This is a genomic window from Thermoflexus hugenholtzii, assembly GCF_018771565.1.
Classification (GTDB): Bacteria; Chloroflexota; Anaerolineae; order Thermoflexales; family Thermoflexaceae; genus Thermoflexus; species Thermoflexus hugenholtzii_A.
The window spans coordinates 2663207-2719912 of the sequence record NZ_CP076326.1 but is presented as its reverse complement, the minus strand read 5'-3'; the positions used below and the strand labels follow the sequence as shown (position 1 = coordinate 2719912).

The 56706-nt window shown below is 67.9% G+C and carries 50 protein-coding genes and 2 tRNA genes (2 of these 52 only partly in view); 36 read left to right on the top strand and 16 right to left on the bottom strand.

Annotated features, from left to right (window positions below):
• Window positions 1-2534, top strand: the 3' portion of a protein-coding gene (gene ileS, locus KNN16_RS12315) for an isoleucine--tRNA ligase (protein ID WP_303897240.1). 646 nt of this gene lie to the left of the window's left edge; the window shows 2534 of its 3180 coding nt (coding positions 647-3180); the start codon falls outside the window, past its left edge; its stop codon occupies window positions 2532-2534.
• 109 nt (window positions 2535-2643) lie between these two features.
• Entirely contained in the window at window positions 2644-3816 is a 1173-nt protein-coding gene (gene aroC, locus KNN16_RS12310; RefSeq protein WP_303897238.1) for a chorismate synthase, read from the top strand.
• Between the two features lie 54 nt (window positions 3817-3870).
• Here the strand turns inward: aroC and KNN16_RS12305 are convergent, their stop codons facing one another.
• The 4 genes from KNN16_RS12305 to KNN16_RS12290 are packed head-to-tail and all read right to left on the bottom strand — an operon-like array spanning window position 3871 to window position 6640.
• Window positions 3871-4671, bottom strand: a complete 801-nt coding sequence (locus tag KNN16_RS12305) for an ABC transporter permease (RefSeq protein ID WP_299288512.1) — start codon at window positions 4669-4671, stop codon at window positions 3871-3873.
• 13 nt (window positions 4672-4684) lie between these two features.
• Window positions 4685-5614 (bottom strand): ABC transporter ATP-binding protein, encoded by a 930-nt coding sequence (locus KNN16_RS12300; protein WP_303897236.1) that lies wholly within the window; start codon window positions 5612-5614, stop codon window positions 4685-4687.
• The gene (locus tag KNN16_RS12295) at window positions 5580-6149 is read right to left on the bottom strand and encodes a shikimate kinase (protein WP_303897234.1); all 570 of its coding nucleotides are present in this window, start codon (window positions 6147-6149) and stop codon (window positions 5580-5582) included. The genes KNN16_RS12300 and KNN16_RS12295 overlap by 35 nt, the downstream gene beginning before the upstream one ends.
• A 29-nt stretch (window positions 6150-6178) precedes the next feature.
• Window positions 6179-6640, bottom strand: coding sequence for a dTDP-4-dehydrorhamnose 3,5-epimerase family protein (locus tag KNN16_RS12290; protein WP_299288522.1), 462 nt, complete (start codon window positions 6638-6640; stop codon window positions 6179-6181).
• Window positions 6641-6829: 189 nt separating this feature from the next.
• On the opposite strand from KNN16_RS12290, the gene KNN16_RS12285 reads away from it, so the two are divergent.
• From KNN16_RS12285 to KNN16_RS12210, 16 genes are all read left to right on the top strand, one after another.
• Window positions 6830-6920, top strand: a tRNA-Ser gene (locus KNN16_RS12285).
• A 45-nt stretch (window positions 6921-6965) separates the two neighbouring features.
• A tRNA-Gly gene (locus tag KNN16_RS12280) sits at window positions 6966-7038 on the top strand.
• 256 nt (window positions 7039-7294) lie between these two features.
• Window positions 7295-8356: a DNA recombination protein RmuC gene (gene rmuC / locus KNN16_RS12275; RefSeq protein ID WP_303897230.1), complete on the top strand. Its 1062-nt coding sequence runs from the start codon at window positions 7295-7297 to the stop codon at window positions 8354-8356.
• A 65-nt stretch (window positions 8357-8421) separates the two neighbouring features.
• On the top strand, window positions 8422-9999 hold the full coding sequence (locus KNN16_RS12270; protein ID WP_303897227.1) for a ribonuclease J: 1578 nt from the start codon (window positions 8422-8424) through the stop codon (window positions 9997-9999).
• Between the two features lie 239 nt (window positions 10000-10238).
• Entirely contained in the window at window positions 10239-11123 is an 885-nt protein-coding gene (locus KNN16_RS12265) for a thermonuclease family protein (protein WP_303897225.1), read from the top strand.
• A 20-nt stretch (window positions 11124-11143) separates the two neighbouring features.
• Entirely contained in the window at window positions 11144-12079 is a 936-nt protein-coding gene (locus KNN16_RS12260) for a hypothetical protein (RefSeq protein ID WP_303897222.1), read from the top strand.
• A 240-nt stretch (window positions 12080-12319) separates the two neighbouring features.
• Window positions 12320-16210 (top strand): DNA methyltransferase, encoded by a 3891-nt coding sequence (locus KNN16_RS12255; RefSeq protein WP_303897221.1) that lies wholly within the window; start codon window positions 12320-12322, stop codon window positions 16208-16210.
• A gap of 13 nt (window positions 16211-16223) precedes the next feature.
• Entirely contained in the window at window positions 16224-19430 is a 3207-nt protein-coding gene (locus tag KNN16_RS12250) for a helicase-related protein (protein WP_303897219.1), read from the top strand.
• A 163-nt stretch (window positions 19431-19593) separates the two neighbouring features.
• Entirely contained in the window at window positions 19594-20463 is an 870-nt protein-coding gene (locus tag KNN16_RS12245) for a ParA family protein (RefSeq protein ID WP_303897217.1), read from the top strand.
• A 204-nt stretch (window positions 20464-20667) separates the two neighbouring features.
• Window positions 20668-20937: a hypothetical protein gene (locus KNN16_RS12240; RefSeq protein WP_303897216.1), complete on the top strand. Its 270-nt coding sequence runs from the start codon at window positions 20668-20670 to the stop codon at window positions 20935-20937.
• Between the two features lie 595 nt (window positions 20938-21532).
• Window positions 21533-22840, top strand: coding sequence for an RNA polymerase sigma factor (locus KNN16_RS12235; protein ID WP_303897215.1), 1308 nt, complete (start codon window positions 21533-21535; stop codon window positions 22838-22840).
• 201 nt (window positions 22841-23041) lie between these two features.
• Window positions 23042-24139 carry a hypothetical protein gene (locus KNN16_RS12230; RefSeq protein ID WP_303897213.1) on the top strand — a complete coding sequence of 366 codons (1098 nt, stop codon included), beginning with the start codon at window positions 23042-23044 and terminating at the stop codon, window positions 24137-24139.
• Window positions 24140-24173: 34 nt separating this feature from the next.
• Window positions 24174-24836 carry a hypothetical protein gene (locus KNN16_RS12225; protein ID WP_303897212.1) on the top strand — a complete coding sequence of 221 codons (663 nt, stop codon included), beginning with the start codon at window positions 24174-24176 and terminating at the stop codon, window positions 24834-24836.
• Window positions 24837-24905: 69 nt separating this feature from the next.
• Window positions 24906-26315, top strand: coding sequence for a LamG domain-containing protein (locus tag KNN16_RS12220; protein ID WP_303897210.1), 1410 nt, complete (start codon window positions 24906-24908; stop codon window positions 26313-26315).
• A gap of 950 nt (window positions 26316-27265) precedes the next feature.
• Window positions 27266-28189, top strand: a complete 924-nt coding sequence (locus KNN16_RS12215) for an ABC transporter ATP-binding protein (RefSeq protein ID WP_303897208.1) — start codon at window positions 27266-27268, stop codon at window positions 28187-28189.
• A complete protein-coding gene (locus KNN16_RS12210; protein ID WP_303897207.1) occupies window positions 28186-29031 on the top strand; it encodes an ABC transporter permease subunit in 846 nt (281 codons plus the stop codon). Before KNN16_RS12215 ends, KNN16_RS12210 begins: the two co-directional genes overlap by 4 nt.
• A gap of 157 nt (window positions 29032-29188) precedes the next feature.
• On the opposite strand, the gene KNN16_RS12205 is transcribed toward KNN16_RS12210, so the two are convergent.
• Together KNN16_RS12205 and KNN16_RS12200 are read right to left on the bottom strand one after the other, a co-directional pair.
• Complete coding sequence (locus KNN16_RS12205; protein WP_303897206.1) at window positions 29189-29485, bottom strand: hypothetical protein; 297 nt, start codon at window positions 29483-29485, stop codon at window positions 29189-29191.
• Window positions 29486-29623: 138 nt separating this feature from the next.
• Window positions 29624-29881 carry an AbrB/MazE/SpoVT family DNA-binding domain-containing protein gene (locus KNN16_RS12200; RefSeq protein ID WP_303897204.1) on the bottom strand — a complete coding sequence of 86 codons (258 nt, stop codon included), beginning with the start codon at window positions 29879-29881 and terminating at the stop codon, window positions 29624-29626.
• Between the two features lie 245 nt (window positions 29882-30126).
• On the opposite strand from KNN16_RS12200, the gene KNN16_RS12195 reads away from it, so the two are divergent.
• The 5 genes from KNN16_RS12195 (at window position 30127) to KNN16_RS12175 (ending at window position 35858) form a co-directional block, all read left to right on the top strand.
• Window positions 30127-31287, top strand: a complete 1161-nt coding sequence (locus KNN16_RS12195) for a Druantia anti-phage system protein DruA (protein WP_303897202.1) — start codon at window positions 30127-30129, stop codon at window positions 31285-31287.
• Between the two features lie 5 nt (window positions 31288-31292).
• Entirely contained in the window at window positions 31293-32444 is a 1152-nt protein-coding gene (locus tag KNN16_RS12190; protein ID WP_303897200.1) for a DNA double-strand break repair nuclease NurA, read from the top strand.
• Window positions 32445-32470: 26 nt separating this feature from the next.
• On the top strand, window positions 32471-34294 hold the full coding sequence (locus KNN16_RS12185) for an ATP-binding protein (RefSeq protein ID WP_303897198.1): 1824 nt from the start codon (window positions 32471-32473) through the stop codon (window positions 34292-34294).
• 72 nt (window positions 34295-34366) lie between these two features.
• Entirely contained in the window at window positions 34367-35407 is a 1041-nt protein-coding gene (locus KNN16_RS12180) for a nuclease-related domain-containing protein (RefSeq protein ID WP_303897196.1), read from the top strand.
• Window positions 35408-35438: 31 nt separating this feature from the next.
• On the top strand, window positions 35439-35858 hold the full coding sequence (locus KNN16_RS12175) for an EVE domain-containing protein (protein ID WP_303897193.1): 420 nt from the start codon (window positions 35439-35441) through the stop codon (window positions 35856-35858).
• Between the two features lie 39 nt (window positions 35859-35897).
• Here the strand turns inward: KNN16_RS12175 and KNN16_RS12170 are convergent, their stop codons facing one another.
• From KNN16_RS12170 to KNN16_RS12155, 4 genes are all read right to left on the bottom strand, one after another.
• Window positions 35898-37121 (bottom strand): MFS transporter, encoded by a 1224-nt coding sequence (locus tag KNN16_RS12170; RefSeq protein ID WP_303897191.1) that lies wholly within the window; start codon window positions 37119-37121, stop codon window positions 35898-35900.
• 249 nt (window positions 37122-37370) lie between these two features.
• Complete coding sequence (locus tag KNN16_RS12165) at window positions 37371-37823, bottom strand: hypothetical protein (protein WP_303897189.1); 453 nt, start codon at window positions 37821-37823, stop codon at window positions 37371-37373.
• Between the two features lie 51 nt (window positions 37824-37874).
• Entirely contained in the window at window positions 37875-38903 is a 1029-nt protein-coding gene (locus KNN16_RS12160; RefSeq protein ID WP_299283641.1) for a DNA translocase FtsK, read from the bottom strand.
• Between the two features lie 89 nt (window positions 38904-38992).
• Window positions 38993-39634 carry a LexA family transcriptional regulator gene (locus tag KNN16_RS12155; protein ID WP_299283640.1) on the bottom strand — a complete coding sequence of 214 codons (642 nt, stop codon included), beginning with the start codon at window positions 39632-39634 and terminating at the stop codon, window positions 38993-38995.
• A 318-nt stretch (window positions 39635-39952) separates the two neighbouring features.
• On the opposite strand from KNN16_RS12155, the gene rplI reads away from it, so the two are divergent.
• The 4 genes from rplI to KNN16_RS12135 all read left to right on the top strand — a co-directional run bounded on the left by rplI (window position 39953) and on the right by KNN16_RS12135 (window position 43325).
• Window positions 39953-40402 carry a 50S ribosomal protein L9 gene (gene rplI, locus KNN16_RS12150; RefSeq protein WP_303897188.1) on the top strand — a complete coding sequence of 150 codons (450 nt, stop codon included), beginning with the start codon at window positions 39953-39955 and terminating at the stop codon, window positions 40400-40402.
• Window position 40403: 1 nt separating this feature from the next.
• Entirely contained in the window at window positions 40404-41123 is a 720-nt protein-coding gene (locus tag KNN16_RS12145) for a helix-turn-helix domain-containing protein (RefSeq protein ID WP_299283638.1), read from the top strand.
• A gap of 15 nt (window positions 41124-41138) precedes the next feature.
• Complete coding sequence (gene rimO / locus KNN16_RS12140) at window positions 41139-42539, top strand: 30S ribosomal protein S12 methylthiotransferase RimO (protein ID WP_303897187.1); 1401 nt, start codon at window positions 41139-41141, stop codon at window positions 42537-42539.
• 102 nt (window positions 42540-42641) lie between these two features.
• The gene (locus KNN16_RS12135; RefSeq protein WP_299283636.1) at window positions 42642-43325 is read left to right on the top strand and encodes a pyrimidine 5'-nucleotidase; all 684 of its coding nucleotides are present in this window, start codon (window positions 42642-42644) and stop codon (window positions 43323-43325) included.
• 100 nt (window positions 43326-43425) lie between these two features.
• On the opposite strand, the gene KNN16_RS12130 is transcribed toward KNN16_RS12135, so the two are convergent.
• Both KNN16_RS12130 and KNN16_RS12125 read right to left on the bottom strand, forming a co-directional pair.
• The gene (locus KNN16_RS12130; RefSeq protein WP_303897185.1) at window positions 43426-44601 is read right to left on the bottom strand and encodes a hypothetical protein; all 1176 of its coding nucleotides are present in this window, start codon (window positions 44599-44601) and stop codon (window positions 43426-43428) included.
• A 68-nt stretch (window positions 44602-44669) separates the two neighbouring features.
• The gene (locus KNN16_RS12125; protein ID WP_303897184.1) at window positions 44670-45503 is read right to left on the bottom strand and encodes an SDR family oxidoreductase; all 834 of its coding nucleotides are present in this window, start codon (window positions 45501-45503) and stop codon (window positions 44670-44672) included.
• 148 nt (window positions 45504-45651) lie between these two features.
• Between KNN16_RS12125 and KNN16_RS12120 the strand changes: the two genes are divergently transcribed.
• Genes KNN16_RS12120 through KNN16_RS12110 form a run of 3 tightly spaced genes read left to right on the top strand, consistent with a single transcriptional unit; the run spans window position 45652 to window position 48040 of the window.
• On the top strand, window positions 45652-46545 hold the full coding sequence (locus tag KNN16_RS12120) for an MBL fold metallo-hydrolase (protein ID WP_303897183.1): 894 nt from the start codon (window positions 45652-45654) through the stop codon (window positions 46543-46545).
• Window positions 46542-47399, top strand: coding sequence for an indole-3-glycerol-phosphate synthase (locus KNN16_RS12115; RefSeq protein ID WP_303897181.1), 858 nt, complete (start codon window positions 46542-46544; stop codon window positions 47397-47399). Before KNN16_RS12120 ends, KNN16_RS12115 begins: the two co-directional genes overlap by 4 nt.
• Window positions 47396-48040, top strand: a complete 645-nt coding sequence (locus KNN16_RS12110; RefSeq protein WP_299283627.1) for a DNA-3-methyladenine glycosylase — start codon at window positions 47396-47398, stop codon at window positions 48038-48040. Before KNN16_RS12115 ends, KNN16_RS12110 begins: the two co-directional genes overlap by 4 nt.
• Window positions 48041-48053: 13 nt before the next feature.
• Here the strand turns inward: KNN16_RS12110 and KNN16_RS12105 are convergent, their stop codons facing one another.
• Entirely contained in the window at window positions 48054-48557 is a 504-nt protein-coding gene (locus KNN16_RS12105) for a cupredoxin domain-containing protein (protein ID WP_303897180.1), read from the bottom strand.
• 357 nt (window positions 48558-48914) lie between these two features.
• Between KNN16_RS12105 and KNN16_RS12100 the strand changes: the two genes are divergently transcribed.
• Both KNN16_RS12100 and KNN16_RS12095 read left to right on the top strand, forming a co-directional pair.
• On the top strand, window positions 48915-49901 hold the full coding sequence (locus KNN16_RS12100; protein WP_299283623.1) for an ABC transporter ATP-binding protein: 987 nt from the start codon (window positions 48915-48917) through the stop codon (window positions 49899-49901).
• Window positions 49898-50884 (top strand): ABC transporter ATP-binding protein, encoded by a 987-nt coding sequence (locus KNN16_RS12095; protein ID WP_143597632.1) that lies wholly within the window; start codon window positions 49898-49900, stop codon window positions 50882-50884. Before KNN16_RS12100 ends, KNN16_RS12095 begins: the two co-directional genes overlap by 4 nt.
• A gap of 54 nt (window positions 50885-50938) precedes the next feature.
• Here KNN16_RS12095 and KNN16_RS12090 read toward each other — a convergent pair whose 3' ends face one another.
• Window positions 50939-51871: an NAD-dependent epimerase/dehydratase family protein gene (locus tag KNN16_RS12090; protein WP_303897179.1), complete on the bottom strand. Its 933-nt coding sequence runs from the start codon at window positions 51869-51871 to the stop codon at window positions 50939-50941.
• 39 nt (window positions 51872-51910) lie between these two features.
• Window positions 51911-52585, bottom strand: coding sequence for a haloacid dehalogenase type II (locus KNN16_RS12085; RefSeq protein ID WP_299283617.1), 675 nt, complete (start codon window positions 52583-52585; stop codon window positions 51911-51913).
• A 264-nt stretch (window positions 52586-52849) separates the two neighbouring features.
• On the opposite strand from KNN16_RS12085, the gene KNN16_RS12080 reads away from it, so the two are divergent.
• From KNN16_RS12080 to KNN16_RS12070, 3 genes are all read left to right on the top strand, one after another.
• Entirely contained in the window at window positions 52850-53119 is a 270-nt protein-coding gene (locus tag KNN16_RS12080; RefSeq protein ID WP_299283615.1) for a sulfurtransferase TusA family protein, read from the top strand.
• Window positions 53080-53517, top strand: coding sequence for a M67 family metallopeptidase (locus KNN16_RS12075; protein ID WP_303897178.1), 438 nt, complete (start codon window positions 53080-53082; stop codon window positions 53515-53517). Before KNN16_RS12080 ends, KNN16_RS12075 begins: the two co-directional genes overlap by 40 nt.
• Before the next feature lie 125 nt (window positions 53518-53642).
• Window positions 53643-55244: a CapA family protein gene (locus KNN16_RS12070; protein ID WP_303897176.1), complete on the top strand. Its 1602-nt coding sequence runs from the start codon at window positions 53643-53645 to the stop codon at window positions 55242-55244.
• Window positions 55245-55286: 42 nt separating this feature from the next.
• Here the strand turns inward: KNN16_RS12070 and KNN16_RS12065 are convergent, their stop codons facing one another.
• Window positions 55287-56471 (bottom strand): pyridoxal phosphate-dependent aminotransferase, encoded by a 1185-nt coding sequence (locus tag KNN16_RS12065; protein WP_303897175.1) that lies wholly within the window; start codon window positions 56469-56471, stop codon window positions 55287-55289.
• A 229-nt stretch (window positions 56472-56700) separates the two neighbouring features.
• On the opposite strand from KNN16_RS12065, the gene KNN16_RS12060 reads away from it, so the two are divergent.
• A protein-coding gene (locus tag KNN16_RS12060) for an ABC transporter ATP-binding protein (RefSeq protein WP_303897174.1) crosses the window boundary here: on the top strand, window positions 56701-56706 show its beginning. 1632 nt of this gene lie beyond the right edge of the window; only the first 6 of its 1638 coding nucleotides appear in the window; its start codon is at window positions 56701-56703; its stop codon lies beyond the right edge, outside the window.

Below are 56706 nucleotides of genomic sequence, written 5' to 3'. Positions count from 1 at the left end.
AGGAGGGGACGTATTTCCTGGTCTGGACCACCACGCCGTGGACGCTGCCGGGCAACGCGGCCCTCGCCGTCCATCCGGAGGCGACCTACGCGATGGTGGAGCAGGAGCGGGACGGCGAGGTCGAGCGTCTGATCCTGGCGGAGGCCCTCCTGGAGCAGGCGCTGCAGGGGGATTATCGGGTGGTGGCCCGGATGCCCGGGCGGGAGCTGGCCGGCCTGCGCTACCGTCCGCTCTACACCTTCCTCCCCCTGGAGAAGGAGGCCCATTACGTGGTCACGGCCCCCTTCGTCAGCCTGGAGGAGGGGACGGGGATCGTGCACATCGCCCCGGCCTTCGGCGCGGAGGATATGCAGCTGGGCCGGGAGCACGGGTTGCCGGTGCTGGTCACGGTGGACCCGCGGGGCCGGTTCATCGACGAGGTGACGCCCTGGCGGGGGATGTTCGTCAAGGACGCGGATCCCCTTATCATCGAGGACCTGCGACGGCGGGGGCTTCTCTATTTCGCCGGGATCTATCGGCATACCTATCCGTTCTGCTGGCGGTGCGGGACGCCGCTTTTGTATTACGCCCGGACCTCCTGGTTCATCGAGACCACGCGCTTCAAGGACCGGCTGGTGGCCTTGAACAAGACCATCCGCTGGTATCCGCCTCAGATCGGCGAGGGGCGGTTCGGCAACTGGCTGGAGAACAACGTGGACTGGGCCCTCAGCCGGGAGCGCTACTGGGGCATCCCGCTGCCCATCTGGGAGTGCGCCCGCTGTGGCCACCGGGAGTGCATCGGCTCCTACGCCGAGCTGCGCGAGAAAGTGGAGGCGGCGGGCTTCCGCTGGCCGGAGCCCTGGGATCCGCACAAGCCATATGTGGATGAGGTGCGCTATCGCTGCGGGCGGTGCGGGGAGCTGATGCAGCGGGTGCCCGAGGTCATCGACGTCTGGTTCGATTCCGGGGCCATGCCGGTGGCCCAGTGGCACTACCCCTTCGAGAACCAGGAGCTTTTCCGGGAGCAGTTCCCGGCCGATTTCATCTGCGAGGGGGTGGATCAAACCCGGGGCTGGTTCTACTCCCTGCACGCCATCGCCACCCTGCTCTTCGACTCGGTGGCCTTCAAGAACGTGATCTCCCTGGGCCTGGTCCTGGACGAGAAGGGCCAGAAGATGTCCAAGTCCCGAGGCAATGTGGTGGATCCCTGGGAGGTCATCAACGTCCACGGGGCGGACGCCCTGCGCTGGTATTTCTACACCGTGTCGCCGCCGGGCCAGGAGCGCCGCATCTCGGTCAACCTGGTAGGGGATGTGGTGCGGACCTTCCTGCTGACCCTGTGGAACACCTATCGGTTCTTCGTGACCTACGCCCGGCTGGACGGCTTCGATCCCCGGGCGGTCCCGGCGCCGCCGGTGGCCGAGCGCCCGCCCCTGGACCGCTGGATCCTGGCGGAGCTGCACGCCCTGATCCAGGAGGTCACGGAGGCCCTGGAGAACTACGACCCGACGACGGCCGGCCGGCGGATCATGGCCTTCGTGGACGATCTTTCCAACTGGTATGTGCGCCGCAGCCGGCGCCGGTTCTGGAAGAACGAGAACGACGCCGACAAGGCGGCGGTCTATCATACCCTCTACGAGTGCCTGGTGACCCTGAGCCATCTGCTGGCGCCCTTCATCCCCTTCACCGCCGAGGCCCTCTACCGCAACCTGGTGGCGCGGGTGAACCCTGAGGCCCCGGAGAGCGTCCATCTCTCCCGCTGGCCGGAGCCGGACCCGTCGCGGGTGGACGAGCGGTTGCGGGCGGAGATGCGGCTGGTGATGCGCCTGGCCAGCATGGGCCTGGCGGCCCGCAACGCCGCCCGGATCCGGGTGCGCCAGCCCCTGGCCCGGATCGCCTTCCGGGTGCGGAGCCCGGAGGAGGCGGAAGCGGTGCGCCGCCTGGCGGACATCCTCCTGGACGAGCTGAACATCAAGGAGCTGACCTTCATCGGGGACCTCACGGAGGTCGCCGATCCCGAGATCCGGGTCCGGCCGGACCGCCTGGGGCCGCGGCTGGGGGCGCGGTTCCCCCTGGTGCAGGAGGCCCTGGCCGGGCTGCCCGCCCGGACCATCCTCCGGGCCCTGCAGCGGGGGGAGACGGTGGCCGTGCAGGTGGACGGGGAGGTTGTGGACGTGGGGTCGGAGGACCTGGAGGTCCGTTACCGGCCGAAGCCGGGGTGGGTCTTCGTGGAGGAGAACGACTACGTGGCGGCGGTGTGGACGGAGCTCACCGACGCGTTGCGGAAGGAGGGGCTGGCCCGGGAGGTGGTGCGGCGGATCCAGGAGCTGCGCAAGCGGGCGGATTTCGACGTGGCCGACCGCATCGTGACCTATTATCAGGCGGATCCCGGGCTGGCGGAGGCCATCGCGGCCCACGCCGATTACATCCAGGCGGAGACCCTGTCGGAGCAGCTCCTCCCCATGGCGCCGCCCCCGGCGGCGGAGGCGGTGGAGCGGGCCACCATCGACGGGATGTCCCTCCTCCTGGGCGTGCTCCGGGTCGCTAAAGGGTGAAAGGCCCGGTCGGGGGAGGAAGCGGGATGCGACATCGGGTTCGGGGGACGCCCGCGGGCGTCCCCCGAATCGTATCGGTTTTTATTCTCGGGCGGGGAGGTGAACGGGCATGCCCTTGCGGTTTCTCACGGCTGGGGAATCCCATGGGCCGGCCCTGGTGGCCATCTTGGAGGGCCTCCCGGCCGGCCTTCCGGTGGATGTGGAGGCGGTGAACCGGGAGCTGGCCCGACGGCAGCGCGGCCTGGGGGCGGGGCCCCGAATGAAGATCGAGGAAGATCGAGCGGTCCTCCTGAGCGGGGTCCTGGAAGGGAGGACCACGGGGGCGCCCATCGCCCTTCAGATCGAGAACCGGGATCACGCCAAATGGCGGGGGCGGGCGGTGGCGCCGATGACGATCCCCCGGCCGGGCCATGTGGACCTGGCGGCGGCGATCAAGTATGGCTACCGGGATCTCCGTCCGGGCCTCGAGCGGGCCTCTGCCCGGGAGACGGCCGCCCGGGTGGCGGTGGGGGCCCTGTGCAAGCAATTCCTGAAGACCTTCGGGATCACGGTCGGCAGCTACGTGGTCCAGATTGGGCCGGTCCGGGCGGCCCTCTCGGAGGATCTTCCCTATGAAGCCCGGTTCGAGCGGGCGGAGGCGGACCCGATGCGCTGCCCCGATCCGGAGGCTTCGGCCCGCATGCGGGCGGCGGTCGAGACAGCCATGCAGGAGCGGGACACCCTGGGCGGGGTCATCGAGGGGGTGGCCCTCGGGGTGCCGCCGGGGCTGGGCTCCCACGTGCACTGGGACCGCCGGCTGAGCGCCCGATTGATGATGGCCCTGGGGAGCATCCCGGCGGTCAAGGGGGTGGAGATCGGGGAGGGGTTCGCCCTGGCAGCCCGTCGGGGCACGGAGGCCCAGGATCCAATCTTCCGGGAAGGGGACCGCTTGGTCCGCCGCACCAACCGCGCCGGGGGGATCGAAGGGGGGATCTCCAACGGGGCGCCGATTGTGGCCCGTGTGGCCATCAAGCCCATCGCCACCACCCTCACGCCCCAGCCCTCCGTGGACCTTTCCACCGGCCAGCCGACGGAGACCCGCTACGAGCGATCCGACTTCTGCCCGGTCCCTCGCGCCTGCCCCATCGTGGAGGCGATGATGGCCTTCGTCCTGGCCGATGCCCTGCTGGAGAAGCTGGGGGGCGACACCCTGGAGGAGTGTCAGGCTCGCTTCGAGGCCCTCCGCCAGGCCCGCCTGGGGGATCTCCCGATCGATGGGTCGCCCCACGTGTTCTGGCCGTGATGTTTCACGTGAAACACCGGCCCTGCCGGATCCCTCGTGGAAGGCCCTGGGTCCTCAGCGCCATCGGGTGAGGATGGTCTCCCGCTCAAAGAGAGCCACCGCCAGGGCGAGGAGGAGCCCATCGGCCGTTAGCAGGAAGAGGGCCACCCCCAGGAGCAGGGTCCCGCTCAGCCACAGCACCCCCATGCTCTGGGCGATGATCAGTCCCAGGAGGGGGAGGACCACGATCATGCCGATCTGCTCGGCCAGGCGGGGGTCGTTGACCCGGGAGGAGACGCTCAGCCCCAGCAGGGTGGCCAGCAGGGTGAGCAGCGGGCTGATCCCGAGGACCTGGAGCCAGGCGGTGGGACCCCAAAGGACCCGGAAGGCAGGGGCGGAGAGGCCGATGATCCCGGCGGCTCCCACCATGAGCAGATAGGTCAGCCCGCTGAGGGCGATCCCCGGGGCGGCGGCGGCGAGGGCCTTGCCGGCGAGCAGCTCCGCGGTGGTCACCGGGGTCGCCAGCAGGGGCTCCAGGGCTTTCTCCCGCTTCTCCCCGACCACGCTGTAGGTGGCGATGGTCATCGGGAGGGCGAGGGGGGCGATCCAGAGGATGAGCATGAACTGGGAGGTCAGGAAGACCTCCAGTTGCTCCCGGGGGGAGAGGCCGGCCAGCCGTCGGGCCAGGGCCGGGGGCAGCCCGCGGGAGGTCTCGGAGGGCGGCGAAGCCGGGAGCCCTCGGATGCTGAGCAGGCTCACGACCGGGAGGGCGGCGAAGGCGATCGGCAGGGTGATGAGCAGCATCAGCACATAGCGGTTGCGCAGGGCTTCATGCACCTCTTTCTCGGCGATCGCCGCGATCCGGGACCACGCCATCGAGGGCCTCCTTTCAAGGCGTGTCGGGGAGCTCGGGCTCCCCGCGCACAATCCGCAGGTAGATCTCCTCCAGGGAAGCCTCCACCGGGGCCACGCGCAGGATGGGGGCCCCCGCCTCCACCAGCCGTCGGACCAGATGGGGGGTGACGGCCCGGAGGTCGGTGACGCGGACCTCGATCTGGGCACCCCGGAGCCCCACCGCCTGCACGCCGGGCTGATCCCGGACCACGGGGAGGTAGCGGGCGGGGTCGTCGGCCACCTCGATGGCCACCGCCGCGCCGGACCACCGGGCCCGGAGCCGGGCGGGGGTGTCGAGGGCCAGCAGGCGGGTGCGCAGGATGGCCACCCGGTCCCCCAGGCGCTCCGCCTCCTCCAGGTCGTGGGTGCAGAGGAGGATGGTGCGCCCCTCGCCTTTCAAGCGTTGCAGGAGCTCCCGAACCTCCCGGGCGGCCTCGGGGTCCAGGCCGGCGGTGGGTTCATCGAGGAGGAGGATGGGCGGATCCGGGAGCAGGGCGCGGGCGAGGGCCAGACGCTGGCGCATCCCCTTTGAGAAGGTGGCCACAGCCTCCCGGGCCCGCTCCGCCAGGCCGAACGTCTCCAGCAGGGCCATGGCCCGACGCCGGGGATCCGGGACGCCGTAGAGCCGGGCATAGATCTCCAGGTTCTGGAGGGCGGAGAGCCGCTCCCAGAACCCGGGGGTCTCCGGGAGGTAGCCGATCCGTCGACGCAGGTCGTGTCGGGCTGGGGTCATCGGCTCCCCGGCGATCCAGACGCGCCCGGATGTTGGAGAAATCAAACCGAGGAGCAGGCGGAGGGTGGTGGTTTTGCCGGCGCCGTTGGGGCCCAGGAGGGCCAGGAGCTCCCCTTCCCGGACCTCCATGGTGAGCCGGTCCAGGGCGAGGGTGCCGTCATAGCGTCGGGTCAGGTCCTCGGTGCGGATCATCGTCCTCGGTCCTTTCGAGCTCCTGCAGACGCCGGAGGATCTCCTCGGCCACCGCTTCGGGGGAGCGGCCGGTGGTATCCACCCAGTGGGGGATGGCCCGGTAGGCGGCCTCCCGGGCGTTCCAGAGGGCCTGCAGGCGCTCGAGGAGGGTTTCCCCGGGCCGGAGCCGGAGGAGGGGGCGATCGGTGGCGTCGGCCAGCCGCCGGGCGACTTCGTTGAGGTCCGCATACAGGAAGAAGAGATGGCCTCCGGCGGCCAGGGCAGCCCGGTTGGCGGGGTAGAGACAGGTCCCCCCGCCGGTGGCCAGGACCCATCCCCGGGGGATGGACCATTCCCGGCAGAGGGCGGCCTCCATGGCCCGGAAGGCGGCCTCGCCGTCCCGATCGAAGATCTCGGAGATGGAGCGTCCGGCGCGGCGGGCGATCTCCTCATCGAAATCCAGGAAGGGGCGTCCCAGGCGCCGGGCCAGGATCCGGGCCACGGTGGTCTTTCCGGTTCCTACGAAGCCGGTGATCACCAGGTTGCGGAGGGGCATGGGGGCGCTCCCCGATCTCCGGCGGGCCTTCAGCGGATGGGCGGCGGGGCCAGCCAGTCGTAGCCGATGGTGGGGTCGTCGTGGGGGATGCGGCCCTCATCGGAAGGATCGTAGGTGCGGGAGGTGATGTAGAACAGGTGGACGGGGGTGGGGCTGACCACCTTGCAGCCGTGGGCCACCCCGGGGGGGATCTTCAGCACCCGCGGGGGGGCGTGATCGCCCAGGTAGAGCTCCATCGTCCGGCGGTAGGTGGGGGAATCCGGCCGCAGGTCGTGGAGGGCGACCTTGAGGGTGCCGGAGGCCACATACCACCAGTCCGTCTGCTTCCAGTGGATGTGCCAGGCCTTGATGACGCCGGGATACATCAGGGAGTGGCTCCACTGGGCGAACCCTTCGGCGAAGATGGGGTCGGTGACCCGCAGGATCTCCCGGAAGAACCCGCGGTCATCGACGTGGGTGATGAGCTCCTTCAGCTCCACGCCGGCGATCATCGCTTCCCCTCCCGGATCGGATGGCCTGGAGGTGCGCCACGAATCGTTGAGTTGTCCGCTTCGTGCGGTTCTGTTGTAGCACAGGCCGTGCCGGGGGGAAAGCGGATCGAAGCGGAAGGAGCGGGAAGGGCCCTCCGGGGGTTTGTGTGGAGGGGCGCGCGTGGAGGGGCCTGCGCTATAATAGAGGACGGAGGGGTGGCCGAGTGGACGAAGGCGGGTGACTCGAAATCACCTGTGGGCCCTTGAAGGCTCACCGCGGGTTCGAATCCCGCCCCCTCCGCTCAGGTCCCCCATCCGGTCTTCGACCGGACGGGGACCCCGAAGCGCGGGCGTAGCTCAGACGGTAGAGCGCCTCCCTGCCATGGAGGAGGCCGCGGGTTCGAGTCCCGTCGCCCGCTCTTCCGCCCCCTGGCTGGAGCCTCGCGGTCTCCTGCGAGGCTTTCGGATGGAGGGAACGAGCATGACCGGTGGGAGACCGGAAGGGTGCGTAAGAAGATCGAACCCCCCGATTCGGGGAGGATGCCCCAGCGCGCTTCCCTCACAGCCTCCACATGAGGCGGGTTCCCCACATGGCGGCGTCCCCTTTTTGATTCCCTCAGGTTTCATTCTCTGATGACCTGGACTCGCTTCAGCCTGCCTGTCTGGGAGGTCCCCATGAATGTCCCGGCCGAGTTGCTGATGGTTCTGATCCTCGCTGTGCCCCTGGGCTTTGTCGGAGGGATGGTTGTGGCCGCGATGCTGGCCACGCGCTCCAACCAAAACCTGCTCCGTGAGCTTCAGGGCTTGAAGGAGCGCGTGGAAGAGGTCCGCCAGAAGACAGAAAGCCTGGCCAATTTCCCTGAGCTTCGCGCCCGCCTGGACCAGGCCCGGGATGAGCTTACGCGGCTGAGCGAGAACCTAAAGAGCGTGCATGGCTTCCTGTCGGACACGGTGCATCAGCAGGTCACCCGGCAGATTGAGGAGACCCTGAAAACCCTCACCCGCCTGGAGGAGAAGCTGCGATCCACTTCGGATGATCAAATCGCCCGCCTTGAAGAGGAGATCGGTCGGATCAGCGCCATCCTCCTGGGACGCCGAGGGGGCGCTGCGGCGGAGCGCATTGTGGATGAGCTCCTCAGCGTGTTCCCGGAGGGATGGGTGCAGCGGAACGTCCCTCTGGGGGACGGGGTGGTGGAATTCGCCGTGGTGTTGCCGGGTGACTATCGCGTCCCCCTGGACAGCAAGTTCGTCGGCGCCGAGATTCTGGCTGAGCAGGACCATGAAGCGGACCAGAAGAATTTTCAAAAGATCCAGAAGAACATCAGAGAGCAGGCAAAGAAGATCGTTAAATACCTGAGCGATCCGAAAGTTCCGGGGTTCGGGATTGCGGCGGTCCCGGACTCCGTCTATGCCATGTGCCGATCCGCGATCCGGGAAGTGGCCAGTGAACATCAAGTTGTCGTAGTGCCTTACAGCCTGCTGGTTCCTTTCGTCCTCAGCCTCTATCTGATCGCCCAGCGTCTGGGGATTTCGGTCCGTTCAACCGACACTCCGCAGCTCATCGGAAGCACCCGCGATGCGCTACGCCAGGCTCGAGTGCTTTTGGAGAATATGGAAAAGGAAATCAACACGGTGAGGGGACAGCGGGAGCGAGCTCTGGATGCGCTGCGAAACGCGGAGAGAGCTCTTAACGCTCTTATAGGCGATGGGCCTCCTGAAGTTGGGGACAAGGCGTGATAAAGCCCCGCGGTTTAGGGGAGGGACTGGATAGGAAGGCATGCCCGGATCCGGGGAGGCGCCCGATGAGATCCTTTGCGGTGGGCGGGCTTCGCGTTCATGTCTTCGGCGGCTGGGGGGAGATCGGCGGCAACCAGCTGCTCCTGGAGGCCGGCGGCGAGGCCATCCTCCTGGATTTCGGGCGTTCCTTCGGCCGCTGGAATCAATACTTCACCGAGTTCCTGGCCCCCCGCAGCGCCCTCGGCCTGCGGGACCTGCTGGCCCTGGGGCTCCTCCCCCGCCTGAGAGGGCTCTATCGGGACGGCCCGGACGACACCCTGTTCCCCACGGCCCTGGAGCGGAGGCTGCTGGACGGCGCGCCGGACGCCGGGCATATCCGGGGGCTTCTGCTCTCCCATGCCCACCTGGATCACTCGGGGGCCATCGCGTACCTGCGGGCCGACCTTCCCATCTACGCCACGCCGGAGACCGCCGTCATCCTGAAGGCGATGCAGGACACCGCCTCGGCGGGGCTGGATGGAGAAAGCGCCTACCTCAGCCGGCGACGGACCAACGAAGAGGGCGTCCTGAAGGCGGACCCTCGGGCTTCCTACCTCCGACGGCCGTATTGCTGCTTGAGAGGGCTGCCGCAGGGGTTCCACCAGCTCTCCCCGGCCAAAACCAAGGGCCTGGAAGGTCATCCCTGGGAGGCGGTGGATCTCCCGTTCCGGGTGGGAGGCTTTCGGGCGCGGGCTTTCCCGGTGGATCACTCCGTGCCGGGGGCGGCGGCCTTCGCCGTGGAGACGGAGGAGGGCCTGGTGGTCTACACCGGGGATCTGCGGTTCCACGGCCGGGAGGGCGGGCGCACGGAGGCGTTCCTGCAAGCGCTGGAGGGAGAGCCGGTCTTCCTCCTGATCGTGGAGGGGACCCGCCTGGGGCGGCCCGGGGGCGCCCGCACCGAGGAGGAAGTGAAGGAGGCCCTGCATGCGGCGATCCGGAAACATCCGGGGGCTCCGGTGGCGGTGGACTTCGCCCCTCGCAACGTGGAGCGCCTGGAGTCCTGTCTGGAGGTGGCCCGGGATCTGGGCCGGGAGCTGGTGGTGACGCCGAAGGACGCCTATCTGCTGTGGGCGCTGTCCGACGTGGATCCCCGTTACGAGGCGGCGCGGAGAGGGGTTCGGGTCCTTCGGGAGACCCGGGCGCAGACGCAGGGGTGGGAGGAGCGGCTCTGGGAACGGGGCGATCTGCGGGGCGTGACCATCGAGGAGGTGGCGAAGGACCCGGGAAGCTTCCTTCTGGCCTTCGGCTTCTATGAGATCAACCGTCTCCTGGACCTGCGGCTGCACGCCGGCCTGGAGCCGGAGGGCCTTTACATTTTCAGCAACAGCTACTGGGCGGACGACGAGCAGATCCTGGACCTCCGGATCCTGATGCGGTGGCTTTCCGAGCTGAACTTCCGCCTTCTTCCGGAGAGCCTCCGGGCTCTTCCGGCGGATCCTATGGAGGTGGACAATCCCTATCACACTTCGGGCCACGCTCCGGAGGAGGATCTGGCGAGGCTGGTCCGCCGTCTCCGGCCCCGCCATCTGCTCCCGGTGCACACCCAGCGTCCGGAGCGGTGGATGGAGCTCCTGCGCGGGGAAAAGATCCGGATCCTTCTTTGATCGGGACGTGGCCTGATTGCGCCTGCAGCCTGTGCGGGATGCGGGATCGTTGACCGGGGGAGGGGCTCCCGCTTCGGACGGAATCGCGCGGGCGAATTCGTAGGGTGTGGTGGATCGCGGCATGGCGAGGTCCGCGTGTCCTGCCTCGGGCTGGTCTTCTGAAGATGGCGGGTCTTTTCCGTTCGGTGCGACCGATGAGAAAGCGCTCAGGCCGCCGGATCCGCAGGCGGCAGGGGCGGATGAGTCGGGCGCTCCTTGCCGGAGCGGTGCTGTTCGGGCTCTGCCTGCTGTGCAGCGTCCCGGCGGCCCTCCTGAGCCCGGCCCCGACGCCGGCGCCCGCGCCGACCTTCCCCTCCGCGCCGGCGCCCACTCCGGCGCCGCCCGCTTCCCCCACGCCGGTCCCGACGGACACGCCTCTCCCTATGCCGACGCCGGCGCCCGCCGCGGACTCCGAGGCCCTGCGGGCCCTGCCGGGGGCGGACTGCGTCCCGCCCGGCCGCCCCGTGCAGCAAGCCCGGCTGGTCCGGGTCCTCGACGGGGACACCATCGAGGTGGAGATCGAAGGCCGGACTTACCGGGTGCGCTACATCGGAGTCAACACCCCGGAACGGGGCCAGCCCTTCTACGCTGAGGCCACGGCCGCCAACCGCTCCCTGGTGGAGGGCAGGCCCCTGCGGCTCGTGCGGGACGTCTCGGAGACGGACCGCTATGGGAGGCTTCTGCGCTACGTCTTCGCGGGGGAGGTCTTCGTCAATCGCGCTCTGGTGGAGGGAGGCTACGCCCAGGCAATGACCGTGCCGCCGGATGTTTCCTGCGCGGAGGCTTTCCGGGCGGCGGAGCGGGAGGCCCGCTCGGCCGGTCGGGGGCTGTGGGGTCTGCCGGCGCCCGCCCCGACGCCGACGGCCCCTCGCATCGGGCCGACCCGGACGCCGGCTCCGACGCGGGCGCCGACGCCGGCGCCGGCGGGGAACTGTCATCCGGCCTATCCCACGGTGTGCATCCCGCCGCCGCCGCCGGATCTGGACTGCGGGGACATCCCCTATCGCAACTTCCCGGTGGACCGCCGCTACGGGGATCCCCATCGCTTCGATGGGGATCAGGATGGGATCGGGTGCGAGCGATGAGATGAAGAAAGGAGGAGGAGATGGGCGCGAAGAGTCCGGATCCGATCCGCCGGCTGGTTTACTGCTTCTCCTCGGGGATTTCCCCCTCCCAGGAAGAGGCGAACGCGGGCCTGGAGGAGGTTCCGGGCCTGCTGGAGGAGGCGCGCCGGCAGGGGATCGATGTGGAGGAGGTGGATCTCTCGAAGCAGGACGAGGAGAAGCGGAGGGCGCTCTATGAGCAGGCTGCTGCCGCGGCGGTGAGGAGCCATTGTGGGATCCACAAGATCTTCGGCTCCCGCCGGCGCGGATACGGCCCCCATTTCGGCCGGGAGGCGCCGGCTCTTCTGGTCTATCGGGGAGAGGAGCGCATCCCGGCTGAGGTGTATCCGTGCCGTCGGAGGGGCCGGGTGATGTCCATCCGGGATTTCCTGAAGGGGCTGCCGGAGGCGGAGCGCTCTTTCGAGCCGATCCGCCGGGAGGATCTGGCGCGCCTGGCGGAGATCGCCCGGGGGGCCCTGGAGGATTTCATTCGGCGCCACCCGCGGTGGGCGCCATATCGGGAGCGCCTGGCGGCCATCGCGCTGTGTCAGGGGGCGGCCTGCCACTACCTGGATGGGCGGACGGGGGTGAAGGACTTCGACGTCTGGCTTTTCTTCTCGGAGATCCCCGGTCAGCCTTTTCCTTATCGCTGGCATTCCCGGTATGACTATGGTCCCTCGCGGTTTGGCCGGACGCCGGGGTTTTGGGGTCTTGGGCGGCGGGTGGACGTGCTGGGGCGCTCGCTGAAAATTTCTCCGGATGAGGATCCGGCGCGGGCGATTTCCGGATATCTGGCGAGCCGGAGGAAATCCGCGCGCCATCTTTGGGAGAAGGCGGTGATTCTTCTCGATCCGCCGGAGCGGCTGGGGGAGATCGTGTGGGAGGGCCGATGCGGATCCGGGCAGCAGCCGGGGGACCTTGCCTCCCCGGCTCGCTGAATTTATCATAGCTTCCAAACAAAAAGCGCCTCGCCCGGTGGCCGGACCGGCGAGGCGACGGCGCGGGGCGTCCGGGCGCCCCGGCGGGAAGAAGTGTAGCACGAAGCGCCCGCCGCGGGCAAGCAGCCCCGGCGGGCGTTTGGTTTGTGAGAGCAGACGATGAGCCAAACAGAGGAAGTCCTTGCCCCGGAGCCTTCCGGGGCGAACTCCTGCTGCAGGGATCTTCGGAGGTGAGCGGCGATGCGGGACCTGGAAAGCGTGCGGAGGCTGCTCGCCGGCTATGCCGCCCTCAAAGGCGCCAGAGCGTTCTTCGAAGGCCTCGGCTATCCGACCATCGATCCCCTCCCCGAGGATCTGGAAAAGATCCCCCAGGGCGCCCGGGAGGCGATCTCGTCCGTCCATCGGATCGTCCACCTCAAGGATGGCTTCCCCTTCCGGATCTTCCACGTCGAGCTGCGCGGCGGCCTCCGGCGCACCGACATCCGGCGCTTCCTGGAGTCCTATTACCGCCATAACCCGACCGGGGAAAACCTCTTCGTTTTCGCCCCGTCCGGATCGGCGGACGAGCTGGCCTTCGTCTCGCCGCTGCGGCTGCTGGATCCCCGGGACCCACATAAGGTCCGCCTCTGGCTTCGCATCCTCCAGGTCCGCAGGGAGGCGCCCTACCGCACGGACCTGGAGGTCCTGAGCCGGATCCGCGCGGACGGCGTCCGGGATCCCTCCGAGATCTGGAGGCGCCATCAGGACGCCTTCAGCGTCCAGCGGGTTACCGAGGAGTTCTTCCGCGACTACCAGGAGATCTTCGCCGAGATCCAGAACCGTCTGGCCCGGACCCATCGGGGGAACGGCCGGCTGTGGGCCCGCGACTACGCCCACCAGCTCCTCAACCGCATCATGTTTCTCTACTTCATCGCCCGCAAGGGCTGGCTCCAGGGTCCGGACGGCGAACCGGACCGCGACTTCATGCGCCATTTCTGGGAAGCCTACCGGGGGACAGGCGCCAGGGACGCCTTCCATCGGGACTGGCTGGACGTCCTCTTCTTCGAGGCTTTCAACAACCGCTGGCAGAACCGGGCGGAATACCAGAGCCGCTTCCCGGAATGGCTGAGGCGGTCCCTCTCCCAGGCCCCCTTCCTCAACGGCGGCCTCTACACCCGGCGTCCCGGCCTGGACGACCGCCTGGAGCGCTGGCTCCCCGACGAGATCTTCGCCCTCCTTTTCGAAAAGTGGACCGACGGCGCCCCGCCGGGCTTCTTCGAGCGCTACAACTTCACGGTGGTGGAGAGCGGCCGCTTCGATGAAGAGGTGGCCGTGGACCCCGAGATGCTGGGCACGGTCTACGAGCGGCTGGTCAACGTGACCTTCGAGGGCGAGGGCGAGGACCTCCGGGGCGCCGCCGGCATCTTCTACACGCCCCGCACGGAGATCGACCTGATGTGCCGGCTGGCCCTGGTGGACTGGCTGGGGAACCGGCTCCCAACAGGCGCTAAATCCCTTCTCTACCAATGGGTCTTCGCCTTTTCGGAAGAGGAGAAGCAGGAAGCCGATGAAGCCATCACCCGGCAGGACCTTTGGAACTCATTGGACGAGCTGGTCCGCCGGGTCCGGGTGTGCGATCCCGCCTGCGGCTCCGGCTCCTTCCTGGTGGGGATGCTCCTGGTCCTGGACGACCTGCAGGCCCGCTGCGATCGGACGCTGGGCCGCGCCGACACGCCCTACGAGCGGCGCAAGCGCATCCTGCAGGACCAGCTCTACGGCGTGGACGTGATGGAGTGGGCCGTCCGGGTGGCGGAGCTCCGCCTCTGGCTGCAGCTGGTGGTGGAGACGGAGCTGCGATGGTGGGAGGTGAAAGCCCGTCCCCTCCTGCCCAACCTCAACCTCAAGATCCGGCACGGGGACAGCCTGCTGCAGACCCTGGGGGATCTGGACCTCAGCCCCTTCCGCCGGGGCGAGCTGAGCATCCCGGCGCACCTGAAGGGCCGCCTGACCCAGCTTCTGGGCCGAAAGCGCCGCTTCTTCCAGGGCGAAGCGCCCGGGCTCACCGAGGAGATGCTGCGCAAGGAGGAGCGGGATCTCTTCCGGGACATCCTGGCGCACCGGATCCATGAGCTGGAGAACCGGATCAAGGCCGACCGGGAGCGCCTGCGCAGCGCCCAGGCCCATCGGACGCTGCCCGGGATGACGGCGCGGCCGCCGGAGGAGGCGGAGCGTCAGCGCCAGGAGCTGGAGGAGGAGCTCCGGAAGCGGGAGGAGGAGCTGGAGCGCCTCCGGGAGGCCCGGAAGGCCCTCGCCCCCGACCGCCCGCCGCCCTTCGTCTGGGACATGGCCTTCGTGGAGATCTTCGAGGACGAGAACCCCGGCTTCGACATCGTCATCGGCAACCCGCCCTACGTGCGCCAGGAGAAGATCCGGGACTACATGGAGCGGTTCGACCGGGAGGAATACCTCCGGCGCCTCAACGAGAGCCTGCGGGCCATCTACCCGGCCTTCTTGGGGAAGAGCCGCCGGATCAGCGGGCGGGCCGACTACTACGTGTATTTCTACCTCCACGCCCTCTCCCTCCTGGCCGACGGGGGCGCCTTCTGCTTCATCACCTCCAACTCCTGGCTGGACGTGGACTTCGGCAAGGACCTGCAGGAGTTCTTCCTGCGCTTCGGGCATCTCAGGATGGTCATCGACAACCGGGCCAAGCGCAGCTTCGCCCAGGCCGACGTGAACACCGTCATCGTCCTGGCCGGCCCGCCCGAGCGCCGGCGCCCGCTGACCGAGGAGGAGATGAAGCGCCGCCCCGTCCGCTTCGTCGCCTTCCGTGTGCCTTTCGAGGAGGCCATCAGCCCCGTGGTCTTCTCGGAGATCGAGGACGAGCGCCTCTATCAGCCCCTGGCGGGCTTCCGGGTCCTGCGCCGCCCCGAGTTCCGCGCCATCCTCACCGACCAGTGGTCGCTCTATCAAGAGGGGCTGGCCGAGCCGGAGGAGGACGAGGCGGCCCCCTCCGGGGGGAAGGCCCGCCGGCGGGGGAAGGGCGCGCCGGCCCTGGGCGGCATGGCCCTTCGCCCCTACGCCGGCGCCAAATGGGGCGGCAAGTATCTGCGGGCCCCCGACATCTTCTTCACCATCCTGGAGAAGGGGAAGGACCAGCTGGTCCGCCTGGGCGACATCGCCGAGGTGCGCTTCGGGATCAAGACCGGCGCCAACGAGTTCTTCTATCTGGAGCCGGTGGGGCGGACGGTGAAGGAGGCGGCGGCGCTGCGGGAGAAAGCCCCGCGGGCCCCCGTTCGGGTGCGCAACGGCGCCGGCTGGGAGGGGGAGATCGAGGCCGCCTGGCTGCGGCCGGTGATCAAGTCGCCGCGGGAGATCCGGACCCTGCGGGTGCGCCTGGAGGACCTGCGCTACCTGGTCTTCATGCCCCCGGAGGACATCCGGAAAGCCATCGACCAGGGCCGCCAGCCTCCCCTCTCCCGCTACCCGAAAGCCGCCGCCTACATCCGCTGGGGGGAGAGGCAGGGATACCCCACGCGACCCACCTGTGCGAGCCGGGCATGGTGGTGGGATTTGGGAAAGCGAGAGCCTGCAAATTTCATATGGCCAATGATTCATAATGATCGGGCGATCGTTGGCGTCCATGATCATCGAATTCAGGTCGATCACAACTTGTTTGAGATTGCTGGAGAGGGACAAGTCCTTTTGGCTGCTGTGATGGTCTCAAGCCAACAGGTCATTATTCGAGAATTATTTGGAAGATCAAGTCTCGGTGAAGGAGCTCTTAAGACAGAAGGCGTAGATATTGTGCGACTATTGACTATTCATCCTCCCACAATAGACCAACCTCAAGCCTGGGCTCTTCTAAACGCATTCAACCATCTTTCTCAGCGTCCCATTCGCAGCATCTTCGAGGAGCTTGGCTTTCCTCTGTGTCGGGAGCGCAAGTGCGGCCACCCCGAGCACCCGTATGAGCATGTGCGGCCGGAGGCCCTCACCCTGGAGCAGGTGCGGGCGGCCTCGCCGGACCGGTTCGAACTGGACCGGGTGGTCTTCGACGCGCTGGGGCTCACGGACGAGGAGCGCGTGGAGGTCTACCGGGCCGTGGCGCAACTGGTAAAGGACCGCCTGGTCAAAGCGAGGAGCGTGTAAGCGGAGGGCGGCCGTGGATCAGATCCCGGACCTCATCGACAACGAGCGGCACCGGCTGGGGGACGTGCTGAAGGGCCTGCTGGCCAACAGCCCGGACCTCCGTCTGGATGTGGCCACCGCCTTCTTCAACCTGCGGGGGCTGGAGGCCCTGGAGCCGGAGATCGAGCGGCTCCGGGCACTCCGCCTGCTCCTGGGCCAGGAACAGGAGCAGGCCTTCGTCCTCGGGGAGCGGCTGCTGGCCGAGCTGGAGGATGCCGCCGCCCGGGGGGAGATCATCGCCCGCGAGATCCGGCGCTGGCGCGACTTCCTGGCCCGGGATTCCGTGGCCGTGCGGCGCTACCGGAAGGCCTTCCTCCACGGCAAGGCCTACATCGTCGATGGCCTCCCCGTCCTGGGCGCCGTGGGCATCGTGGGCTCCTCCAACTTCACCGGCGCCGGGCTGACCATCAACCGGGAGCTCAACGCCGTCCTCAAGCAGGCATCGGCCGTTCGGGAGCTCCAGAGCTGGTTCGAGGCCCTCTGGCAGGAGGCCGAGGACTACAAGGCCGAGCTCCTGGAGCTCCTGGAGCGCTTCACCCGGACCTACACCCCCTATGAGATCTACATCAAGGCGATCTATGAGGCCCTGCGGGACCGGCTGGACCAGGAGCTGGGGGAGCGGGATGCCAGGCCCTCCCCCATCGCCCTGACGGACTTCCAGCGCGACGGGTATCTGGCGGCCCGGGAGATCCTGGAGAGCTACGGCGGCGTCCTCATCGCCGACTCGGTGGGCCTGGGCAAGACCTACCTGGCCCTGCGGCTCCTGGACGACTACGCCTACGGGGAGCGGCAGACGGCCCTCATCGTCTGCCCAGCGGCGATCCGGGAGACCGTCTGGCGGCCGCTGCTGCAGCGGTTTTCCATCCCCTATGAGCTGGTCTCCATGGAAGAGGTCAGCCGCCGCGACTTCCCCGTCGACGAATACGCCCGGCGGTTTCGGGTCATCGTGGTGGACGAGAGCCACAACTTCCGCAACCCGGGCGCCAACCGCTGGGAGAACCTGTTCCGGGTCATCGCCCGGGGCGATCCGGACAAGAAGGTCATCCTGCTGACGGCCACGCCGGTCAACAACACGGTCTTCGATCTCTACCATCAGCTGCGCCTGATCACCCGGGACGACCGCGGCTTCCTGCGGGCCGCGGGCATCCCCGATCTCTGGGATTACTTCCGCCAGGCCGAGGAGAACAAGGAGGCCCTCTACGAGGTCCTGGAGGCCCTGGCCGTCCGCCGCAGCCGGCCCTTCATCCGCCAGAACTACCCGGAGGCGGAGATCGACGGCCAGCGGATCCGCTTCCCCGAGCGGAAACTCCACACCGTCCGCTACAGCCTGAAGGACACCTACGGGCCGGATCTTTACCGGAGGATCGCCTCCACGATCGAAGGCCTCCTCCTCGCCCCCTATCAGGTGGAGCTCTACCGCAAGGCGCTGGTCGAGGCGCGCCGCCGGGCCAGGCCCATCCCGCTCTTCGAGGCCCCGGACGAAGGCGAGGAGGGCATGACGCGGCGCCTGCAGGAGGCGCTGGGGTGGTCGCCGGAAGAGGCCCGGGGCTTCCTGATGGCCGTGGGCCGCCAGACGGCCCTGGCCCACATCCTGCGGGTGCTGTATCTCAAGCGCCTGGAATCCTCGGCGGAGGCCCTGCGGATCTCCCTGCGCCGCCTGCAGCGCTTCCTGGAGCGCTTCCTTCAGGCCCTGGAGGCGGGGCGGCTGCTGAAGGCCGAGGACTACCGGCGGTGGCTCCGGATGGAGGGCGCCGACGAGGAGGGCCTGGAGGAGGAAGGGGGCTGGGAGGCGCTCCTGGCCTCCCTGCCCGCGCTTCCGGCGGACCGCTACGACCTCGCGAGCCTCCGCGCCGCCGTGCAGGCCGACCTCCGGTCCCTTGAGGGGATCCTGCGGGAGCTGGAGCGGGACCGCCCCGACGACAAGCTGGAGGCTCTGAAGCGGCTGCTGGCCTCCCGGGAGCTGCGGGGGCGGAAGATCGTCGTGTTCTCGTATTTCAAGGACACGGCGCGCTACCTTCACCGGCGCCTGAGCGGGGATCCCGCCCTGGCGGGCCGGCGCCTCGCCATCGTCGACAGCGACGTCCGGTCCGAGGAGCGGACGGAGCGGATCCGGCGCTTCGCGCCCCGGGCCAACGGAAGGCCGGATCTCCCCCCGGAGGAGCAGATCGACATCCTCATCAGCACCGACGTGCTCTCCGAGGGGCAGAACCTGCAGGACGCCGACGTCGCCATCCACTACGACCTCCACTGGAACCCGGTGCGCATGGTCCAGCGGGTGGGCCGGCTGGACCGCCTGGGCTCGCCCCACGCCGTCATCCACGTCTACAACTTCTTCCCGGAGGAGGAGCTGGAGGAGCTGCTCGGGCTGCTGCGGCGCCTGCGCGAGAAGCTGGACGCCATCAATCGCACCGTGGGGCTGGACGCCTCCATCCTGGGGGAGACCCCCAACCCGATGGACTTCAACATCCTGCGCCGGCTGGAGCGGGAGGATCCGGAGGCCCTCCAGGAGCTGGAGGAGGAGAGCGAGCTGACCGTCGGGGAGTTCCTCAAGCAGGACCTGCTCCGCTTCCTGAAGGCGGCGGGGGAGGAGCGGCTGCGGCGGATCCCCCTGGGCGTCGGGACGGCCCGGCGGCGCCGGGAGGGGCCCCGGGGGTTCTTCGCCGCCTTCCGCAACCCTCGGACCAGCCAGCACCACTGGCTCTTCTACGATGAGGAGCGCGACCGCATCCTGGAGCGGCGCCTGGAGGCCATCCGGCCCATCCGGTGCGAGCCCTCGGAGCCCCCCGCTCCCCTGCCGGAAGAGTTCGACCCCCGGCCCTTCATCGAAAAGCTGCGCCGGCATCTGTGGAACCGCATCCGGAGGGCCGCCCTGGAAGCCATCGAGCTCCCCGCTCCCCAGCGCCAGATCGTGAACTGGCTGCGCGCCCTCCCGCCCTCGGCGGAGCGCAACCGCCTGCTGGCCTACTTCGAGGCCCGCCCCCTCTCGGGGCCGGACCTCCAGGCCTTGCGGCGCCTCTGGCGGGAGCGCTCGACGCAGCCGCCGGAGGAATGGCTGAAGCGCCTGGTGGACTTCATGGAAAGCCATCCCCATCCTCCGTCCGCGCCCGGGGAAGCCCCAGGCGACTCCGCTCCGGAGCGCGAGGAGGATCTCGAGTGCATCGTCTGGATGCGGGTCTTGTGAGATCCGGATCGCTCGCCGCAAAGGATCCGGGAGATCCCGGAGAAGGGTCGAGAAGCGCTCCGGAGAGAGGAGATTGAATCGCTCCTCTTGAGGGAGGGCTTCGATGGCCGGGGCAAGAACGAAGGCCGTTTTCTCCGGCATGGCGTTGGGAAAGGAGGAAGCCATGGGCGGTCTGCCGAAGGTGATCGCTACGGTGAACTTCAAGGGGGGAGTGGGGAAAACCACCGCCACCTGGCTGCTGGCTCGTGTCGCCTCCGAGGAGGACCCGGTCCTGGTGATCGATGCCGACGCTCAGATGAGCCTGACCACAGCCGTGGAGCTTTCCGAAGAAACCGGGAGGTTCCCCGAGGATTTCGAGCGCTGGTTTCGAGCCCATCAAGAAGCCAGGCGAACCCTCTTTGATGCCATTGACCAGTTCACCCGAGGAGGAGGATACTTCGATTTCCCTATCGATGGACGGGTGGCTTTCCGAGTCCATGAGCGCCTCTGGTTGATCCCGGCCACCAGCGATCTTTACTGGCTCACGCTGGAAGTCTTCGACCGTGATCAAATGCAAGGCTTCGCTCATGCCCTGGTTCTCAAATTCGCGAGGGCCGGCGCCGGTTTTCGTTATGTGTTCTTCGACTGTCCGCCCTCTTTCACGGTCCTCTCGTATTCCATCCTAACCAACTGCGATTTAATTCTCGTGCCGGTTAATCCGGATGTGTTTGCGGATCGAGGGCTGAATATCCTGCTGGAGGGTTTGGAGCTCCAGCTGCAACCGCATCCCTTCCCCAAAGTGGCGGTCTTTATGAACCGGGCCCGCCTGTATCGTGGGGGATTCACGCGGGAGACCCGCTATTACTGGGAGCAGGTAGGGGCGATCTGCCGCAAGTGGCTCGAGAAGGGAATCCCCATTCGCCCGCTGCGGACCTTTCTGCCGGAGCGGGCGGATGTTCGCAAGAGCATTCCAAAGGGTGGAAGGGTTCCGGAGGATCTTCGTCAGGAGCTCCGCAAGCTATGGCAGGAGATTCGAGAATTCCTGGGAGGATGAGGGATGCGCGAGGAGATCGAGCGGGCGCGTCGGCTGCTGGATCGGATTGAGCAAGATGCGCGGGCTCTTCGGGCCCTGCTGGAGCGGCTGGAGGCAAGGGCAGAGGTGGAAAGGGATTCAGGAACGCAGTCCGCCCGACGAGGGCGGAAGCGAGAGGAGATCCCTGAGGATCCAGCCTTCTGGCGACAGGCGCTGGAGGAGCTGTTGAAAGATTTTCAGGAAAGGGGGCGGGAAGCGGTGCAGGGCTTTGCGGAGAGGCACACCTTGCGCTTTCTGCTTGCTTTCATGCAGGCGCATCACATTCCAATCCCTGGCAAAGGGCGGCCCTCGAAGGCCCAAATTGAGGAGGAGCTGTATCAACGTCTTCGAGAACGACGAGCGTTAGAGCAACCCGTGTTCTCCTCTCCTCCGAAATCTGAAAAAGAGGCGGAAAGGCCCCAGGGATTCGAGGAGCCGAAGGCGATGGAGAGTTAAACTCCCGCCCTGTGTTCCCTCTCGCAAGCGGAAGGGCCAACCCGATGTGGTGAGAACGGGCGGCAGATGGCCCTCGGGGAGATTCATCGGGTTTATTATGCCGCCCTCTAAGTCCCTGTGGAGTACCACCCGGAATGCGTGGAGATCGAGCTCCTTCGTAACTTTCCTTCCCGGGGATGCGGTATAATCTGGCGAAATCGCCGGAGATCCCGTGAGGGCGAGGATCCGGGAGAGGTCCGCCGGTTGAGGCGGATCGGTGTTCCCGTCCCGCCTGCGGTGCGGATGGCCTGCCGGTCGGAGGGGCCGGGCTCAGGGCGCAAGGCGCTTTCCTCGATCTTTCCCCCCATGGGCATCTCCGCTTTCCGGGGATCCCCCCGCGCGATGAATGGGAGCTCCGGAACCGGGTGTTCACCCCGGCGGAGGTCGCTGCGCTCGACAACCACGAGGCAGCCGGCAACCCGAAGCGCTCCCCATAGGGAGGCGCTGTGGTTCCCCTGGCGCCCAGCGCTCCGCCGCGAATTCGCCCGTTGACGACGGATGCGAGCGATCCAGAGCGGCAGCTCGGGCCTCATCGATTCCGTGAAAAAGGAGCGCGATGGGAAATCCGACCGGCCTTTCCCCAACCGCTTTCGAGGCTTCAGAGGAGGCCATCGCGGCCCGGATGCTCCAGGGCGATCCGGAGGCCTTCTCCTGGCTTTACGAGCAGTATTTCCCCCGCCTCTATGATCTGGCCTGCCGCATGCTGGGGGATCCGGATGAGGCAATGGATGTGGCTCAGGAGACCTTCCTCAAGTTCCTGGAAGGCCGTCCTCGCCAGCCTCCCCGCCATTTCCGGGCTTACCTCTACGCCATCGCCCGCCGGGAGATTTACGACGTTCTCCGAAGATCCCGCCGCCACGTTCGATGGGCGGAGGGGGAGCAGGAGGAAGCCGAGGAGGCAGAACCCCGAGCGCCGGATGAAGGGGCGGAAAGGGAAATCCTCCAGAGGGAGCGGATGGCGTTCCTCCGGGAGGCCTTGCAGGCGCTCCCGGAGGAGGAAGCCATGCTGCTGGATCTGCATCTCCGCCACGGGCTGACCCCCGCGGAGCTGGCCGTGGTCTTCGGCCGCTCCAGCGGGGCCATCCACACCCGCCTGAGCCGGGCCCGCGATCATCTCGAGGAGGCGATGGCTGCCTGGATCCTCCTTCGCGTGGGCCGGCGGGCATGCCCCACCCTAACGGCGATCACAGGAGGGCCGGAAGAGCCGCCCCCGGCCCTCACCCCGGACCTGCGCCGGGCTCTCCGACGGCATCTGGAGGGTTGCGCGGCGTGCCAGGAGACGCGCCGGCGGTATCTTTCGGCGGCGGAATGGCTGGGCGGGCTCACCATGCTTTCCCCTTCGCCGGAGGGCGCCCGGCGGGCCCGGGAGCGCCTGAGCCAGGCGGCGCGGGCCCTGACAGCGGGAGGGGTCGCCGTGGGGGCGGCAGGCGCGGCCGGGTTGGGCGTCCTGAAGGGTCTGGGGATCGCGCTCCTGACGGGCGCGGTGATACTGGGCCTGGCCGCCGCCGCCCTCGGGCTCTGGATCACGGGGTCCGGATCCGCTGAAGTGCGTGTGGAGAACCGGAATTGCCCCCCGCTGGTGGGTCCCTCGCCCGCCGTCCGCCTGCTCCGGATCCTGCCCAACGTGGAGGTGCCCGTTCGGATCGAAACGGGCGCGACAGAGATCGCCCGCATACCTCCGGCCACCCTCACCCTCCAGCGCCGGGGGGAGGGGATCCGGGTGGCGGCCTATGGGATGGGCTTCGATCTCCCCATCGAAGGCTTGACGGCAGCCGAATGGGATGGGGCCGATCTGCCCTCCGGACCCCATGCCATCTCGCTGCGCCCGGGGGAGCGGCACATCCTCCGGGTGCGCTGCCGGTAGCTTGTAAGATCCCCCGGGCTTCGGGCGTCTCATGAGTAGAGCGCCTTGACCGCAGGGCCGCAGCGGCGGATGTCCTGGTGGCCGTCTTCCAGATCAGGTGGGGTCGGGAACGAACCCAAGCGTTCCTTCAGTCGTGGGAGTGATCCCTGTCACCGGGTTAGGAGGATTTTTGTCTAAAGTCCAGCTGAAAGGAGGGGTCCGATGTCCATCGCGCGTGCGCTTCGTTTCGGAGTGTGGCTGGTGTTTCTGGGGGTCCTCGGCGCGTGCAAGGCTCCGCCGATCACGCCTCCCGGGCTCACCCTTGTGCCCCTCACGGCCACCTGGACGCCGTCGCCGTCTCCGACGGCCGTGCCCACCTCGACCCCGTCGCCGACGGCGACGATGACGCCGACGCCCTCCCCGATGGCCACGGCCACCTGGACGCCGACGCCATCTCCCACCGCGACGAAGACCCCCACGCCCTCCCCAACGGCCACGGCCAGCGGCGCCTTTGATATGGCCGTTCAGAAGACGGCCCAGTGCAATCCGTCCACCGGCACCTGCACCTTCAGCATCACTGTGGTGAACAACGGCCCCGGCTCATACACAGGGGGTGTGCCCGTCTGGGATAGCATCAGCCCAACGGTCCCTTTCACGCTTACAGGATTCGGGGGCAGCGGCAACCCTATCTGCTATACCAGCGGGTCGATCGTGAACTGCTCTCCCCATTACCCGGTCACTATGCCGCCCGGGGGGATCGCCTATCTAACCGTAGTGATGCAGATCGGGGCGGTGGGGACGTTCCAGAACTGCGTGGGCCTACTGCTGCAGGATCTCAATCCTGCCAACAACCAGGCTTGCATTCCCTTTACGGTGATGCCGGCATCCCCTCCGACCGCCACGCCGACGCCCACGCCCTCCCCAGCGGCCGGCGGCGCCTTTGATCTGGCCGTTCAGAAGACGGTCCAGTGCCCCAGCCCCCACTACCTCTGCAAATTCACGCTGGTCATCCGCAATAACGGTCCCGGGACCTATAGCGGTCCCCTCACCGTCACCGACCAGCCCAACCCGTCCTGGTCCACGCTTCTTGCCTCCGGGGGCTACGCCGGAGGCCCGCTCTGCTCCCAGATCAGCAGCACGGCGAGCGTATTGACCTGCTCCGCGCCCTCGGTCACCCTGAGCCCCGGCGGGGTTTACACCTTCACCTTCGACGTCTACTTCGGCCCCGGCGGATACAGCCAGACCTTCCAGAACTGCGCCAGCCTGCCTGGGGACAGCAACCCGGCCAACGATCAGGCCTGCATCCCGGTCACGCCGTAACCCGGAGTGGAACATCCGCTTCAGGAGGTGCCCGATGGGACGTTTTCGGATCGGAGGGTGGATTCTGATCCTCGGGGCTCTGGCGGCGTGTCTGCCGTCGCCCCTGACCCCCGGGACGCCGTCGCCGTCTCCGACGGCCGTGCCCACCTCGACCCCGTCGCCGACGGCGACGATGACGCCGACGCCGTCCCCAACGGCCACGGCCACGTCCACCCCGACTCCCGCGCCGACCGCGACGAAAACCCCCACGCCGCCGGCCCCGATGTCCTCTCCCTCGGGATCGTCGGGGGGTGAGGCGCCGCCGCTGCCGACGATCCCCGGGTGCGATCTTGCCGCCAACTTCGGCCTTCTGGAGGCGCCCACGCCGGGGAAATATGTGGTGACCTTTGGGATCCAGAGCGTGGGGGGGACGGACTGCCCGGCCCCGACCACGCTCAGCCTGAGCGTGCCGAGCGGCGCCATGTCGTTCACGGCCGCCTCTCCGGCCTACGAATACAACGGCAGCGCCGGCTGGAGCTGCAGCGGGACGACCTGTGTGGCGGCCGGCAACATACCGGCCAGCCCGCCGGGCTTTTATGCGGCCGGTTTCCAGACGGTGGCGACCCTCTCCTCGGGGTCGGCGCAGCTGTGCGCCACCGTCTCGAACAGCGCGGATGGGAACGCGGCGAACGACACGTTTTGCCAGACGCTGCCGTGAGGTTCGAGGGCGGCGGCCGTTTGGCGCGGATGAGGAGATAAGCCCGAGAATCCTGAAAGGAGGGGCCCGATGTCTATCGCGCGTGCGCTTCGTTTCGGAGTGTGGCTGGTGTTTCTGGGGGTCCTCGGCGCGTGCAAGGCTCCGCCGATCCCGCCCCCCGGGCTCACCCTTGTGCCGGTCGCTACTCCCACTCCCAAGCCGACCATCCCGGCGACGGCGGTGGCGGTCGGCAACCCCACCCCGCCGCTGGACGGCCAGTCCACGGCCACCCCATCCCCTACGCCGACGCCGCCGTGCGTCCCGCCTCCTCCGGGCCTGGTGGCCTGGTGGCCGATGGATGGAAATCCCCTCGATCTCTGGGCCTCCCATAATCCATCGGCGACCAGCGCGATCACCTTCGTTCCGGGTATGGTCGGTCTAGGCGTGACGTTTGGCACGGGTGGCTACATTGAGATCCCACACTCACCGGCGCTGGCCAATCAGCAGTTCACCATCGACGCGTGGGTCAAGCCGAACGGCGCGCCCCTGGGGCCGGCATCGAACAACGACTTCTGGGGTGCCGTCATCGTGCAGAAAGGATTGCCGCCGTCGACCGGATACACGAACGTCCCGATCTCGCTTGCGTGGAGCGCGCAACAACAGAAGTTCGTCTTTACGTTCGGCGTCATGACCACAGAGCGGATCGTTTCAAGCTCAACTTTCCCGGCAGGGACGTTCTACCACGTAGCGGCGACCTATGACAGCAGCACCTTCAAGCTCTACGTCAACGGCGCGCTTGAAGCGCAGATGGCGCTGGTCAAGACCATCCTATACAGTCCCGCCATTCCCTGGACCATCGGATCGACGGCGGCTCCGATTCGTGCCGTCGGCTATCCGCGCACGTTCAACGGCGTCATCGACGAGGTGGAGATCTTCAACCGGGCGCTCACGCAGGGTGAGATCCAGTCCATCTATAACGCCGGTCCAGCGGGCAAATGCAAGCTGATCCCCACACCGACGCCCACTGTGACGAAGACGCCCACGCGCACCCCGATGGCCACGGCCACTCAAACCCCGACCCCTTCGCTGACGCCCTCCCCGACGGCCACCTCGACGCCGGCCGGGATGTGCGACCTCGTCGTCGATAAGCTCATGCAGCCGACGAGCAACCCGGCGGTCTTCACGGTCGTCGTGACGGTCAGCAACGCCGGATCGGGGCCGTGCCCCGTCGGCACCCAGATCTCCGACACCGCCAACCCTTCCGGCTCCATGAGCTTCAGCGGACCCCTGGTCTTCAACCCGTCGGCGGCGGCGGCCGATTGGTCCTGCAGCGGCGCCTCGTGCGCCGCCGTCAACCCGCTGCCGCCGGGATACTTCATCCAGATCCAGTTCACGGCGACCGTGAACCAGAAGCCGGCGACCAATTGCGCCGGCGGGGTGGTGCCGCAGAACGCGGACGGGAACCTGAAGAACAATCGGCAGTGCGTGACGGTGCCGTAAGCCGCTCCGAGGAGCGGTCGGTTTTCCCGGAGCGCTCCGGAGGGGGAGGCCGTTGCCGGCCTCCCCCTCCGTTTTCCTGGGAGATGTGGCAGTGAGGGAGCTCGCGCCTGGGCGAGCATGGGGATGGCGGGCGGCTCCTCCCCTCCAGTGATCGGAGATCCGGACGCCGGTCAGCAGCCTGCAGTGGCCCTCGTGAACCGATGACCCAACAAGGGGAGAGAAAGATCGATGCGGGCGGCGCGGCTTCCCCCACGATCCCCGGCCGCCTCGAAGACGGAGGGTTCAGGGCCGGAGCCCTTCCGGTTGTAAGCCGAAATTCATTTCGGCATCCTTATGTTTGTTGGTAGGAGCGGCTTTAGCCGCGACCCTTTGCGTCATCGAGAACCAGGGGTTCGGAGTTTATCGGAGCGGGTTTCACTGCGACCCCTGCGTCATCGAAGGCGGAGGTTCGGGGCGAAAGCCCCTCCTACAAAAACCGTCTTTTTGTAGGAGCGGCTTTAGCCGCGACCCTTGCGCCATCGAGAACCGGGATCTCGGGGTTGCCGAAGCAATCTTCACCGCAACCCTTGCACCATCGAAGGCGGAGGTTCGGGACGGAAGATCGCGGCTCTTCCTCTCGGAGGATCGGAGATGGGGTGGAAGGCAACTGCGGGCAGTTGCCCTGCTTGAACCCCATGGCGCAACGAGAGGGGGGGTGGTCTCTGTCCCTCTCCGATCATTCAAGGACATGAGCCTGGCAGGCTTTCCTCGAAGCTTCCAGAAGACTACACTAAGAAAGGGCTCAACCCGCGGCGGCGGCGCGGAGAGGTGCTGCGCGCCGCCCGGTCCGTTGTCCGCGGGCCCGGAGGGTGGGCGCCTGGGCGGAGGATGATGGCCTGGCTCTGTGAGGAGGCTCGGGCGGGATGGTCGCGGCGGCAGAGGATCGAACTCTCCGCGAAGGAGCGTGAAAGATGCGCGAAGCCCTCGCCATCGAGATCCGCGATCTGGTGAAATCCTACGGTCGGGTGCGGGCGCTGCGCGGGGTGAACCTGGAGGTGCGCCGGGGGGAGATCTTCGCCTTCCTCGGCCCCAACGGCGCCGGCAAGACCACCACCATCCGCTGCATGCTGGATTTCATCCGCCCCGACGCGGGGCTCCTCCGGGTGCTGGGGATCGACCCGCAGCGCGACCCGGTGGCGGTGCGGCGGCGGGTGGGATATCTCCCGGGCGAGCTGCACTTCGATGAGAACATGACCGTGGAGGGCGCCCTCCGCCTCTTCGCCGCCATGCGGGGGAACACCGTGGACTGGGCCTACGTCCGAGCGCTGGCGGAGCGGCTGGATCTGGACCTGCGTCCCCGCATCCGCAACCTGTCCAAGGGCAACAAGCATAAGGTAGGGGTGATCCAGGCCCTGATGCACCGGCCCGAGCTGCTGATCCTGGACGAGCCCACCCTGGGGCTGGATCCCCTGATGCAGCGGGAGGTTCTGCGGCTGATGCGGGAGGCTCGGGACGCGGGGGCCACGGTGTTCTTCGCCTCCCACATCATGAGCGAGGTGGAGCAGGTGGCCGACCGCGTGGGGATCATCCGGCAGGGCGTGGTGGTGGAGGTGGCCGGGACGGAGGATCTGATCCGCCGCGCCGTGCGTCGGGTGCGCATCCGGTTCGAGGGGCCGGTGGATCCCCGGCCGCTGACGGCTCTGCCCGGCGTGCAGCTCCTCCGCCGGGAGGACGGGGAGGAGCTCCTGCTGCAGGTGGAAGGGCGGATGGATCCCCTGATCAAGGCCCTGGCGGCCTTCCCGGTCCGGGATCTGGAGACCGAGCGCCCGAGCCTGGAGGAGATCTTCCTGGCGTATTATGAGCCGTCCCCTGCGTCTTCGGAGGCCTATCCATGAAAGCGGTCTTTCGTTACACGCTGTCCGGATTCCGCTGGGCGATGGTGGGCTGGGGGCTGGGGCTGGGGTTGCTGGGGGGCTATCTCATCCCCTTCTATGACACGATCTTCGAGCAGCGGGCCCAGTGGGAGGAGCTGCTGCGCGCCTATCCCCGGGAGCTGCTCGTCTTCTTCGGGGAGATCCAGGACATCGCGGATCCGGCGACGTATCTGCACGCGGAGTTCTTCTCCTGGCTGCCGCTCATCCTGGGGTTTTTCGCCATCCTCGCCGGCAGCGCCCTGATCGCCGGGCTGGAGGAGGGAGGACAGCTGGATCTGCTCCTCGGGCAGCCGGTGAGCCGGTGGGCGTTCTTCGCCGCCCGCGTCCTGGCCTTCCTGGTGGCCACTGTGGGGATCCTGGGGCTCTCGTATTTGGGCCTGATCCTCGCGCGGCCGCTCTCCCGGCATCTGGGTCTGGGGCCATGGGAGATGCTCACGCCTTTCCTCTCGATGTTCGCGCTGCTGTGGCTGTTCGGGAGCTTGTCCTTGTGGCTCAGCCTGGCGCTGCCCTCCCGGCGGGTCGCGGCGGCGGTAGCGGGGACGTTGCTTGTTGCGGGGTTCTTCCTGACCGCGCTGGCCCGGCTGGATGAGCGGCTGGAGCCCGTGGCCCGCCTTTCGCCTTTCACATACTATCAGGGGGGAGAGGCTGTCCGTTCCCTGCGGGTGGACTGGCTCGTGGGGCTGCTGATCGCCTCGCTGGTCTTCCTCCTGCTGGCGGGGTGGTGGTTCCAGCGCAAGGACCTGCGGGTGAGCGGCGAAGGCACCTGGGCGCTCCCCCTCCCGCGTTCCCGGGCCTTGGCGTGAGGTGAAAGGAGCTGCTGCGGTTTCATTTGGAAATCATCCTTGGGGAAGCTGCCCTGCCGACTGGAACGATCGCTTCCGCCGCTACCGCCCCTGGGGTTCGGCGGGACTGCAGCGGGAGTGAAGAATTCCGCATCTCTCGACTTCCTCGAACCAGCGCTCATCCGGCCTGCTGGATAAGAAGCTGACGAAGCCATCCCAGCAGGTCGCCGGGAGTGCCCACCCGTAAAGGAAGCGCATCGGGCGGGAGGGTCAGGAAGTGGCGCGCATCGTGAGTCACCAGCCAGTCTGCCCTGGCCTCCAACGCCTCTGCCAGGATCCCCGCGTCAGGTGGATCAGAGATCCACTGGAGGGCCTGCTCCGGGGCTTTCGGGCTGGCCTCTGGGGTCATCTCCACGTGGGCTGCGTTTAGCAGGAGGGCCAGGTCGGAGAGAGAACCGGGAGCTTTGCGGCGCACGACCTCTTCGCATTCCCGCAAGACCTGGGGCCTACCATCAGGCGCAGGTAACCGATTTCGCCCAGGCGCAGGGCCATCCGCGCGCCTCCCTGGGGTGAGAGGACGGCGGCGAAAATCACGCTGGTATCCAGGAAGACCTTAGCGAACGGCGGATTCACTCCGGATCTCGCGCAGGGTGTTCAACATAGTCTCCAGGTCGATGCCCTGGGCGCGCCACTGCGCGGCCAGCTGGTCCGCCAGGCGGTCTGTCTCCAGAATCTGGGGGACCAGGACCAGTGCGCCATCCAGGTCCAGGAGGGTCAGGATGCTGCCCTCCCGGATCTTCAGGCTGCGGCGCACCGGTGCGGGCAGGGTGATGACGCCCCGCTTGGTCACCCGTACCGGATAGCTCCTCATCGCCCACCCCTCCGCTGATGGGATTCCTGCATCGCAGGGTATCTGAAAATCCGTCCGTGTCAATGTCGGTGCATCGAGTGGTCCGAACGGAAAGACCAGCGGGTGAGCGGCGAAGCACCTGGGCGCTCCCCCTCCCGCGTTCCCGGGCCGTCCGGACAGCCCGGGATCGGCGGACGCATGCATCTTTGTGATATCATTGGGTTTGAGGGATCTGATCGGCAGGGGCGGAACCGGCGGAGCGGGCGATGAGCGTTTCGCGAGCGCGCTTGCGGGCCCGGGTGCTGGAGCATCTCCGGTCCCTGGGGTTTGAGGTGGATGCCGGGAGTCGGGGCCTCCTCACGCTGCGGGCGCCGGAAGGGAAAGATGCCCTGCGCCGGCTGCATGCGGAAGCGCGCCGCTTCATCCTCCGCGGGCATCAGGAATGGATCCGCTGGGCCTGGCCGAGGCTCTCCCCCTACTTCGCCCGGGGAGAGCAGATCATCCCCGAACGGATCCGGCCGGTTCTGGTGGAAGTGGTCGAACCGTGGCAGGCGGATCTCTTCCGCCTGGCCCGCCTCACCTGGTCTCTTCCCTATTCCAAAGGCTATGGCAGAAGATTGCGCTTCCTGATCCTGGATGCGGGAAACCGTGCGCCGTCCGGACATCCTTTCCTCATCGGCATCCTGGCGCTCCAGTCTCCTCCCCTTTCCTTCCCTCCCCGCGATCGGCGTTTCCGGTATCCGCCCGGGCGCAAGGTGGAGCTGGTCAATCAGACCATGGACATCCAGACCCTGGGGGCGGTGCCGCCGTATAGCGATCTCCTGGGCGGAAAGCTGGTCGCCCTGGCTGCGGCCTCGAACGAGGTGCGCCGGGCCTATCAGAGGAAATACGGCGGCCGTCGGACGGAGATCGAGGGACGGATCCTGCCTGCGCATCTGGTGGCGCTGACGACGACCAGCGCCTTCGGACGGTCCAGCCTGTATAACCGCCTTCAATATCGCGGCGAGCCGATCGCGATTTCCCTGGGTTACACCGAAGGCTACGGGACCTTTCATCTGGAGGTCCTGTATCCGCTCTTTCGAGAGTTTCTGGAGGCTCAGGGGGTTTCCACGAAAGGCGGCTATGGGGTGGGGCCGCGGATCAAGTGGCAGACCTGCGTGCGGGCGCTGGAGCGGCTGGGGCTTCCCCGCTCTCTCCTTCGGCATGCGCTCCGTCGGGAGGCCTTTCTTTTCCCGCTGATCCACAACCTGGAGGACTACATGGAGGGGCGGGCGGCGGAGCCCCTGTATCGAGATCTCCCCTTTGAGGATCTGGCCGCTTACTGGCGGGAGCGCTGGCTGTTGCCCCGGGCGGGTCGGGTGAACGGATGGCATGCGTGGGAGCCGGAGCGCCTGCTGGATCTCCTGATCGTGGACGAAGGAGGATAAAGACGATGATCCCGGAGGCGGAGCGGCCTTTCGCAGAGCTCCCGGCGGGCCTGGTGGAGGAGCTCCTCGAGCAATCCGGCACGCTCAGCCATCGCGTAGGGGAAGAGCTCCGGGCCCTCCGGGCTGCACGCCAGGAGCGCCGGCAGGCGCTCAGGGAAAGCGGTCTCCTGCAACGAGAGGGCGACCTGCCGGCGGTTCCCGTCCCTACCACCTGCGGGGTGGATGGAGCATACGCGGTGGAGCGGCTCATCGCCACGGACCTGGTCGCAGCGGTGGCGGTGGCGGTGGAAGGCCTGACACCTCCCTCAGAGACACGGCACTGGCCGGAGCCCCGGCATCGGGCCTACATGCAGACGGAACGACATGAGGAGGAAACCGGCACGCTGGCCCGCGCGGTGATGATCGGCATGGAGCTGGAGCTGGCCGTTCAGGCCCCTCACGATGTGGTCTTCCTGGATGGCTCCCTCACCACTCCCCTGATCTACTTCAACCAGGCAATGAATCGGGCCCGGGAGGCGCCGGATCTTCGCTTGACCGAGTTCCTGGTGAAGCATATGGAGGGTTACCTGCTTGCCTATCGGGATGTCCTGAAGGCGCAGCGAACCGATCGGGCATGGATCGGCGTGCCCAAATACTCGGTGCGGCGGGAGATCGGGAGGCAGCTCGGATGGCCGGAGCGCCTGGATGACCGGGCGCTGCTGACCGGATTGCTGGAGCCTGGGGAGTTTACCGCCCCACGTCCCTTAGAGCCTCCCCGGCAACCCTGGCATCTTCAGCTGGAGCTGCTGCCCGGTCGCATCCGGCCGGGTGCCGAGAAGCTGCGGGATGAAATCCTCAGCCTGCTCAACGAGATTCAAGTCGCTTATTACCGTCCCCGCGCCTGGCTGCCGGCGGTCCGGCTGGAGATGAGCCGCTCCATTGCAGGGAACATGGCCCGGCTGGCCTCCGTCATCCAGGCCCTTCGCGCTCAGTGTAGCGCCCCCGGGATGCTGGAGCCCTACCCCCTTTATCTGGCCGATCGGATGGTGAAGCATCTGAGTCGAGCGATCCCTGCCCTGCGCCAGGTGATGAGCCAGCAGCTGGCCGAAACCTGGGCCGGCGATGTGGATGACATCTTCCTGAATCTGCACGGATACCGCACGGAGGGCGGTCGATAAAGCTCTCCGGGAAAGGAGGCCGCACGATGGCGAACCATTCCCTGGATCAGCAGATCGATCAGGCGGAGCGCATCGGCGTGGTGGGCTCACCGTCGTCTACCTCCGAGCTGGCGCTGGACATCCTGGCCAGCGCGGTGAACCGCAAACTGGTGGGCGAATTCGCCCTCTTTCGATTCCAGCAGGATGGCAAAAGCCACTATGCGCTCGGACAGATCACCGAGATAAGGCTGCGGAACGTCTGGCATGAGGACCCCACCATGCGAAGCCTGATCCGACAGCGCGGCCGGGTGGATGCGGTGAGCGAGCGACAGGACACCCATCAGGGAGAGATGGTGGTCAGCGCGGTCTTCTGTCGTGATGGGAACACCTACCGCCCCAGCATCCTGGGCACCGTCCCCGCTACCGGCACACCCGTCTATCGGGTGGACGATCCGATTCTGGAGGCCTTGCTGGCTCCCTATCAGCGTCAGCTGTTCTACCTGGGGCGGGTCTACGGCTCCACACCGAAGCTCCCCCTTTGGTTTAAGCACTTCGACAGCGGCCCGGACGGTGCGGGCGAGGCTTATCATCTGGGGATCTTCGGGAAGACGGGCTCCGGCAAGTCGGTGCTGGCCAAGATGATCCTCCTGGCCTATGCCCGCTATCCCCAAATGGCCTTGCTGGTCCTGGACCCTCAGGGTGAGTTCGCCAAGGACCTGCGGGGGGAGCCCACCGGAGAATTCAGGCTTCCTATGAAGCAAATCCTGAATCGGCTGGGCAAACCCTTTCAGGTGGTTGGTGTTCGGGATCTGGTGCTGGATCGCTGGGAGCTTTTCGCACGCATCCTGTATGAGAGCCCCTTCTTTGAACAGCTCAGCATCCCAACGGGCGAAAACCGGGAGCGCGCGTGCAAGACCCTGGCCGACCGGCTGGAGCGTCAACGTGTTCGCTTAGCTGACCTGTATACGCGCGAGGCTTTCCAAGCGGCCTGGACGCTTCTGGGAAAAGAGTCGGTTCAGAATGTGATCTACCCGTCACGCGACGCACGAGAGCGATTTCGATCCATGCATCAGAGCGCGGATGCCAACGAGTTCTACACGCGTTACTGGCTCCCGGTGGCAAGTTTGTTCCGTGAGGACCGACGGGGGGCCCAAAAGGTGGACGCCTTGCTGTATCCGCTTTTCAAGCGAGAAGGCGGGAGTCGGCCTCTGGTGGTCATTGACCTGTCGGAGGAGCGTGCCAAAACAGAAGGCCCGGATCCCTCCTCCCTGCCCCTGTTCCGAAGCGCGAACGCGCCCGCTGAATCGTCTGCGATCTTCTGGACGGAGACCGTTCAGGCTCTGGTCATCAAGCGGATCCTCGAGGGGATCCTGCGGGCGGCGGAGTCGGCTTATCGGGAGAGCCGCAGCCTGAACACCCTGGTCCTGATGGACGAAGCCCACCGGCTGGCGCCGCGCGAAGACCCCGATGATTCGGAGAAGAAGGCGGTTCGTGACCTGCTGATCGACGCGGTCCGCACGACCCGCAAATACGGTGTAGGGTGGATGTTCATCAGCCAGACGCTATCCAGCCTGCATCGGGGGATCGTGGATCAGCTGCGTATCTTCTTCTTTGGTTTCGGGCTCGGGATGGGTCAGGAGTTCCGCGCCCTCTCGGAGCTGGTCGGGGGACGGAGCCGGGCGCTGGATCTCTATCAGCTGTTCCGGGATCCCCACTCCGCCTTCGATGCCGCCTCCCGGGAGTATTCGTTTATGACCACAGGCCCTGTCTCCCCTCTCTCCTTCGCCGGAACCCCCCTCTTCTTCAACGCCTTCAACCGCGTCGAAGAGTTCCTGGAGGCCAACGGATGGGCGGACATCCACCCATCGTGACGGGCTCACAGTGTCCTGACGGATTAGGAGGTGGAAGGCTCTCGCTGTGATCCCGCAAGGAGGAGGCAGAGGATGAGCACGGGAGAAGTGCTGGTGATGGTTTTCGGCCTTCTACGAGGTCTTTTGATGCTTGCCGGAACATTATTCGTGCTCGGGGCGCTGGCGATGACGCTCGCCGGCCGTATGGCCGGTATGGATCCCAGGGATCGGCGTTGGGGAAGGGTTCGGGGCATGCTGATCCAGGGGCTGGCGCTCGGATCCCTCGGGCTCCTGGGGGGGATCCTGGGGGCTTCGGTTCCGGATCTGCTCGGCCTTCCCATAGGGGCTTTGATTCTGCTGTGGATCCTCATCCTGGGGATCAGCCTCCTCGCTTTTGGGCTGATCCCCAGGAACCCGGGGGCTGGAGAGGCGGGCGCATCGACCCGGGCGATGGCGATGCGGCGAAAGCGGATCCTGATGGCGGTCACCCTGGGTGGCGGCCTGCTCCTGATCGCTGCGGCCCTCCTCCTCGGCGAGAGCCGCGCGCTGGGCATCGGAGGGGCCGGATTGCTCGCCCTGGCCTTGATGATCCGCCTGGGATCTGACCTCCTGGATCGGATCGCGCGGCGAGGCGAGCGCGCCGTCCGTCGGGCCGAGAGAGGGGCCTATGCGGAGGAGCAGGTAGGCCGCATCCTGGAAGAACTGGGCGATGGCTTCTTCGTCATCCATGACCTCGAAAGCCCTTACGGGAACATCGATCACCTGGTGATCACCCGTGAAGGCCGTATGTTCCTCCTGGAAACCAAGTCCCATCCCGGACGGATCACAGCCGATGGGGATCGCCTGTTGCGAAATGGACGCCCGATCGAGAAGGATCCCATTCAGCAGATTCTGCGGAACATCCTGTGGCTCAAAGGGCGGCTCCGAGAGCTGATCGGGCGCGAGCCATGGATCGAGGGGGTGGTGGTCTTCTCCCGCGCTTTCGTGCTCGCGGATCTGGTCGTCCGCGGCGTCCGGGTGCAGAACATTCGTTACCTGAGGCAAACCTTGCAGAGGCCCGGTCGGGGAGATCCCGCCCTCTGGGAGGCACGAGAGCGTATCCGGCAGGCATTGAAGGGAAAGCCTAAGGATTGAGGAAAAAACCTTCAAAAGCCAGGAGGGGGCCATGTCCAAAGCTCAACAGTTTCACATCATACACGGCAGTGAAGAGCATCTTGGTCCGCTTGCTATGCTCGCCGCAGGGATTCCTGCAGAGAAGGTTCCCGGTGGAAACTGGTGGACTATTGACGCACAGGCTCGTCCCGGAGATCGTGTGGTCTTTTATATCAGGCGTCCTGTTTCTTGCCTTGTCGCGATCGGAACGGTGATCAGCCCTCCCAGGCTTCAGGACGATCCCTTCGAAGGATGGTATGGCCGATACATCGCCGATATCGCCGATGTTCAGCTGCTCTCGCGTCCGATCCCTGTGCAGGAGATCCGTCAGCGATTCCCGAATTGGGCTTACTGGCGCCAGCCTCGGGCCCACATCTGTGTGCCTCCGCAGTTCGCCATGGAGTTCTGGAAATACGTTCTCTCTCATCTGTAAAGCGTGCGCGCGAGGGTGGAGGCGCCGGGAGAAGAGGGCTCACTCAGGAGACGGGCGCGCCCCTCCCGGGGCCCAAGCCGGTGGGGATCGGCGCGCGAGCCAGAGGAATCCCAGCGCGGCCAGGAGGGCCATCCCGGCCCCGCCCCACCAGATGGCCATGGGCCCGACCTGATCGTGCAACAGCCCTCCGATCACCGGCCCCACCCCGAATCCCAGCCCCCACGTGAGCCCATACACGCTCATATACCGGCCCCGCGCGGCCGGAGGGGCCAGGTTCGCCGTCAGGGTGGTGGCCGTGGGGATCATCAGCATCTCCCCGATGGTGAGCAGGACCATGCTGAACAGAAAGGCCGGGAAGCTCCGCCCCAGGGCCACGCTCCCCACCCCCAGGGCGTAAAACAGAGCGCCCACGGCCAGCACCGACAGCGCAGGGAAACGGCCCGCCAGCCGGGTGATCCCGTATTGCAATCCCACCACCATGGCCGCGTTGGTGGTCATGATGAACCCATACAGCCGCTCCGGCACCCCGTAGTTCTCCTTCACGTAGACCGGCAGCAGCACCATCATCAGCGCATAGGCCATCCCGGCCAGGGTGTAAAGCCCGCAGAAGGCCAGGAACAGCCGATCCCGCAGGACGATCTCATACCCTTCCCCTCGGCGGAGCGGACGAGGACCTTCGGGGGTGGACGGGCGGGTCTCCCGCACCCGCAGGAGCACCAGCGCCGCGAAAAGGATCTGGGCAAGGCCACCCAGGATGAAGGCCAGGGTGTAAGAGGCGGAGACGATGAAGCCCCCGATGGCCGGGCCGACGGCCACCCCCAGATTGGCGATCATGCGCAACAGGGCGTAGGCGGAGGCCCGTTGAGAGGGCTCGATCAAGTCGGCGACCATGGCATCGCCTCCCACCCGATAAACCGGGCCGAACCCTCCCATGAGGGCCATCAGCGCCGCCCACGCCGCCAGGGAGGCGGCCGGGATCATCCCCAGCATGGCCAGGCCGGAGCCCAGCAGGCCGATGACCATCGCCCCCTTCCGGCCGAAACGATCCACCACCAGACCCGCGATGGCGGTGGTCACCAGACCCGTTACTGCGTTCAGGGTGAGCAGCATGGTGATCTGCGTCAATGGGGTGGCCAGACGCTGCCGGAGATACAGCGTCAGGAAAGGCCAGACCATGCTCCCGCCCGTCGCGCTGATCCATGTCCCCCAGAACAGCAGCCAGAACGCTGGGGGGTAACGCGCTCCGCCCAGGAATCGGGTCACGGGTGAGGCTCCTACAAGGCGATGATCCTTGTCACTCGCAAGACGAGGTGGGAGGAAAGAGCAGAAGATCGCGTCGGAGGAGACATCCTCCAGCGACCGTTGCCCGGGACCTGCGCCGGAGTATGCCCCACCGCCTCTTGGCCTGACGCGACGCCTCTCTCCATTTGCGCCTCGCGCGCCTGAGCGTAGCACATCTTCCAGGAGAACTGAAGCGCTGGGGAGGCCCTTCCGGTGGCCTCCCCAGCGGCTTCACTCCTCCCCATCCTCCCCGATCACCGTGAAGGTCCGGGGCGCCGGAGGGGGCAGAAGGGGCCATCCCCCGCGGTGGGGCTCCGGCGCGGGCGGCCCGGGCATCCAGGCGATCCAGGAGATCCAGGGGATCGTTGGGAAGGGAAGCCCGAAGGGCCCCCGGCCTGGGGGGGCCATCCCCCAGCCGTTCGCCGGGGCGGCCCAGGGCGCTCCGCTGGTGATCCCGGGCGCGGGATCGCGTTCCACCCAGGGTGCCGTCACCGGTTCCCCGACCCAGACGGCCGGCCGGGGCCGTGCGGAGAGCAGCAGAACGGCCACCGGGATCCCCAGGGCGAGCCCGGTGATCACCGCCAGCCCCCACCCGCCGAGATGAAGCCCCACCCAGATCGCCCCCGTGATCCCGAAGGCGACCGCGCAGAGCATCCCGAACAATCCCAGCCACGCCGTCCGCATCTGTGACCTCCTGTTCGAGATCGCGAACCGCAAGCCGCATGCGAGCGTTGTTCATCCCCTCTCATTCGCCGTTCTCTGCCGGAGCACGGCGCGGAGCTCCTCGGGCGCCAGATACGCCGCCTGGAAACGGGTGACCGTTCCGCCCACCACCGCCAGGAAATCCCCCTTCCCCTGCAGACGCTCCGCACCGGTCCCGCCGATCCCCGCCGCCACCCGCGCGTCCTCCGCCGAGACCACCCGTCCGACCAGGCGGGCGGGGAAGTTGGCGGTCAGCTGCCCGCCCAGCAACGCCGCCGACGGCTTCTGGGTGCAGGCCAGGAGATGAATCCCCGCCTCCCGGCCCCGCTGGGCCAGCCGGGCCAGCAGCGCGCCCACCTCCCGTCCTCCCTGCTGCACCAGATCCCCCAGCTCATCGATGACGATCAGCAGGCGAGGGGTCGAGATCCCCTCCTGCGCGCGACGCTCCATCCGCCGGACCGCCTCCTCCAGGCATGCGGCCGCCTCCGAGGGATCCCCCGGGACGAAGGCCTGCACGTGGGGGAGCTCGCGGAAGGCCGCGAAGGCCGTCCCCTTGGGATCCAGGAGCATCAAGGCGAGCTGAGCGGGCCGATGGGTCAACACCAGGCTGGCCAGCATCGTCCGGGCCAGCGACGTCTTGCCCGACCCCGTGGTCCCGGCGATCAGGATGTGGGCGACCTGCGGGCTGGTCAGGCGGATCAGCAGCGGCGCGCCGTCCGCGGCCAGCCCGAGGAGGGCGGTGTAGAGCGGGTAGCGGGCCAGCGTCCGGCGGACCTGTTCCATCAGCGGGAGGAAGCGCACCGTCTGGGGATCGGGCCGGGGGATCTCCAGCTGCACCACCGGCCCCTCCCGCTGGATCCGCACGCTGGGCACCCCGAGGGCCAGAGCCAGCTCCTCCGCCAGCCCCTTCAGGCGCGACCAGCGGACGCCGGGGGCGGGGACGATCTGAAAAAAGATGGTCGTCGGCGTGAGCCGGCCGCCCGTCACCCGCCCGGGCGATCGATGCTGCCAGAGCACCTGCTCCACCAGATCCGCCTGGGCCTCCAGCCACCGCCGCTTCATCCGGACGCCTCCTCTCCGCCTGCGAGGAAGGGAGCGCGGCGCCGCCTTAAGGTGCTCCACGAATCATTCGTGTGGCACCTTTTATCCAGTTAGGCCGCCGTGATGCTCCCCAGATCCCGCACCGGCCCGAACCGGAAAGCCACGCGGCCCTCCAGGGTCCACGTCTGCCAGTCCATCCGCACGGGCGCCAGCTCCGGATGGGCGGGCCGCAGCCACCACGTCCGGGTCTCCGGATCCTGAACCAGCTGCTTCAGGGTCATCTGGTTGCGGCCCTTCACCCGCGCCACCACCAGATCCCCGGAACGGACTTCCTCCGGGGAGACCGGCTCGACCAGGACGATGTCGAAAGGACGGATCCCGAGGCCGATCATGGAGTCCCCCCGCACCCAGAGGGCGAACCGACAGCGCGGAGGGACCCATGCGGTGGGGAGCCATAGATCCCCGAGCTCCTGCGGCACCACCTCATCCACCTGATCCGGATGGGAGGCGGGGACCACGCCTTTCAGGGGGATCGAGATGCGGGAGGCGGAGCGATCGGTCGGGCGCCACGTGCGATGCTTGCCGGGCTCCTGCTGGACCCGGCCTTCCTGGGCCAGGGCCCGCAGGTGATAGAGGACATGGGAGCGGGAGGAGAGCCCCACGTGGCGCCGGATCTCCTCCAGGGTGGGGCCGTAACCGTGGGTCTCCCAGTAAGCCTCCAGGAACGTGAGCAGCCGATCCCGAAGGGCCATCGCCGCCTCCGATTAGAACAAATGTTCTAATCCCAGCATAAAGGGTTTCCCGCGTTTTGTCAAGGGGGGCGGCCGCCCTGACGAAGCCCTGCGACGCGAATTCGGGTGCCACACGGATGATTCGTGGAGCGCCTTCGATCTCTGGATCTCCGCCAGCCAGAGGGGAAGATGCGGATCCAGGCTGCGGAGCGAACCTTCAGCGCCGAAGGCCGGTTGTCCGGCCATCGCTTCCCTGCTAAGATACCCTTCTCGGAAGCGGGCCCCTGAGCAGCGCGCCCGGGAGGCCCGTGGGTGGATCTCTGTCAGGAGGATCCGGGGATGAAAGTGGTCCTGCTGCGGGATGTGCCGCACCTGGGGCGGTCCGGCGAAGTGAAGGAGGTGGCGGACGGCTACGCGCGCAACTATCTCATCCCGAAGGGCCTGGCCGTCCCGGCCACCGAAGGGCTGATCCGCCATGCCGCGGAAACCCGTCAGGCGATGGAACAGCGGCGGATCCGCCAGCTGAGCTCCGCTCGGGAGACGGCCGCCCGTCTCCAGGGGGCGACGGTCACGATCCGGGCCCGGGCCGGCCAGGGGGATCGGCTCTACGGCTCCGTCACCTCGCAGCAGATCGCGGAGGCCATCGCCCAGCAGCTGGGCGTGGAGGTGGACCGCCGCCGGATCGAGCTGGATCAGCCGATCCGCACCCTGGGGACGCACCCGGTGACGGTGCGGCTGGGGCCTGAGATCACCGCGCAGGTGCAGGTGGTGGTGGAACGGGAGGGATAAGGTGGGCATCGGGGATCGCTTGCGCGCCGCCCGGGAGGCCCGGGGGTTTTCTCTGGAGGAGGCCGCGGCGCAAACCCGCATCAAGCGGGCCTATCTGGAGGCCCTGGAGCGCGAGGCCTTCTCCCTCCTGCCCAGCCCGGCCCACGCCCGCGGGTTCCTGCGCCGCTACGCCCGCTGGCTGGGGCTGGACGCGGAGGCCCTCCTCGCGGAATGGGACGGCGTCCCGGGGGCCCTCCCGCCGGCTCGGCCGTCTGCGATGCCCTCGATGTTCGAGCTCGCCCCGATCCCCGCCCGCCCGGCGGTCCCCTGGCGTCGCCTGGCCGCCCTGGGGATCGCGCTCCTGATCCTCGCCGGGCTCTTCGGGGTCGTTCGAACCCGCTGGCTGCCTCGCCCCGGCGCCCTCCCGCCCTCGCCGACCGGCATCGCCCCGGGCGCCGTGGCGCGCCCAACCGGCACGCCGCTGCCGGCAGCCGGCGCGCCCCTTCTCCGGCTGGAGGTGACCGCCGCCGAGCACGTCTGGGTCCGGATCCTCGCCGACGGGCAGGTGGTCTATCAGGGCCTGCTGCGGCCCGGGGAGACCCGAACCTGGGAGGCCCGCTCCACCATCGGCTTAGAGACCGGAAACGCCGCTGCCCTTCAGGTGAGCCTGAACGGCCGGCCGGAGGCTCCCCTGGGCGGGCGCGGGGAGATCGTCCGCAAAACCTGGTCCCGCTCGCCGTAACGTGGGGGGAGAGGAATGTCTCGTCGCGCCGGGAGGCGTTATCATCTGATCACCCTGGGCTGCGCCAAGAACGCCGTTGACTCGGCCAGCATGGCCCAGCTCCTGGAGGGGGCCGGCTATGAGGCGACCGAGCGCCCCGGCCGGGCCGATGTCCTCATCGTGAACACCTGCGGCTTCATCGAGGCGGCCCGCCAGGAATCCCTGCGGGTGTTGCGGGAGCTCGCGGCCCGGAAGAAGAAGGGCCAGCTGCTCATCGCCGCCGGATGCTTGGCCCAGCGGTGGGGGGCCCGTCTGGTGGAGGAGGTGCCGGGGATCGACGGCGTGATCGGCACCCGTCGCTGGATGGACATCCTGGAGTTCATCGAGGCCCTGCGCGGGCGCTCCGCCCCGGAGCCCCTTTTCCACATCCCGGACGAAGGGCCGATCCGCCGGGAGGAGCGGGGGGTGCTGCGGGCCGCGGTGCAGGGGGCGAGCGCCTACCTGAAGATCGCGGACGGGTGCCGCCGCCCCTGCGCGTTCTGCGCCATTCCCCTGATCAAAGGCCCCGCGGTCAGCCGGCCGCCGGAGGCCATCTGGGCGGAGGCCCGCCGGCTGGTGGACCAGGGGGTGCGGGAGCTCATCCTCATCGCCCAGGACACCACAGATTACGGCCATGATTTGGGCATGCGGGATGGGCTGCCCACCCTGATCGAAGGGCTGGTGCAGCGTGTCCCCGAGGTGAAGTGGATCCGCATCATGTATGCTTACCCGGGCGCGGTCTCCGATCGCCTGATCGAGGTGATGGCCCGCTACCCTCAGGTCGCCCACTATCTGGACATCCCCCTGCAGCATGGCCATCCCGCTGTGCTGCGCCGGATGCGGCGCCCGGCGAACATCGAGTGGGTGTATCGCACCGTCGAGAAGCTCCGCCGCGCCATGCCGGACATCGCCCTCCGCACTACCTTCATCGTCGGCTATCCCGGCGAGACGGAGGAGGAGTTCGAGGCGCTGCTCCGTTTCGTCCGGGATCTGGAGTTCGACCGCATGGGCTGCTTCACTTACTCCTATGAGCCGGAGACCCCCTCCGCCCGCCAGCCGGGCCATCTGCCCGAGGAGGTCAAACAGGAGCGTTACGAGCGCCTGATGGCCGCCCAGCAGCCGATCTCCCTGCGCAAGAACCAGGCGCTGGTGGGGAAGACCCTGGAGGTGCTGATCGAAGGCGTGGGGGACGGCCTGAGCGTGGGGCGAACGTATCGGGACGCGCCGGAGATCGACGGGCTGGTGCTGGTGGAGGGGGAGTGGCCCGTCGGGCAGTTCCTCCCCGTCCGCATCACCGGGGCTATGACCTATGACCTGATCGGGGTCGTCGTCAACTCCATCTCCTCCCCAGACGGCTCTTCCCGGCCCCCGAGGGCCACGCGGGAGCCGTCCCGGTAAACGCGCCCCGCGGCCGCTCAGGTGCGAAGTTTTTGCCGCCGTGTCCTTCCCGCATTAAACTGAACATCCCTTCAAGGGGGAAGCTGGGCGGAGGGAAGGGCGATGGGCGGCCCCCGGTTGCGGTATTTGATCCTGGATCTGGACGATACCCTCTACCCCCGGCGCTCCGGGCTGATGGATCTCATCAGCGAGCGGATCGGTCGTTATATGGTGGAGCGCCTGGGCTTTCCCCCGGAGCAGGCGGAGGCCTTGCGGCAGCGTTACTACGCCCAATACGGCACCACCCTGCGCGGGCTGATGGAGGAATACCACATCGACCCTGAGGATTATCTGGCGTATGTGCACGATGTCCCGCTGGAGGATTACCTCCAGCCCGACCCGGCTCTGGACGCCATGCTGGCGCGCATCCCGCTGACCAAGGTGATCTTCACCAACGCCAGCGAGGAGCACGCCCGCCGGGTGCTCGAACGCCTGAGGGTCGCCCATCATTTCCCGATCATCCTGGATGTGCGCCGCCTGGACTACTGCAACAAGCCTGACCCGGAGGCCTATCGGCGGATCCTGCAACACCTGCGGGCCCAAGGCCCCGAGTGCGTCTTCGTGGACGACTCCCCCCGCAACCTCCGGCCGGCGCGGGCGCTGGGGATGATCACCATCCTGGTGGATGGGGACGCGACGGATGGGGTGGACTTCCACGTCCCCAACATCCTGGGGATTGAGCCGGTGATCCTCCGCCTGGTGCAGGAGCGGAACGGGGATCGGGAGGAGCGCCCGCGGCTCCGCTGAGGGCATCCCCCGCGTGGGTCGAAATTCATTTCGACCCGAACCCTAAAGCCCGTGAACGGCGGATTCCGATCCCCGCCTGCCCGATCGGGAGATCCTCTCCTTATCCCAGGGGTTTGCCCTCCGAGAGGGACCAGAGGGCGGGGGGGACGAGCATCCCCTGCCGCCCGATGAGCAGCCCGACCCGCGCCCGCTGTGCCGCCTCCAGGGCCCGATGATCCAGGGCCCGTCCGAACACCACCGGCAGCACCGGATCCCCCACCCCCTGGGCCTGCAGGCGCTCGCGGGCTTCCGGGTGCCGCAGGATCCGCTCCACGAACTCGGTAATGGAGCGGGCCCACACCTTCGCTTTGGCCGAGACTAACAACCAGGCCTCCCGGCCGTCGGGCAGGCGGGCCCGGGCCAGGCCATCGACCTCGCCGAGGCCGTCCAGGGTGATGGAGACCACGGGGGTCAGCAGGGTGCCGCCCTGCTGGGCGATCCATTCCTGGAGGGCCTGGACCATATGTTCTTCGGTGATGGGGCCGATGATCTGGCCGAAGTGGTCCAGGGTGCGCTGGAACTGTTCCTGGCGCAGAAGGACCTGCTGGAGGATCTCCTCCGTGCGGCGCTGGGCTTCGGCCAAGGCGCGGACCTCGGCGCTGAGCTCGGCGAAGCGGCGGTCGGTTTCGGCGCGGTGGGCGACGAATTCCTCGTAATGCCGGCGCTGGGCTTCGGCCAGTTCAGCGAAACGGCGGTCGGTTTCAGCGCGATGGGCGGCCAGGGATTCCTCGGTGCGGCGCTGGGCTTCGGCGAGTTCGGCGAAGCGGCGGTCGGTTTCAGCGCGGTATTCAAGGAACTCCTGGCGGTGGGCGGCGAAAGATTCGCTCAGGCGGCGGACGGCTTCGGCCAGTTCGGCGAAGCGGCGGTCGGTTTCGGCGCGGTGGGTGACGAATTCCTCGTAGTGCCGGCGCTGGGCTTCGGCCAGTTCGGCGAAACGGCGGTCGGTTTCAGCGCGGTGGATGGCGAAGGATTCACTCAGGTTGCGGATTGCCTCGGCCAGCTCGGCGAAACGGCGATCGGTTTCGGCCCGATGGGCGATGAACTCCTTGTAGTGCTGCCGCTGGGCGCGGTAGAGGGCCAGGATGAGGCGGGCGGCCCGCTGAAAGCTCCGCTCCATCCGCTCGGGCATCCGCCGCACCTCCTCCGAGGCCAGCAGGGCCCACAGGGGCTCCCGCCACTCGGGATGCGCCCGCAACAGCTCCGCCAGATCCCGCAGATCCTCCACCGTCCACGCCATTCGAAGCCTCCTCCCCTGCCATTTTAGTGAGAGGGAAGGTGAGCGAGCAAGGTTTCATGGTTTCTGCGCTAAGCCGCGGAACGGCTCCCTGAGCGGCGGGCTTCCTCCAGGTGACGGAGCCAGGCGCGGCCCTGGCGCGCCGCCCCCCAGTCCACCAGCCGGGGCAGCGCCCGGTTGATCCAGATGGCTGGGATGTAGCGCGCGGGGATGACGATCTCCGGAACCGGCCGGCGCAGGGCGCGGGCGATGGCCCGGGCGATGACCTCCGGGGCCAGCCCCCCCGGCACCTCCCCCGGATCCACCTCCAGCCCGCTGGCCGCCCGTCCGAACTCCGTGCGGACCGGGCCGGGGCTGATGACCGTGACGTGGATGCCGTGGGGCTCCAGCTCCCGCCGCAGACCCTCGCTGAAGCCCACCACAGCGAACTTGGTGGCGGAGTAGACGGTCAGCGGCGGCGTCGAGATGTAGCCCGCCACGGAGGCGATGTTGAGGATGTGCCCGCGCCCCAGCCGCCGCATACCGGGCACCACCCGCTGGGTGAGGTGGATCATGGCCAGGATGTTCACCTCGAACATCCGTCGGACGACCTCCCACGGGGTGTCCTCCACCGTGGCATAGTAGCCGAAGCCGGCGTTGTTGATCAGCACCTCCACTGGCCCCCAGCGGGCTTCCACCTGATCCACCAGGGCCTCGCGGGCGGAGGGATCGCTCAGGTCCGCCGGGATGGCCAGGGCAGCGCCGCCCTCCCTCTCGATCTCCCGGGCCAGGGCCTCCAGGCGGTCCTGGCGCCGGGCGGTGAGGACGACGCGCATCCCCTGGCGGGCCAGCAGGCGGGCCGTGGCCGCCCCGATCCCGCTGCTCGCGCCGGTGATCAGCACCACCCGTCCCTCTCCCCCTTCCATAGGCCTCCCCTCCTTACGGAGATCTGCGCTTTATTATTTGAGCCGGATCCCGGGAAGGCAACAGATGGTCCGCATCGGTTTGACGGCCTCCTGCCTCCCCTTTAAAATGCCCCCCGTGGGGATCCTGCGATGGGGGCGTGGCTTCGCGATGCAACGCGATCGGATCACCGATGACATCTACGTCTTCACCAGCGACTTCTACGCCCAGGTCAACGCGGGGGTGGTGCTGGCCTCCGAGGGGGTGGCGGTGATCGATACCCTCCCCTTCCCGGAGGAGACGCGGGAGATCGTCCGGCTGGTGAAGGCGCTGGCGGAGGGGCGCCCGGTTTACCTGATCCTCACCCATTACCACACGGACCACACGTTGGGCGCCTGTCTCTTCCCACAGGCGGTGGTGATCGCCCACGCCCTCTGCCGGCAGCGCCTGGAAACCCATGGGGAACAGGCGCTCCAGCAGGCCCGGGCCCAGGATCCGAGCTTCGCCGCCCTCACCCTGCGCCTCCCCGATGTCGTGGTGGAGGAAGGGGATCTCCTGCTGCGGCTGGGCAACAAAACCCTCCACCTGTTCCACGCCCCCGGGCACTCCCCGGATGGGCTGGCGGTCTACGTCCGGGAGGACCGCATCCTCTTCACCGGGGATGTGATGATGCCCATCCCCTACATTGTGGATGGGGATGTGGATCAGACCATCGCCACCCTCCAGCGGATCCGGGATCTGCCGGTGGAGACCATCGTCCCCGGCCACGGCGATCCCATCCTGCGGGGGGAGGCGCCGGACGTGATCCAGGGGCACATCAACTACCTGACCGCCATCGTCCGGGAGGTCCGACGACACATCCAGCAGAAGAAGCCGCGGGAGGCGTTGCGGGAGATCGATGTGGAGAGCTGCGGGATCCCCCGCATCGCGCTGAACGGCCTGGCGCCGCAGCTCCATCAGCGGAATCTGCTCGCCCTCTACCAGCGCCTCAGCGGGGAGACCTCCCCGTCCCGCAAGGGGCGCGTCGCGAAGACCACCGCCCGATCCTCGTCGAAGAGCGCATGAGCGTCTGGGAACGGGCCCGACGGCGGGGCCGCTTCCTCGAGCTGATCCTGGAGGACAAGCGGGCGGAGCTGGCCCGGCGCCGTCGGGTGCTGGACGAAGGGGTGTTGCGCCTGCAAGCCCGGATGTGGCCCGCCCCCATCTCCCTTCGCGCCGTCTTCCCGGATCGGCCTGCGAGCCCCCGTCCGGTGGCCGCCCTGATGCGAGCCGCGCCCTTCGAAGGGCTCCTGCGCCCCGGGTATGACCCGGTAGGGCTGGCCCTCACCCTGGCCGCCGGCGGCGTCGCCGCCCTGGTGGTGATGACGGACGCTCGCTACTACCAGGGCCGTCTGGAGCATCTGGCGGCGGTCAAACAGGCGTTGCTGCGCCGGCGGCTTGACCTCCCCGTGATCCGCCACGATTTCTTCCTGGATCCCTTCCAGGTCCTGGAGGCGCGGGCCTTCGGGGCGGACGCCATCTGGATCAGCCTGACGATGCTGAGCCCCTCCGGCCTGCAGGCCCTCCTGGAGGCCGCTTCCGAGTGCGGCCTGTCGGTCCTGGCCGAGGTCCGCACGGAGGAGGAGGTGGAAAGGGCCCGGGCGGCGGGCGTGGAGGCCCTCATTGTCCAGCGGCGGGACTGGCGCACTTTCACGGTGGACCCGGCGCTGCCGGCCCGGCTGCGCCCCGTCCTCCCGGAGTCGGCGCTCGTCCTGCTCGCCGGGGGGATCCGTTCGCCTCAAGAGGTCGCGGAGGCCGCGGCCCTGGGGTTCCACGGGGTGATCCTGGAGGAGCCGCTCCTGCGGGCCTCCGATCCCGTGGCCTGGCTCGCCGGGTTGGGGTTCCGGCCCGAGGCGTCCCGGAGGAGGGAAGCGGGGTGAAGGATCGCCGATGGGAGATCCGGGAGAGCGCCGCGCCGGCGCCGGAGACGATGCAGCGCCTGCCCCGATCGTTCTTCGCGCGGCCCACCCTGGAGGTAGCGCGGGACTTGCTGGGCCGGCGGCTGGTGCGCATGGTGGGGAAGCGGCGGATCTCCGGGCGCATTGTGGAAGTGGAGGCCTACATCGGGGAGGACGATCAGGCCTCCCACGCCGCCGTCGGCCGGACCCCCCGGAACGCCGTGATGTATGGTCCGCCCGGTTACGCCTACGTGTATTTCATCTACGGTCAGCACTACTGCCTCAACGTGGTCACCGAGCGGGAGGGGTTCCCGGCCGCCATTCTGATCCGGGCTCTGGAGCCGGAGGAAGGGCTGGACTGGATCGCCCGTCGACGGCGGGGGATCCCCATGCGGGACTGGCTGCGGGGGCCGGGGCGCGTGTGCGCCGGGCTGGGCATCGACCGACGGTTCAACGGCCACGATCTATGCGCCCCCGACGCCCGGCTGTGGCTCGAAGCCGGCGAGCCGGTCCCGGAGGAACAGGTGGCCACCAGCCCCCGCATCCGGGTGCGGGGGGATGTTTTGGCCCGCACCCGGCCCTGGCGCTTCTACATCCGGGATCATCCCTGCGTGTCCGGGTGATCGTCCGCCCGGATCAGGGCTGGACGATCCACTTGCCCTGCATCCCCAGGTCCCAGTGGGCCCCGTCGTTCTCGAAGCAGCCCATCTGCCACTCACCGGCCTTGTCCGCCGGGACGGTGAAGATGAGGGTCACCGGCTCGCTTCCGGGCTCCAGGACGACCATGAAGCCGTGCTCTTCCTCCTCTTCTTCCATCAGCTCCCGGACGTCAATGGCTTTCCCGCCTCGCTCGGCTTTCACAGTGATCCCTTCGAAGAAGTTCTGATGGAAGCCCGCGGGCCGGCCGTTTTCAGTCTTCAGCTCCCGGCCGATCATCAGCTCGTGGGTCTCCTTGCCCTGGTTCACCAGGGTGAGGCGCACCTCCTGGCCGGCCTTCACCGTGATGGTGGCGGGATCGAAACGGTATTCCTCCATCTTCAATGTGATGCGCTGGGGACCGGCCGGGCCTGCAGGCGCGCACGCGGCGAGGAGCAGGCCGAGGATCAGCGCCACCGCGCTCCACCATCGGACAGCCATCATGGGAACCTCCCCGGGAAGAGGGTTTTCGGCAGGGCCTTTTTGGGGTCTCCTTGCCGGCCTAATTGTAACAACATCCGGCATCTTAAACCGAAGGAGCCCGGATCAACGATGCGGGCGGCCTGGGGTCGGGGGTGGAGGTTCGGGGTTCTGTCGCCCGGCTTTCTCCCCGGGCGAACGTCCGGATCCATCGGGTTGAGAGATCTTGACGAGTCCCTCAAGCCTTTCTATCATTCCCTTGCGACCCGGGTTCGGAGCCTCGCCGGGCGCGGCGCGGAGGCGGAGAGCGAAGCGCGTCACTCCGGGGAGGCTCCGGATGGGCTGGGAAGCGTAGATCCTTTGCCATGAGGCGTGGAACCGATGCCGCCCCTTCTGGATGTTCGGGATCTGGAGGTGCGTTTCTTCACGCGGGATGGCGTGGTGCATGCGGTGAACGGAGTCTCCTTCCAGCTGAACGAAGGGGAGACGCTGGGGATCGTTGGGGAATCGGGCAGCGGCAAGAGCGTGACGATGCTCTCGATCCTGCGCCTGATCCCCCAGCCCCCCGGCCGCATCACCCGGGGGCAGGTCCTCTTTCAGGGGGTGGACCTGTTGAAGCTGGATGAGGCGGATATCCGTCGCATCCGCGGCTCCAAGATCGCCATGGTCTTCCAGGACCCCATGACCTCCCTCAACCCCGTCCTCACCATCGGGCGCCAGATCACCGAGGTGCTGGAGACCCACCTCAACATGTCCCCCCGGGAGGCCCGCGGGCGGGCGATTGAGCTCCTCCGGATGGTGGGGATCCCCAACGCCGAGGAGCGTCTGAACGACTATCCCCACCAGTTCTCCGGAGGGATGCGGCAGCGGGTGATGATCGCGATGGCCCTGGCCTGCCATCCCCAGATCCTCATCGCCGACGAGCCCACCACCGCCCTCGATGTGACCATCCAGGCTCAGATCATCGATCTGGTGAAGCGCCTGCGGGACGAGCTGGGGATGGCCATCATCTGGATCACCCACGATCTGGGGGTGGTGGCCGGGCTGGCCCACCGGGTGGCGGTGATGTATGCCGGCTACATCGTGGAGGAGGCACCGGTCCTCGAGCTGTATCACAACCCGCGCCATCCTTACACCCTGGGCCTGCTGGGCTCCCTCCCCCGTCTGGACCGGCGGGAGCGCCGGCGGCTGGTGTCCATCGATGGGATGCCCCCGGACCTGCTGGAGCTGCCGCGGGGCTGCCCCTTCGCGCCGCGCTGCCCCTACGCCATCGATCGCTGCTGGGAGGAGAACCCCCAGCTGGAAGAGGTCGCCCCGCATCATCGGATCGCCTGCTGGGTCGACGTCACAACCGGGAGGCCGCGGTGAACCGGAACGGACAGGTGTTGCTCCGAGTGGAGAATCTGGTGAAATGGTTCCCCATCACCCGGGGGATCATCTTCACCCGCACCATCGGCTACGTCCACGCGGTGGATGGCGTGTCGTTCGAGATCCGGCGGGGGGAGACCCTGGGGCTGGTCGGGGAATCCGGTTGCGGGAAGTCCACCGTCGGCCGGACCATCCTGCAGCTGCACCGGCCGACGCGCGGGCGGGTGATCTTCGATGGGGTGGATCTGACGCAGCTGAAGGGGGGCGAGCTGCGGCGCATGCGGCGTCGCATGCAGATCATCTTTCAGGATCCCTACGCCTCCCTGAACCCGCGGATGACGGTGGGCCAGATCATCGCCGAACCCCTGGAGATCCACGGGATCGCCCGGGGCAAGGAGGCCCGGGAGCGGGTGGAAGAGCTGTTGCGCCTGGTCGGGCTCAACCCGGTCTTCGCCGACCGCTACCCCCACGAGTTCTCCGGCGGCCAGCGCCAGCGCATCGGCATCGCCCGCGCCCTGGCCCTCCAGCCGGACTTCATCGTGTGCGACGAGCCCATCTCCGCCCTCGACGTCTCCATCCAGGCTCAGATCGTCAACCTGCTGCAGGAGCTCCAGGAGCGCTTCCATCTCACGTATCTCTTCATCGCCCACGACCTGGCCATGGTCCGGCACATCAGCGACCGGGTGGCGGTGATGTATCTGGGCAAGATCGTGGAGCTGGCGGACCGCATCGAGCTGTATGAGAACCCGTTGCACCCCTACACCCAGGCCCTGCTCTCCGCCGTCCCGGTGCCGGACCCCGCGGTGGAGGCCCGCCGGCAGCGGATCATCCTGCGGGGGGAGGTGCCGAGCCCGGTCAACCCCCCCAGCGGGTGCCGGTTCCATCCCCGATGTCCTATCGCTCAGGAGATCTGCAAGCGCGTGGAGCCCGAGTGGCGGGAGGTCCGCCCCGGCCACTGGGTGGCCTGTCACCTCGCGGAATAGGGAACGAGAGGGAACCCCCGGGGCGGGCCGCGCGGCCCGCCCCGCTCACCCACCTCATCCGGAGATTCGAAAGCGGGGGTCCTCCCGGAGCATCCGCCGCAAGCCCTCCTCTAAGGAGACTTTCGGGCGATATCCCAGTCGCTGTGCGGCTTTGCGGAGGTCGGCGCACAGCCGGGCCACTCCCCCGTCCTGGGCCGGGCTGTGGACCACCGGGACGCGTCGGCCCACCGCCCGCATCACCATCTCCGCCAGCTCGTTGATGGAGGTCTCCCGTCCGCTGCCGATGTTGAGGATCTCCCCGTTGAGATCCGGACGCTGGCCGGCGGCGACCAGGGCCTCCACCACATCCTCCACATACACGAAATCCCGCGTCTGCCGGCCGTCCCCGAAGATCACCAGGGTGCCTCCCTCGATGGCCTGCTGGAGGAAGCGGGTGGTGACGGGGGCATGGGCGACGGGCAGGGGCTGGCCCGGCCCGTAAGCGTTGAAGATCCGCAGCACGACGACCTCAAACCCCCACAGGCGCCCCAGGGTCAGGACGAAGTGCTCCGCCGCCAGCTTGGTTACCGCGTAGGTCGAGCGCGGACGGGGCAGGAGATCCTCGTGGACCGGCTGCACCGGCTGATCCCCATACACGGCCCCGGAGGAGGCCAGCACCAGCCGCCTCACCCCCGCATCCCGCATCGCCTCCAGCAGGGCCACCGTCCCGCCCACGTTCACGTCCTGATAGATGCGGGGATACAGGATGGACTCCGGCACCGAGACCCGCGCGGCCAGATGATACACCAGGTCCACCCCCTGCAGCAGGGTCCAGAGCCGGGGGACGTCCCGGACGTCCCCCCGGTGGAACACCACCTGCGGATCCAGGCGCTGGGGATCCCCAGCGCTGAGATCGTCCAGGACCAGCACGGTGTGGCCTTCGCGGACCAGGCGGTTGGCCAGGGCGGAGCCGAGGAACCCGGCTCCTCCGGTGATGAAGATGCGCATGCGACCTCCCGGATCCACGTGCGAGGGGATTGGGTCGACTCATCGCGTCAGCAACCAGCCCACCAGGGCGTCCATGTCGTAGAACATCTCGGTGGGCCGCACGTCCTCGGGGACCGGCTCCCGATAGCGGTTCAGCCAGACGCAGTCGATCTTCAGCTGGAGGGCCGGCCGGATATCGTGGAGGAGGCTCTGAGCGATGTGCAGGATCTCCTCCCGGCGGGCGCCGTAGCGGGCGCAGAAGGCCAGCCAATGCTGGGGGTTGGGCTTGTAGGTGCGGGTGTCCTCCGCGGTGATGGCGCCATCGATCTCCAGGCCGTGACGCCGCACCGTCTCCGCCAGCAGATCCCGGTCCACGTTGGAGAGGATCACCCGGCGGAAGCCCAGCACCCGGAACGCCTTTAGGCCGTCCACGGTGTCGGGGAAGGGCGGCCAGCTCGGGAGGCTCTCGGCGAAGCGCCTTGCCTCGGCCTCGGACAGGGAAACCCCGAAGCGGGCGGCGGTCGCCCGGGCGCTCTCCATCAGGATCTCCCGATACCGCCGGTAAGGGCCTGACTCCAGGCGGTGCTCCTCCTCCACATACACCCGAAGCAGCTCCTCCGGCGCCGGGTCCACCCCATGCCGGCGCAGGAGCCCGCCGAGATGCTCGGCAAGCCCCGTCCGCCAGTCGATCAAAGTTCCGTAACAATCGAGTGTGAGATAGCGATAGTCGCGCATCGGGCAGCGCACCCCCTAAGGAAGGATCCCCATCCTGACAGGGGGACCGCATCGCTCCGTCCCTGTCGGGTCCGGCCTGCGGCCTTCACTCGTTTTACCGTCTCAGCCGGTGATCCGGAAACGGCCCGGGGCGGGCTTCCCGGATCCTAAGGGAGAGATTCCCCGAATCGCCCTTGTCCAGGATAACATGAGGGGGTCCGGTTGCGAAGGGCCGGAGGTGGGCTCCTCGGCTGAGCGGGATCTGGATCTCCGGAGGGGCATCGGATGCAGGAGGAACGGGAAGTCCAGGCGCTCCGCCCGACCCGGGAGCTGGACATCCGGGGGGAGGTATGCCCGTATACCTACGTGAAGACGCGCCTGGCCCTGGAGGAGCTGGAGGTGGGCCAGGTGCTCCGGGTGCTGGTGGATTACGAGCCGGCCACCCGCAACGTCCCCCGCAGCGTGGCCGTGCAGGGGGACGAGGTGCTCCGGGTGGAGCCGATTGGGGAGGGCGCATGGGCCATCTGGATCCGGAAACGGAACCCCTCCTTCTGACCCCGGCGGATGCGGGCCGCATCCTCGCCCACGTCCAGGCGGAGTGGCCCCTGGAGGCCTGCGGGCTGCTCGGAGGCATGGGCCGCCGGGTGCTGCGGGTGTATCCGGTCCGCAACGAGCTGGCCAGCCCGGTCCGCTACCGCGTCCACCCCGAGGATCTCATCCGGGTGGTGCAGGAGCTGGAGTCCCGGGGCTGGGAGCTGGTGGGGATCTATCATTCCCATCCCCACGGCCCCCCAGTCCCTTCTCCGACCGACGTGGCCGAGGCCTATTACCCGGAGTCCGTCTACCTGATCGCCGCCCCGGTCCAGGGGGAATGGCGTCTGCGGGCCTTCCGGATCGTGAACGGCCAGGTGCGGGAGGTCCCCATCCGGCTGGTGGAGGATGTCTCGCCGTGAGCGACCGGAAGCGAACGCAGATCCCAACCCGTCGGGGCCGGGTCGGCGCGGGCGGGGTTGTCCGGTCCCCATCTTCCTCGCATCGCGATGACACGTCCTCCGGAATCCTTTCCCTTAAGAAGGGCTTGGGGCGGATCCTGCTGCTGGTCTTCCTGGCCGGGTGCGGGGCCTGGGGGGAATCCGCTGCGCCGCCGGATCCTACCCCTATGGGGGCGCCTTCCCCGGTCCCCTCGCCGACCCCGACGCCGGCCCGCTGGCCGATCCGTCTGCATCCGGCCCTTCCGGAGGAGGTGCGGTCGGAGATCACGCAACGCCTCGCCCGGGATCCCCGCTGGGGGGTCGGCGATTCCGGGGTGGAGATCGGTCCCGTCTCCCCGGACGCCCCCGGGCGTCTGGGGGTGTGGATCTACGCGCTGGCCGCGCCGTTCCCCACCGTGACCGACGGGGTTTCCTTCGCCGCGTTGCGGGCGCGCTGGCAGGGTCAGGCCAGCCTCCCTGGGCCTCTCTTCGTCGCCCCGGAGACCATGCGGCTGTTTGCGGCGTGGTGGGGGCCTCCGGATCCCCAGGTCGTGATCCCGGTTCCGGAGGCGGAGCTGGTGGATCGCCTGTGGGCGACGCGCCCGGCCTGGGCCCTGGTCCCCTTCCACCGCCTGGAGCCCCGGCTGAAGGTGATCGCGGTGGACGGCCTCTCCCCGATGGAGCGCGGCCTGGATCCCCGGCGGTATCCGCTGGCCGTGGGGTTCGGTGTGGAGGCGGTTCCCCCAGGGTTCCCGGTGGTGGAACTCCGGCGGGCGGTGGGCGAGCTCACGAACCGGGATGAGGGTCGGATGACGATCCTGGCGATGACAGGGGTCACCGCCCTGGTGCGGGGCACGGCGGTTCAGATGGAGCGTTACGGGGTCCTGTTCCCCGCGCGGGACATCGCTCCATGGCTGCAGGGGGCCGATCTCACCCACATCAGCAACGAGGTCTCGTTCTGGGAAGCGTGTCCGCCTCCGCGGCCACGGAGCGGGGTGGTGTTCTGCAGCGATCCCCGTTACGTGGAGCTGTTGACCTACATCGGCACGGACATCGTGGAGCTCACCGGGAACCACCTGGCGGACTACGGGAAGGAGCCGTTGCGGAAGACGCTGGCCCTCTACCGGCGTCTGGGGATGCGCTATTACGGGGGTGGGGAGAACCTGGAGGAGGCCCTGCGGCCGCTGCAGATCGAGCACAACGGGAACCGCCTGGCCTTCGTGGGTTGCAACCCGGTGGGCCCGGATTACGACTGGGCCACCCCGACGGAGCCGGGGGCGGCCCCGTGCGTGCCGGAACTCCATGAGGCCGTCCGTCGCCTGCGGGCGGAGGGATGGCTCCCCATCGTCACCCTCCAATACTGGGAGTTCTACGACTACGCCCCGACCCCTCAGCAGGTCCAGGACTTCCGGTTCTGGCGGGATCTGGGGGCGGTGATCGTCAGCGGCAGCCAGGGCCACCACGCGCAGACCTTTGAGGTGGGGCCGGGGTGGTTCATCCACTACGGGTTGGGGAACCTGTTCTTCGACCAGGTAGATCCCATCGGGGTCCGCCAGACCTTCATCGACTGGCATGTGTTCTATGAGGGGCGATATCTGGGGGTGGTGTTGCGGACGGCCTTCCTGGAGGATCTCGCCCGTCCACGCCCGATGACCCCGGAGGAGCGTCGGGCGCTGCTGGAGCAGCTGTTCGCGCTGATGCCGGAGTAAGAACGCTTGGGGGCACAGGTCTCAACCTGTGCCCCCGGTGCTTTATGAGGCCGCCGCGCGGATGGGGAGGCGCTGGAGGGCTTTTTCGATGCGCTCCAGGGCCTTCTGGATGTTCTCGATGGAGTTGGCGAAGGAGAGACGCAGGAAGCCCTCGCCGTATTCCCCGAAGGCCGTGCCGGAGAGCACGGCCACCCCGGCTTCCTCCAGGAGATAGTGGGCCAGCTCCCGGGAGGACATCCCGGTCCCTTCGATGTTGGGGAAAGCGTAGAAGGCGCCTTTGGGCTTCAAGCAGCGGAAGCCGGGGAGGCGGTTGAGCCCCTCCACCATCACCTCACGGCGCTCCCGGAAGGCGGCCACCATGCGATCGACGTCGTCCTGGGGGCCGGTCAGCGCCGCGATCCCAGCGATCTGGGTGAAGGCGGCGGTGCAGGAGTTGGAGTTGATCATCAGTCGGGTGACGGCCTCGGCCAGGGGTTCGGGCATCACCCCGTAACCCAGCCGCCAGCCGGTCATGGCGTAGGTCTTGCTGAAGCCGTCCAGGATGATGGTGCGCTCCAGCATCCCGGGGAAGCTGGCGATGCTGATGTGCTCCCCTTCATAGAGGATGCGGCTGTAGATCTCATCGGAGAGCACCACCAGATCGTGTTTCAGGCACAGCTCGGCGATGGCTTCCAGGTCCTCCCGGGTCAGCACCCCGCCGGTGGGGTTGGCGGGGGAGTTGAGGATGAGCATGCGGGTGCGGGGGGTGATGAGGCGGGCCAGCTCCTCCACATCCACCCGGAACTCGTTCTCCATGCGCAGGCGCAGGGGGACGGGGCGAGCGCCCACAAAGCGGATCATGGACTCATAGATGGGGAAGCCGGGGTTGGGGTAGATGACCTCGTCCCCCTCCTCCACCAGGGCCAGGATGGCGAAGAACATGATGGGCTTGCCGCCGGGCACCACCACCACGTGCTCGGGCCCGACCGGGATCCCCCGGGTGCGGCGGATGTAGTCGGCGATGGCCTCCCGCAGGGCGGGGATCCCGGCGGCGGGGGTGTAGTGAGTCCATCCCTCCTCCAGGGCGCGGACGGCAGCGGCCTTGATGTGGGCCGGGGTGTCGAAGTCCGGCTCCCCGATCTCCAGATGAATGATCTCCCGCCCCTGGGCCTCCAGGGCCTTGGCCCGCGCCAGCACCTCAAAGGCCGTCTCCGTGCCCAAGCGGGACATCCGCTCCGCCAGCCGCATAGACGCCTCCCGTTCCACAAGCAGGTGGGGGTTGCTTCCTTCCACACTCCGCATTATGCCTTCGGAGCGATTCCCTCACAAGTGAGGGTTGTCAGATGTTACACCGGAGTTTGGGGAGACGTGCCCCGGGAAGGGCCCGGCCTGTGTTACAATCTTGCGCAACGCGGAACCCGTGGCGTGGCAGCGCCATCGATCTCCCGCTCTCAGGAAGCGCCAGCGAGGATGAGGGATGGGT

Excerpts from the sequence above, each read along its gene's own strand:
- aroC (WP_303897238.1), top strand. The coding sequence starts at position 2,644 with ATGCCCTTGCGGTTTCTCACGGCTGGGGAATCCCATGGGCCGGCCCTG.
- KNN16_RS12305 (WP_299288512.1), bottom strand. The coding sequence starts at position 4,671 with ATGGCGTGGTCCCGGATCGCGGCGATCGCCGAGAAAGAGGTGCATGAA.
- KNN16_RS12300 (WP_303897236.1), bottom strand. The coding sequence starts at position 5,614 with ATGATCCGCACCGAGGACCTGACCCGACGCTATGACGGCACCCTCGCC.
- KNN16_RS12295 (WP_303897234.1), bottom strand. The coding sequence starts at position 6,149 with ATGCCCCTCCGCAACCTGGTGATCACCGGCTTCGTAGGAACCGGAAAG.
- KNN16_RS12290 (WP_299288522.1), bottom strand. The coding sequence starts at position 6,640 with ATGATCGCCGGCGTGGAGCTGAAGGAGCTCATCACCCACGTCGATGAC.
- rmuC (WP_303897230.1), top strand. The coding sequence starts at position 7,295 with ATGAATGTCCCGGCCGAGTTGCTGATGGTTCTGATCCTCGCTGTGCCC.
- KNN16_RS12270 (WP_303897227.1), top strand. The coding sequence starts at position 8,422 with ATGAGATCCTTTGCGGTGGGCGGGCTTCGCGTTCATGTCTTCGGCGGC.
- KNN16_RS12265 (WP_303897225.1), top strand. The coding sequence starts at position 10,239 with ATGAGTCGGGCGCTCCTTGCCGGAGCGGTGCTGTTCGGGCTCTGCCTG.
- KNN16_RS12260 (WP_303897222.1), top strand. The coding sequence starts at position 11,144 with ATGGGCGCGAAGAGTCCGGATCCGATCCGCCGGCTGGTTTACTGCTTC.
- KNN16_RS12255 (WP_303897221.1), top strand. The coding sequence starts at position 12,320 with ATGCGGGACCTGGAAAGCGTGCGGAGGCTGCTCGCCGGCTATGCCGCC.
- KNN16_RS12245 (WP_303897217.1), top strand. The coding sequence starts at position 19,594 with ATGGGCGGTCTGCCGAAGGTGATCGCTACGGTGAACTTCAAGGGGGGA.
- KNN16_RS12235 (WP_303897215.1), top strand. The coding sequence starts at position 21,533 with ATGGGAAATCCGACCGGCCTTTCCCCAACCGCTTTCGAGGCTTCAGAG.
- KNN16_RS12230 (WP_303897213.1), top strand. The coding sequence starts at position 23,042 with ATGTCCATCGCGCGTGCGCTTCGTTTCGGAGTGTGGCTGGTGTTTCTG.
- KNN16_RS12225 (WP_303897212.1), top strand. The coding sequence starts at position 24,174 with ATGGGACGTTTTCGGATCGGAGGGTGGATTCTGATCCTCGGGGCTCTG.
- KNN16_RS12220 (WP_303897210.1), top strand. The coding sequence starts at position 24,906 with ATGTCTATCGCGCGTGCGCTTCGTTTCGGAGTGTGGCTGGTGTTTCTG.
- KNN16_RS12215 (WP_303897208.1), top strand. The coding sequence starts at position 27,266 with ATGCGCGAAGCCCTCGCCATCGAGATCCGCGATCTGGTGAAATCCTAC.
- KNN16_RS12210 (WP_303897207.1), top strand. The coding sequence starts at position 28,186 with ATGAAAGCGGTCTTTCGTTACACGCTGTCCGGATTCCGCTGGGCGATG.
- KNN16_RS12200 (WP_303897204.1), bottom strand. The coding sequence starts at position 29,881 with ATGAGGAGCTATCCGGTACGGGTGACCAAGCGGGGCGTCATCACCCTG.
- KNN16_RS12195 (WP_303897202.1), top strand. The coding sequence starts at position 30,127 with ATGAGCGTTTCGCGAGCGCGCTTGCGGGCCCGGGTGCTGGAGCATCTC.
- KNN16_RS12190 (WP_303897200.1), top strand. The coding sequence starts at position 31,293 with ATGATCCCGGAGGCGGAGCGGCCTTTCGCAGAGCTCCCGGCGGGCCTG.
- KNN16_RS12185 (WP_303897198.1), top strand. The coding sequence starts at position 32,471 with ATGGCGAACCATTCCCTGGATCAGCAGATCGATCAGGCGGAGCGCATC.
- KNN16_RS12180 (WP_303897196.1), top strand. The coding sequence starts at position 34,367 with ATGAGCACGGGAGAAGTGCTGGTGATGGTTTTCGGCCTTCTACGAGGT.
- KNN16_RS12175 (WP_303897193.1), top strand. The coding sequence starts at position 35,439 with ATGTCCAAAGCTCAACAGTTTCACATCATACACGGCAGTGAAGAGCAT.
- KNN16_RS12165 (WP_303897189.1), bottom strand. The coding sequence starts at position 37,823 with ATGCGGACGGCGTGGCTGGGATTGTTCGGGATGCTCTGCGCGGTCGCC.
- KNN16_RS12160 (WP_299283641.1), bottom strand. The coding sequence starts at position 38,903 with ATGAAGCGGCGGTGGCTGGAGGCCCAGGCGGATCTGGTGGAGCAGGTG.
- KNN16_RS12155 (WP_299283640.1), bottom strand. The coding sequence starts at position 39,634 with ATGGCCCTTCGGGATCGGCTGCTCACGTTCCTGGAGGCTTACTGGGAG.
- rplI (WP_303897188.1), top strand. The coding sequence starts at position 39,953 with ATGAAAGTGGTCCTGCTGCGGGATGTGCCGCACCTGGGGCGGTCCGGC.
- rimO (WP_303897187.1), top strand. The coding sequence starts at position 41,139 with ATGTCTCGTCGCGCCGGGAGGCGTTATCATCTGATCACCCTGGGCTGC.
- KNN16_RS12135 (WP_299283636.1), top strand. The coding sequence starts at position 42,642 with ATGGGCGGCCCCCGGTTGCGGTATTTGATCCTGGATCTGGACGATACC.
- KNN16_RS12130 (WP_303897185.1), bottom strand. The coding sequence starts at position 44,601 with ATGGCGTGGACGGTGGAGGATCTGCGGGATCTGGCGGAGCTGTTGCGG.
- KNN16_RS12125 (WP_303897184.1), bottom strand. The coding sequence starts at position 45,503 with ATGGAAGGGGGAGAGGGACGGGTGGTGCTGATCACCGGCGCGAGCAGC.
- KNN16_RS12120 (WP_303897183.1), top strand. The coding sequence starts at position 45,652 with ATGCAACGCGATCGGATCACCGATGACATCTACGTCTTCACCAGCGAC.
- KNN16_RS12115 (WP_303897181.1), top strand. The coding sequence starts at position 46,542 with ATGAGCGTCTGGGAACGGGCCCGACGGCGGGGCCGCTTCCTCGAGCTG.
- KNN16_RS12105 (WP_303897180.1), bottom strand. The coding sequence starts at position 48,557 with ATGATGGCTGTCCGATGGTGGAGCGCGGTGGCGCTGATCCTCGGCCTG.
- KNN16_RS12100 (WP_299283623.1), top strand. The coding sequence starts at position 48,915 with ATGCCGCCCCTTCTGGATGTTCGGGATCTGGAGGTGCGTTTCTTCACG.
- KNN16_RS12090 (WP_303897179.1), bottom strand. The coding sequence starts at position 51,871 with ATGCGCATCTTCATCACCGGAGGAGCCGGGTTCCTCGGCTCCGCCCTG.
- KNN16_RS12085 (WP_299283617.1), bottom strand. The coding sequence starts at position 52,585 with ATGCGCGACTATCGCTATCTCACACTCGATTGTTACGGAACTTTGATC.
- KNN16_RS12080 (WP_299283615.1), top strand. The coding sequence starts at position 52,850 with ATGCAGGAGGAACGGGAAGTCCAGGCGCTCCGCCCGACCCGGGAGCTG.
- KNN16_RS12075 (WP_303897178.1), top strand. The coding sequence starts at position 53,080 with ATGGGCCATCTGGATCCGGAAACGGAACCCCTCCTTCTGACCCCGGCG.
- KNN16_RS12065 (WP_303897175.1), bottom strand. The coding sequence starts at position 56,471 with ATGCGGCTGGCGGAGCGGATGTCCCGCTTGGGCACGGAGACGGCCTTT.